The sequence below is a fragment of the Nonomuraea sp. NPDC004702 genome (assembly GCF_053601695.1).
Map to the genome: position 1 here is coordinate 1 of NZ_JBSGCE010000001.1, position 55315 is coordinate 55315.

Annotated in this window: 56 protein-coding genes (1 of these 56 cut by a window edge); 31 read left to right on the forward strand and 25 right to left on the reverse strand. The window is 71.6% G+C overall.

Annotation, left to right across the window (positions count from 1 at the left end):
• The first annotated feature begins 561 nt into the window (after nucleotides 1-561).
• On the forward strand, nucleotides 562-1593 hold the full coding sequence (locus ACWEJ6_RS00005) for a hypothetical protein (protein ID WP_452420179.1): 1032 nt from the start codon (nucleotides 562-564) through the stop codon (nucleotides 1591-1593).
• Between the two features lie 364 nt (nucleotides 1594-1957).
• On the opposite strand, the gene ACWEJ6_RS00010 is transcribed toward ACWEJ6_RS00005, so the two are convergent.
• From ACWEJ6_RS00010 to ACWEJ6_RS00045, 8 genes are all read right to left on the reverse strand, one after another.
• Nucleotides 1958-2851 carry a sigma-70 family RNA polymerase sigma factor gene (locus ACWEJ6_RS00010; RefSeq protein WP_452420181.1) on the reverse strand — a complete coding sequence of 298 codons (894 nt, stop codon included), beginning with the start codon at nucleotides 2849-2851 and terminating at the stop codon, nucleotides 1958-1960.
• A gap of 10 nt (nucleotides 2852-2861) precedes the next feature.
• Nucleotides 2862-3248: an STAS domain-containing protein gene (locus ACWEJ6_RS00015; RefSeq protein WP_352327166.1), complete on the reverse strand. Its 387-nt coding sequence runs from the start codon at nucleotides 3246-3248 to the stop codon at nucleotides 2862-2864.
• A 52-nt stretch (nucleotides 3249-3300) separates the two neighbouring features.
• Complete coding sequence (locus ACWEJ6_RS00020) at nucleotides 3301-4278, reverse strand: phosphotriesterase family protein (RefSeq protein ID WP_452420184.1); 978 nt, start codon at nucleotides 4276-4278, stop codon at nucleotides 3301-3303.
• 110 nt (nucleotides 4279-4388) lie between these two features.
• Entirely contained in the window at nucleotides 4389-5786 is a 1398-nt protein-coding gene (metG, locus tag ACWEJ6_RS00025; protein WP_452420186.1) for a methionine--tRNA ligase, read from the reverse strand.
• 135 nt (nucleotides 5787-5921) lie between these two features.
• Nucleotides 5922-6425 (reverse strand): TrmH family RNA methyltransferase, encoded by a 504-nt coding sequence (locus ACWEJ6_RS00030; protein ID WP_357998948.1) that lies wholly within the window; start codon nucleotides 6423-6425, stop codon nucleotides 5922-5924.
• A 92-nt stretch (nucleotides 6426-6517) separates the two neighbouring features.
• Entirely contained in the window at nucleotides 6518-7765 is a 1248-nt protein-coding gene (locus ACWEJ6_RS00035; protein WP_452420188.1) for an APC family permease, read from the reverse strand.
• A gap of 96 nt (nucleotides 7766-7861) precedes the next feature.
• A complete protein-coding gene (locus ACWEJ6_RS00040; RefSeq protein WP_452420190.1) occupies nucleotides 7862-8320 on the reverse strand; it encodes a universal stress protein in 459 nt (152 codons plus the stop codon).
• A 110-nt stretch (nucleotides 8321-8430) separates the two neighbouring features.
• Nucleotides 8431-9048 (reverse strand): DUF998 domain-containing protein, encoded by a 618-nt coding sequence (locus ACWEJ6_RS00045; protein WP_352327172.1) that lies wholly within the window; start codon nucleotides 9046-9048, stop codon nucleotides 8431-8433.
• 216 nt (nucleotides 9049-9264) lie between these two features.
• Here ACWEJ6_RS00045 and ACWEJ6_RS00050 point away from each other — a divergent pair, with 216 nt between their 5' ends.
• Together ACWEJ6_RS00050 and ACWEJ6_RS00055 are read left to right on the forward strand one after the other, a co-directional pair.
• Nucleotides 9265-9615, forward strand: coding sequence for a MerR family transcriptional regulator (locus ACWEJ6_RS00050; protein ID WP_452420192.1), 351 nt, complete (start codon nucleotides 9265-9267; stop codon nucleotides 9613-9615).
• Nucleotides 9612-10586, forward strand: a complete 975-nt coding sequence (locus ACWEJ6_RS00055; protein ID WP_452420194.1) for an aldo/keto reductase — start codon at nucleotides 9612-9614, stop codon at nucleotides 10584-10586. The genes ACWEJ6_RS00050 and ACWEJ6_RS00055 overlap by 4 nt, the downstream gene beginning before the upstream one ends.
• Here ACWEJ6_RS00055 and ACWEJ6_RS00060 read toward each other — a convergent pair.
• Nucleotides 10583-11722: a low temperature requirement protein A gene (locus ACWEJ6_RS00060; protein WP_387670654.1), complete on the reverse strand. Its 1140-nt coding sequence runs from the start codon at nucleotides 11720-11722 to the stop codon at nucleotides 10583-10585. The two genes, ACWEJ6_RS00055 and ACWEJ6_RS00060, sit on opposite strands and share 4 nt — an antisense overlap.
• A 10-nt stretch (nucleotides 11723-11732) precedes the next feature.
• Nucleotides 11733-12665: an anti-sigma factor RsbA family regulatory protein gene (locus ACWEJ6_RS00065; protein WP_452420196.1), complete on the reverse strand. Its 933-nt coding sequence runs from the start codon at nucleotides 12663-12665 to the stop codon at nucleotides 11733-11735.
• Between the two features lie 179 nt (nucleotides 12666-12844).
• Between ACWEJ6_RS00065 and ACWEJ6_RS00070 the strand changes: the two genes are divergently transcribed.
• Nucleotides 12845-13399 (forward strand): DUF1707 SHOCT-like domain-containing protein, encoded by a 555-nt coding sequence (locus tag ACWEJ6_RS00070; RefSeq protein ID WP_397165954.1) that lies wholly within the window; start codon nucleotides 12845-12847, stop codon nucleotides 13397-13399.
• Here ACWEJ6_RS00070 and ACWEJ6_RS00075 read toward each other — a convergent pair.
• Both ACWEJ6_RS00075 and ACWEJ6_RS00080 read right to left on the reverse strand, forming a co-directional pair.
• The gene (locus tag ACWEJ6_RS00075; RefSeq protein WP_452420198.1) at nucleotides 13369-14481 is read right to left on the reverse strand and encodes an aromatic ring-hydroxylating oxygenase subunit alpha; all 1113 of its coding nucleotides are present in this window, start codon (nucleotides 14479-14481) and stop codon (nucleotides 13369-13371) included. The genes ACWEJ6_RS00070 and ACWEJ6_RS00075 overlap by 31 nt on opposite strands.
• 63 nt (nucleotides 14482-14544) lie before the next feature.
• Entirely contained in the window at nucleotides 14545-15639 is a 1095-nt protein-coding gene (locus ACWEJ6_RS00080) for an FAD-dependent oxidoreductase (protein WP_452420200.1), read from the reverse strand.
• 50 nt (nucleotides 15640-15689) lie between these two features.
• Between ACWEJ6_RS00080 and ACWEJ6_RS00085 the strand changes: the two genes are divergently transcribed.
• The 4 genes from ACWEJ6_RS00085 (at nucleotide 15690) to ACWEJ6_RS00100 (ending at nucleotide 19113) form a co-directional block, all read left to right on the forward strand.
• Complete coding sequence (locus ACWEJ6_RS00085) at nucleotides 15690-16253, forward strand: TetR/AcrR family transcriptional regulator (RefSeq protein ID WP_452420202.1); 564 nt, start codon at nucleotides 15690-15692, stop codon at nucleotides 16251-16253.
• An 89-nt stretch (nucleotides 16254-16342) separates the two neighbouring features.
• Nucleotides 16343-16711 (forward strand): hypothetical protein, encoded by a 369-nt coding sequence (locus tag ACWEJ6_RS00090; protein WP_352351928.1) that lies wholly within the window; start codon nucleotides 16343-16345, stop codon nucleotides 16709-16711.
• A gap of 115 nt (nucleotides 16712-16826) precedes the next feature.
• On the forward strand, nucleotides 16827-18290 hold the full coding sequence (locus tag ACWEJ6_RS00095) for a DUF2079 domain-containing protein (protein ID WP_452420204.1): 1464 nt from the start codon (nucleotides 16827-16829) through the stop codon (nucleotides 18288-18290).
• Nucleotides 18291-18321: 31 nt separating this feature from the next.
• Nucleotides 18322-19113 (forward strand): NAD-dependent epimerase/dehydratase family protein, encoded by a 792-nt coding sequence (locus tag ACWEJ6_RS00100; RefSeq protein ID WP_387670668.1) that lies wholly within the window; start codon nucleotides 18322-18324, stop codon nucleotides 19111-19113.
• On the opposite strand, the gene ACWEJ6_RS00105 is transcribed toward ACWEJ6_RS00100, so the two are convergent.
• Nucleotides 19110-20192, reverse strand: coding sequence for a glycosyltransferase (locus ACWEJ6_RS00105; RefSeq protein WP_397165963.1), 1083 nt, complete (start codon nucleotides 20190-20192; stop codon nucleotides 19110-19112). The two genes, ACWEJ6_RS00100 and ACWEJ6_RS00105, sit on opposite strands and share 4 nt — an antisense overlap.
• A 38-nt stretch (nucleotides 20193-20230) precedes the next feature.
• On the opposite strand from ACWEJ6_RS00105, the gene ACWEJ6_RS00110 reads away from it, so the two are divergent.
• Genes ACWEJ6_RS00110 through ACWEJ6_RS00120 form a run of 3 tightly spaced genes read left to right on the forward strand, consistent with a single transcriptional unit; the run spans nucleotide 20231 to nucleotide 25625 of the window.
• Nucleotides 20231-21049 (forward strand): PIG-L deacetylase family protein, encoded by an 819-nt coding sequence (locus ACWEJ6_RS00110; protein ID WP_357998908.1) that lies wholly within the window; start codon nucleotides 20231-20233, stop codon nucleotides 21047-21049.
• Nucleotides 21050-21098: 49 nt separating this feature from the next.
• Nucleotides 21099-22157 carry a lysylphosphatidylglycerol synthase domain-containing protein gene (locus ACWEJ6_RS00115; RefSeq protein ID WP_452420207.1) on the forward strand — a complete coding sequence of 353 codons (1059 nt, stop codon included), beginning with the start codon at nucleotides 21099-21101 and terminating at the stop codon, nucleotides 22155-22157.
• Between the two features lie 51 nt (nucleotides 22158-22208).
• Nucleotides 22209-25625 carry a BTAD domain-containing putative transcriptional regulator gene (locus tag ACWEJ6_RS00120; RefSeq protein ID WP_452420209.1) on the forward strand — a complete coding sequence of 1139 codons (3417 nt, stop codon included), beginning with the start codon at nucleotides 22209-22211 and terminating at the stop codon, nucleotides 25623-25625.
• Here ACWEJ6_RS00120 and ACWEJ6_RS00125 read toward each other — a convergent pair.
• Nucleotides 25594-26109 (reverse strand): hypothetical protein, encoded by a 516-nt coding sequence (locus tag ACWEJ6_RS00125; protein WP_452420211.1) that lies wholly within the window; start codon nucleotides 26107-26109, stop codon nucleotides 25594-25596. The two genes, ACWEJ6_RS00120 and ACWEJ6_RS00125, sit on opposite strands and share 32 nt — an antisense overlap.
• A 155-nt stretch (nucleotides 26110-26264) precedes the next feature.
• Here ACWEJ6_RS00125 and ACWEJ6_RS00130 point away from each other — a divergent pair, with 155 nt between their 5' ends.
• Nucleotides 26265-26786, forward strand: coding sequence for a DedA family protein (locus ACWEJ6_RS00130; RefSeq protein ID WP_387655775.1), 522 nt, complete (start codon nucleotides 26265-26267; stop codon nucleotides 26784-26786).
• Here the strand turns inward: ACWEJ6_RS00130 and ACWEJ6_RS00135 are convergent.
• A complete protein-coding gene (locus ACWEJ6_RS00135; RefSeq protein WP_387670679.1) occupies nucleotides 26783-26974 on the reverse strand; it encodes a YegP family protein in 192 nt (63 codons plus the stop codon). The genes ACWEJ6_RS00130 and ACWEJ6_RS00135 overlap by 4 nt on opposite strands.
• Nucleotides 26975-27130: 156 nt before the next feature.
• Here ACWEJ6_RS00135 and ACWEJ6_RS00140 point away from each other — a divergent pair, with 156 nt between their 5' ends.
• Nucleotides 27131-27931, forward strand: coding sequence for a D-alanyl-D-alanine carboxypeptidase family protein (locus ACWEJ6_RS00140; RefSeq protein ID WP_452420213.1), 801 nt, complete (start codon nucleotides 27131-27133; stop codon nucleotides 27929-27931).
• Between the two features lie 21 nt (nucleotides 27932-27952).
• On the opposite strand, the gene ACWEJ6_RS00145 is transcribed toward ACWEJ6_RS00140, so the two are convergent.
• Nucleotides 27953-28564 carry a hypothetical protein gene (locus ACWEJ6_RS00145; RefSeq protein WP_452420215.1) on the reverse strand — a complete coding sequence of 204 codons (612 nt, stop codon included), beginning with the start codon at nucleotides 28562-28564 and terminating at the stop codon, nucleotides 27953-27955.
• A gap of 196 nt (nucleotides 28565-28760) precedes the next feature.
• Between ACWEJ6_RS00145 and ACWEJ6_RS00150 the strand changes: the two genes are divergently transcribed.
• Nucleotides 28761-29054, forward strand: a complete 294-nt coding sequence (locus ACWEJ6_RS00150) for a hypothetical protein (protein ID WP_387670684.1) — start codon at nucleotides 28761-28763, stop codon at nucleotides 29052-29054.
• Nucleotides 29055-29058: 4 nt separating this feature from the next.
• Here ACWEJ6_RS00150 and ACWEJ6_RS00155 read toward each other — a convergent pair whose 3' ends face one another.
• From ACWEJ6_RS00155 to ACWEJ6_RS00165, 3 genes are read right to left on the reverse strand one after another with little or no spacing between them, the layout of a single operon-like run.
• Nucleotides 29059-29508 (reverse strand): group II truncated hemoglobin, encoded by a 450-nt coding sequence (locus ACWEJ6_RS00155; RefSeq protein ID WP_358287986.1) that lies wholly within the window; start codon nucleotides 29506-29508, stop codon nucleotides 29059-29061.
• Between the two features lie 59 nt (nucleotides 29509-29567).
• Nucleotides 29568-30386 carry a TrmH family RNA methyltransferase gene (locus tag ACWEJ6_RS00160; RefSeq protein WP_452420217.1) on the reverse strand — a complete coding sequence of 273 codons (819 nt, stop codon included), beginning with the start codon at nucleotides 30384-30386 and terminating at the stop codon, nucleotides 29568-29570.
• On the reverse strand, nucleotides 30379-31152 hold the full coding sequence (locus ACWEJ6_RS00165) for a DUF4184 family protein (protein ID WP_387670689.1): 774 nt from the start codon (nucleotides 31150-31152) through the stop codon (nucleotides 30379-30381). Before ACWEJ6_RS00165 ends, ACWEJ6_RS00160 begins: the two co-directional genes overlap by 8 nt.
• 141 nt (nucleotides 31153-31293) lie before the next feature.
• On the opposite strand from ACWEJ6_RS00165, the gene ACWEJ6_RS00170 reads away from it, so the two are divergent.
• The 9 genes from ACWEJ6_RS00170 (at nucleotide 31294) to ACWEJ6_RS00210 (ending at nucleotide 41375) form a co-directional block, all read left to right on the forward strand.
• Entirely contained in the window at nucleotides 31294-31932 is a 639-nt protein-coding gene (locus tag ACWEJ6_RS00170; RefSeq protein WP_358287994.1) for a cation diffusion facilitator family transporter, read from the forward strand.
• 134 nt (nucleotides 31933-32066) lie between these two features.
• Nucleotides 32067-33839 carry a substrate-binding domain-containing protein gene (locus ACWEJ6_RS00175; protein ID WP_387670692.1) on the forward strand — a complete coding sequence of 591 codons (1773 nt, stop codon included), beginning with the start codon at nucleotides 32067-32069 and terminating at the stop codon, nucleotides 33837-33839.
• Nucleotides 33840-33978: 139 nt separating this feature from the next.
• On the forward strand, nucleotides 33979-35559 hold the full coding sequence (locus ACWEJ6_RS00180; RefSeq protein WP_452420220.1) for an RNA polymerase sigma factor: 1581 nt from the start codon (nucleotides 33979-33981) through the stop codon (nucleotides 35557-35559).
• A gap of 274 nt (nucleotides 35560-35833) precedes the next feature.
• Nucleotides 35834-36202: a hypothetical protein gene (locus ACWEJ6_RS00185; RefSeq protein ID WP_352327059.1), complete on the forward strand. Its 369-nt coding sequence runs from the start codon at nucleotides 35834-35836 to the stop codon at nucleotides 36200-36202.
• Nucleotides 36203-36213: 11 nt separating this feature from the next.
• Nucleotides 36214-37329, forward strand: coding sequence for a GNAT family N-acetyltransferase (locus tag ACWEJ6_RS00190; protein WP_358288003.1), 1116 nt, complete (start codon nucleotides 36214-36216; stop codon nucleotides 37327-37329).
• 150 nt (nucleotides 37330-37479) lie between these two features.
• The gene (locus ACWEJ6_RS00195; RefSeq protein WP_357978338.1) at nucleotides 37480-38313 is read left to right on the forward strand and encodes a glycosyltransferase family 2 protein; all 834 of its coding nucleotides are present in this window, start codon (nucleotides 37480-37482) and stop codon (nucleotides 38311-38313) included.
• A gap of 11 nt (nucleotides 38314-38324) precedes the next feature.
• On the forward strand, nucleotides 38325-39266 hold the full coding sequence (locus ACWEJ6_RS00200) for a glycosyltransferase family 2 protein (protein WP_358288006.1): 942 nt from the start codon (nucleotides 38325-38327) through the stop codon (nucleotides 39264-39266).
• Complete coding sequence (locus tag ACWEJ6_RS00205) at nucleotides 39263-40066, forward strand: polysaccharide deacetylase family protein (RefSeq protein ID WP_358288009.1); 804 nt, start codon at nucleotides 39263-39265, stop codon at nucleotides 40064-40066. The genes ACWEJ6_RS00200 and ACWEJ6_RS00205 overlap by 4 nt, the downstream gene beginning before the upstream one ends.
• A complete protein-coding gene (locus ACWEJ6_RS00210; protein ID WP_452420223.1) occupies nucleotides 40059-41375 on the forward strand; it encodes a lipopolysaccharide biosynthesis protein in 1317 nt (438 codons plus the stop codon). Before ACWEJ6_RS00205 ends, ACWEJ6_RS00210 begins: the two co-directional genes overlap by 8 nt.
• A 148-nt stretch (nucleotides 41376-41523) precedes the next feature.
• Here ACWEJ6_RS00210 and ACWEJ6_RS00215 read toward each other — a convergent pair whose 3' ends face one another.
• Complete coding sequence (locus ACWEJ6_RS00215; RefSeq protein WP_452420225.1) at nucleotides 41524-41892, reverse strand: hypothetical protein; 369 nt, start codon at nucleotides 41890-41892, stop codon at nucleotides 41524-41526.
• Between the two features lie 649 nt (nucleotides 41893-42541).
• On the opposite strand from ACWEJ6_RS00215, the gene ACWEJ6_RS00220 reads away from it, so the two are divergent.
• From ACWEJ6_RS00220 to ACWEJ6_RS00240, 5 genes are all read left to right on the forward strand, one after another.
• Entirely contained in the window at nucleotides 42542-44761 is a 2220-nt protein-coding gene (locus ACWEJ6_RS00220) for a hypothetical protein (protein ID WP_452420227.1), read from the forward strand.
• A gap of 70 nt (nucleotides 44762-44831) precedes the next feature.
• Entirely contained in the window at nucleotides 44832-46037 is a 1206-nt protein-coding gene (locus tag ACWEJ6_RS00225; RefSeq protein WP_452420229.1) for a DUF418 domain-containing protein, read from the forward strand.
• A gap of 75 nt (nucleotides 46038-46112) precedes the next feature.
• The gene (locus tag ACWEJ6_RS00230) at nucleotides 46113-46451 is read left to right on the forward strand and encodes an ArsR/SmtB family transcription factor (protein ID WP_352351957.1); all 339 of its coding nucleotides are present in this window, start codon (nucleotides 46113-46115) and stop codon (nucleotides 46449-46451) included.
• Nucleotides 46451-46717, forward strand: coding sequence for a hypothetical protein (locus ACWEJ6_RS00235; protein ID WP_352326042.1), 267 nt, complete (start codon nucleotides 46451-46453; stop codon nucleotides 46715-46717). Before ACWEJ6_RS00230 ends, ACWEJ6_RS00235 begins: the two co-directional genes overlap by 1 nt.
• 9 nt (nucleotides 46718-46726) lie before the next feature.
• Nucleotides 46727-47701, forward strand: a complete 975-nt coding sequence (locus ACWEJ6_RS00240; RefSeq protein WP_452420231.1) for an NAD(P)-dependent alcohol dehydrogenase — start codon at nucleotides 46727-46729, stop codon at nucleotides 47699-47701.
• Here the strand turns inward: ACWEJ6_RS00240 and ACWEJ6_RS00245 are convergent.
• A complete protein-coding gene (locus tag ACWEJ6_RS00245; protein ID WP_452420233.1) occupies nucleotides 47691-48155 on the reverse strand; it encodes a DUF2867 domain-containing protein in 465 nt (154 codons plus the stop codon). The two genes, ACWEJ6_RS00240 and ACWEJ6_RS00245, sit on opposite strands and share 11 nt — an antisense overlap.
• 52 nt (nucleotides 48156-48207) lie before the next feature.
• On the opposite strand from ACWEJ6_RS00245, the gene ACWEJ6_RS00250 reads away from it, so the two are divergent.
• Nucleotides 48208-48783, forward strand: a complete 576-nt coding sequence (locus ACWEJ6_RS00250) for a TetR/AcrR family transcriptional regulator (RefSeq protein WP_452420235.1) — start codon at nucleotides 48208-48210, stop codon at nucleotides 48781-48783.
• Nucleotides 48784-48901: 118 nt separating this feature from the next.
• Here the strand turns inward: ACWEJ6_RS00250 and ACWEJ6_RS00255 are convergent, their stop codons facing one another.
• From ACWEJ6_RS00255 to ACWEJ6_RS00270, 4 genes are all read right to left on the reverse strand, one after another.
• A complete protein-coding gene (locus ACWEJ6_RS00255; protein ID WP_449920985.1) occupies nucleotides 48902-49681 on the reverse strand; it encodes a class I SAM-dependent methyltransferase in 780 nt (259 codons plus the stop codon).
• 752 nt (nucleotides 49682-50433) lie between these two features.
• Nucleotides 50434-51825 carry a GH39 family glycosyl hydrolase gene (locus ACWEJ6_RS00260; protein ID WP_452420237.1) on the reverse strand — a complete coding sequence of 464 codons (1392 nt, stop codon included), beginning with the start codon at nucleotides 51823-51825 and terminating at the stop codon, nucleotides 50434-50436.
• Between the two features lie 90 nt (nucleotides 51826-51915).
• Entirely contained in the window at nucleotides 51916-52668 is a 753-nt protein-coding gene (locus tag ACWEJ6_RS00265) for an SDR family NAD(P)-dependent oxidoreductase (RefSeq protein WP_452420239.1), read from the reverse strand.
• Nucleotides 52669-52684: 16 nt separating this feature from the next.
• Nucleotides 52685-53722: a phosphotransferase family protein gene (locus ACWEJ6_RS00270; protein ID WP_452420241.1), complete on the reverse strand. Its 1038-nt coding sequence runs from the start codon at nucleotides 53720-53722 to the stop codon at nucleotides 52685-52687.
• 157 nt (nucleotides 53723-53879) lie between these two features.
• Here ACWEJ6_RS00270 and ACWEJ6_RS00275 point away from each other — a divergent pair, with 157 nt between their 5' ends.
• Complete coding sequence (locus tag ACWEJ6_RS00275; RefSeq protein WP_452420243.1) at nucleotides 53880-54962, forward strand: GNAT family N-acetyltransferase; 1083 nt, start codon at nucleotides 53880-53882, stop codon at nucleotides 54960-54962.
• On the forward strand, nucleotides 54959-55315 hold the 5' portion of the coding sequence (locus tag ACWEJ6_RS00280) for a DegT/DnrJ/EryC1/StrS family aminotransferase (protein ID WP_452420245.1). The gene runs 774 nt beyond the window's last position; 357 of the gene's 1131 nt are visible here — the first part of the coding sequence; it begins with the start codon at nucleotides 54959-54961; its stop codon lies off the right edge, out of view. The genes ACWEJ6_RS00275 and ACWEJ6_RS00280 overlap by 4 nt, the downstream gene beginning before the upstream one ends.

Genomic DNA, 55315 nt, shown 5'->3' on the forward strand with positions numbered 1-55315 from the left:
GATTCGCCAGACCCCCTCGACCCCGGCCCGTGACGATTGCTCAGCTCGTGGACGCATACCGGAAAGTTTCTTGGGAAAAGTGTGTGAGTTTGGCCACACCCGGCCCGCCGTCAGGGCTGCCCGGCCCCACACCGGTCCCGCCGTCAGGGCTGCCCGGCCCCACACCGGTCCCGCCGTCAGGGCTGCCCGGCCCCACACCGGTCCCACACCGGCCCCGCCGTCAGGGCTGCCCGGCCCCACGCCCGGCCCGCTGTCAGGGCTGCCCGGCCCCCACACCGACCCGCCGTCAGGGCTGCCCGGCCACCAGCCCACCGTTCAAAGCCGGCCCAGCCACCGCCCCCACCAGGCCGCCTCGGGCACCAGTCCACCACCGAGCCCGCGAGCCACCGTTCAGGCCAGCTCGGCCACCGATTCACCGTCCAAGCTTGCCCAATCACCGGCCCGCCCCTCAGACCCGCCCCAGCGCTCAGCCCACCGTGCAAGCCGGCCCAGCCACCCACTGGGCGGGGCGTTTCCGGTGGGGGGCGATACGGTCGGAGGGTGAGGACAACTGTGTTTTCCATGGCTGTCGGCCAAGCCCGCGACCTGCTTCGCTGGCGTTCGCCGCTGCGGACCGAGCTCTGGGCGGCCCGGCTCACCGCCGCTCTGGAGCCCGATGAGGTGAGGCCGTTCCTGCGCGAGCTGGCCGAGGACGGCAGCGCTGAGTCGCGTCTCACCCTCGCCGCCCTCGCCGCGGTCGACAGGCCCGGATGGCCCGGCGCGGAATCCTCTTCAGAGTCCGAGACGGAAACGGAGGCGGCAGCGGGGGCGGATCCCGGGGCAGCAGGAGGGTTGCGGGTTCTGGGGGTGGAGGTGGCCGGGACGGCGGAGGCCGATCTCGGGCTGCCCGGATGGGTGCGTCGCATGGGGCAGGTGACCTGCGAAGGAGCCTGGTACGGCAAGGCCGACCCGTACGGCGAGCAGACCCTGGCCGTCCTGTCCTTCAGGTACGCGAACGGCAAGGAGCCGCACATCCTCGTCGTCGGCATCGACCAGCCCAACGGCGGCCTCGCGGTGGACGCCGTCGTCGAGGAGGTCAAGTTCCTCGACGACCTGGGCCTGAGCCCGGCCGAGCCCGGGGTGGTGGCCGGACGGGTGCTGGACGCGTTCGAGCTGGGCGACCGGATCATGGGGGCTCAGGTGGCCGACACGCTGCCCGCCGTCCGTGCGCTGGCCATCGCGCGGGCCCTGGCCGTGCCCGGGCTCGTACGGCAGGCGCCCGACGGCACGATGGCCGACTTCCGCGATCTGCCCGACGTGCCGGGGGCGCGGGAGGCGTTCGAGAAGTTGGCGGAATTCGTGGGTGAGCGTCCGCTTTGGTGGAGTCCGGCGCGGGTGAGCCAGTTCCTGACGTCGTGGCTGCCGAGGGAGGCCATCCTGTCGGACACGGCGGTGGCGGCGATGCCGGAGGTGGTCCGGGCGTGGAGCCGTTTCAACGGCGCCCATCCCGCCGTACTGCACCAGATCGACGTGGACGCCCCGCGCCTGCCCGCGCTGATGGCCGACGAGTCCCTGGCGGGGCTCGGCAAACGCATCGCCCGCCAGCAGCTGTGAGCGCCTCTTAGGGGCGTGCGGGCGGCGGCCGGGATGTGGGTGGATCGAGTCGGGGGTGGGGGCGGCTATGCTGCGCAGTGACGTTTAGCGGTGCCCCACTTGGGCGTTTCGAGGGAGACTTGCGCGATGTACAAGGAGTTCGCTGTCGAGGCCGTCATGTGGCTCGTCCCGGTTGCGGTGCTGATCGGGGTCGCGCTCCTCGTCACCGCCTGACCCAAGACCCGAGGAGAACGGGGGCCGAGCACGCGCTCGGCCCCCGTCCGCTGTCCGGAGCCGACCGGATGACCGCGCTACGACGCCCCCTGTCCAGGGACGGCGGATGAAAAGGCGAGGTAAGAGGGGTGGCAGGGCGCGCGGTGAGAGGTCATGAGGCCCAGGCCAGGAGGGGGCTGTACTGGCGAAGGCATTTCAGCGCCTGCTTCTCCAACTGCCTGATGCGTTCCCTGGTGAGCCCGAGGCGGTCCGCGATCTCGCCGTAGCTCTCCGCTTTCTGCCCGGTGAGGCCGTACCGGAGCCTGATGACGACCGCCTCGCGCGGCGGCAGCGACGTGACCACGTCCCGGACGTCGGCGCTCATGGCGTGGCGTTCGGCGATCTCCTGCCCCCCGGCCCCGTCCTCGTCGGCGATCAGGTCGGCGATGCGGCTCTCGCCGGACTCGCCGACCGGCAGGTCCAGGCTGACCACCTCCTGCCCGAGCCTGCGTAACGCGGCGACCTGGCCGGCGGTGAGCGCCGCCGATGCGGCGAGCTCGCCGTCCGTCGGCTCGCGGCCCAGGTCGGCGGCGAGCCGCCGCTCGGCCCTGAGCAGCCGCGACAGGTCCTCGGCCACGTGGATGGGCAGCCGTACGGTGCGGCTCTTGTCGTGGATGCCGCGTTCGATGGCCTGACGGATCCACCACATCCCGTACGTCGAGAACTTGTACCCGCGGGTGTAGTCGAACTTCTCCACGGCCCTGATCAGCCCGAGGTTGCCCTCCTGGATGACGTCGAGCAGCGGCAGCCCGCGGAAGGCGTACCGCCTGGCGGCGGCGACGACCAGGCGGAGGTTGGACCTGATCAGCTTGTCCTTGGCCCGCCGCCCGTCGCGGACGACGGCTTCGAGCTCCGGGGTCGCGGCGCCGCGCTCGATCAGGTGGCCCGCGTACAGTCCTGCCTCGATCCGCCGGGCGAGGTCGACTTCGTCCGCGGCGGAGAGCAGGGGGTTCTTTCCGATCTGCTCCAGGTACATGCCGAGCAGGTCGGGCTCTGCGGCCGACATGCACCGGCAACTACCCGGTAAAAGGCGGCGAATTCCCGGCTTCGTTGAGTTCGGCGATGGCCAGCTCGGCCGTGCTGCGGATGTCGAAGAACTTGTCCAGCGCGGTGATCGCGAACAGGTGCTTGCACCGGCCGTTCAGACCGGACAGCAGCAGCTTGCCGCCGGAGGCGGTGACGGCCTTGTGCAGGTAGACCAGCACGGACAGGCCGGAGGAGTCGCAGACGCTGACGGCCTGCATGTCGATGACCAGGAGCGGCGGCTGGGTGAGGTCGAGCGCCTTGGTGACCCGGTCGCGCACCTCGGCCGCGGACCCGAAGTCGAAATCCCCGGTCAGGCGTGCGATGACGCAGGGGCCCTGGAGTCCGAGGCTGATCGACAAAGCCTGCTCCGAAGTCACCCAGCTCCACCTACCCGCGTTGTTTCCCACTTGTCGTCACTTCTCGACCACTTTACGAGAAGTAGCGTCTCGGGTTGAACACCAGCATCTGTTCGATCTGGTCATCGGTGACACCAGAGCCGAGCAGTGCGGCCAGAACGTCATCGTGAATGTGATCGTAGCGCCAGTTCGGCGCGAGCGTGTTTCTGGCCTCGTCCCACGCGCCGCCGAAGTAGTCCATGAAACAGGCGGTGTCGTGGCTGAGGACCATGCGGTCGGCGTATCCGCGCCGGCACAGGGCCGCGATCGTGGCCACGCGCTGCTCGGTCGGGTTGTAGACGTCGAGCCCGAACCGGTCCATGCCCAGCGTCGCGCCGGTGTCGGCCAGGCGCATCAGGTAGTCGAGGTCGTTGCTGTCGCCCGCGTGCCCGACGACCACTTTCTCCAGGTTCACCCCTTCCTTGGCGAACAGGTCCAGCGCGAGCAGCCCGCTCTGGGTGAAGGCGTTCGTGTGCACGGTGATCGGCGCCCCGGTCAGCACGTGGGCCCGCGCGACGGCCCGGCAGATGCGCTCGACGCCGGGTGTCAGCCCCTTGTGCTCCACCACGCATTTCAGCAGCGCGGCCTTCACCCCGGTGTCGGCGATGCCCTCGGTGAGGTCGCGGACGAAGTCGTCGATCATGGGGTCGGGCATGTCGAGGAACAGGCCGGGGCCGCGGTGCTCGTACTGGTGGGGCAGCTCCTCGAAGGCGTACAGGCCGGTGGCGACGACGATGTTGAGCTCGGGCACCTCGGCGGCCACCCGCTGGATGCGCGGGATGTGACGGCCGAGGCCCCAGACCGTCGGGTCGACGATCGTCCGCACGCCCTTGGCCGCCACCGCCCCGAGCTTGGCGATGGCGTCGGCGACCCGGAACTCCTCGTCCCACCAGGCGCCCTGGCCGTAGTTGTCCACGTGCTCGGCGGCCACGACGAACACGTGCTCGTGCATCAGCGTCTGGCCGAGCCGTTCGACGTCGATCGGGCCTCGGACGGTCTCGACGGTGGGCATGGGACCTCCATACCAACTGGTCAGTAAGTGCGCCCAACGTAGGCCGCCCCTGCCGCACCGTCAACCGTCCACGGCGAAGCCCCGATCGGCGCGTCGGCACATGTCGGGATTCACCGGGTCAGGCGCGGGAACAGGGGCTCCGGCCGCGGCAGCCGTTCCCCCGACACCGCCGCCGCCACCCGCGCCGCCGCCGTAGGCAGGAACGGCTCCAGCTGGACGGCCAGCGTCCGGCACGCCCCCACCAGCACGCCCAGCGACGCCTCCCGCTCGCCGGCGGCCTGCTGCCACGGACGGACGCGTTCGACGTACCTGTTCGCCTCCTCCACCAGCCGCCACACCGCTCCGGCGGCCCGGCGGAAGTCGAAGTCCCGCAGCGCGCCGGGCACGTCGCCCGGCCCGAACTCCTCGCGCACCTCCGGCACGTTTCCGTCCAGGAACCGGTGGACCATCGTGGCCACCCGGTTGACCAGGTTGCCCACGCCGTTGGCCAGGTCCTCGTCGGCCCTGGCGATCAGGCGTCCCTCGGTGAAGTCGGCGTCGCCCACGCGCGGCACCTCGCGCAGCAGCCACCACCGCACGGCGTCCACGCCGTACGCGTCCACCAGGGCCACCGGGTCGACGGCCGTCCCGGACGACTTGCTGATCTTGCGGCCGTTCACGGTGAGGTAGTCGTGCACGAAGATCTGCGACGGCAGCGGCTCGCCGGCGGCCAGCAGCATCGCCGGCCAGTAGACGGCGTGGAAGCGGATCACCCCCTTCCCGACCAGGTGCACCTTGTCCGGCTCGCGCACCCACCAGCGCTCGTGGTCCGCGCCCTCCAGGGCGGTGACGTAGTTGGCGAGGGCGTCCCACCACACGTACACGACCTGGGTGGGATCCCCCGGCACGGGGATGCCCCAGCCGCGGGCGCGCGCCGCCGACCGCGAGACGCTGATGTCGGCCAGCCCCGCCTCGACGAACGCCAGCACCTCGTTGCGCCGGGCGGCCGGCTCGATGCGCAGGCCGCCGCCGCGGATGAGGTCGAGCAGGGCGTCCTGGTAGCGGGAGAGCCGGAAGAACCAGTTCCGCTCCGAGACCGCCTGCAGGGGCGCCTCGTGACCTTCCGCGCAGGGCCCCTCGGGGTAGAACTGCTCGCAGCCGACGCAGTAGAGCCCTTCGTAGTGCCGCTGGTAGAGGTCGCCTTCGACGGCCTTCCAGATGCGTTCGACCCCGGCGCGGTGGGCGGGGTGGCTGCTCGTCCTGACGAACGCGTCGAAGGACAGGTCGAGCGGTTCGCGCAGCCCTTCGAACGCGGCCGCGTTGCGGTCCACGAACTCCCGTACCGGCAGTCCTTCGGCCTCGGCGGCCAGCACGTTCTTCAGCGAGTTGTCGTCGGTCCCGGTCTGGAACCGCACGGGTTCGCCGCGCCGCCGGTGGTGCCTGGCCAGCACGTCCGCCTGGACGAGCTCCAGCGCGTGCCCGAGGTGCGGGCGGGCGTTGACGTAGGGGATGGTCGTCGTGATGTACATCGGTCGCCTCCCGAAAGGGGCCCCGACACGACGAGAGGCCCCGGGTCGCAGGGCCTCAACAGGACGTCGTCGGTGAAACCCCCTACGGGGTCATCATCACCGCGCTGATCGTCATGTCCGCCATCGTATCCGGCGTCAGGCCAGCCCGGCCAGCTTGTAGAGCACCAGCGACCCGGCCACCGCCACGTTGAGGCTGGCCCCGGTGCCGATCATCGGGATCTCGACCACGGCGTCGAGCAGGTCGAGCGCCTCGCCGGGGATGCCGGTGGCCTCGTGGCCGAGCACGACGACGGTCGGCTCGCGGGCCATGGGCAGGTCGGCCAGCCTGATGGCGTTCTCGGCCAGCTCGACGCCCAGCACGCGGTCGCGCCGGGAGGCCAGCCAGGGCAGCGGATCGACCCAGTGGACGCATGCTCCGGCCCGCAGGGTGTTCCCCCTGGCCAGCGCCTCGGGCACCCAGGGCAGGCGGGGCACGGCCAGGCACGCGCCGGCCGCGTCGCAGGTGCGCAGCAGGGTGCCGAGGTTGACGCCGTGCATGGGCCACAGGGGGGCGACGGTGAGATGGCCGAGGCATCGGGGCCGCCTGCGCCGCCGCTGGGCCCGGAGCTCTCTGGGGGTGCGCACCCGGATGCCGCTCATGCGGCCGGGCGGAGGTTCCTTACGCGGACGTTCACGGGAAGGGCGCTTTCGTCGGCACGCCCGGGCCATCGTCGAGAGGAATCACGCCCAGTCTACGCCCGTGAGCCGCTCGCGCGGTGGCGTACGGCCCAGACGGCCAGCCCCACGGCGAAGACGGCCACCCCCGCGAGCACGGAGGCGACCGGCAGCGTGAAGGCCAGCACCAGGCACAACACCAGCCCGAGCACCGGCACGGCCTTGACCGGCGCGCCCTCGGCCCGCGAGAGGGTCAGCGCGCAGGCGTTGGCGATCGCGTAGTAGACCAGCACCCCGAACGAGGAGAACCCGATCGCGCCGCGCAGGTCGGCCACCAGCAGCAGCACGACCACCGCGGCCCCGACCGCCGCCTCGGCCCGGCGCGGGACCCGGCGCTCCGGATCGACGGCGGCCAGCACGCCCGGCAGGTCACGCTCCCTGGCCATCGCGAGCACGGTGCGGGAGACGCCGAGCAGCAGCGCGAGCAGCGCCCCGAGCGAGGCCACCGCCGCCCCCGCCCCCACGACCGGCACCAGCCACTCCGCCCCCGCCCGGCGCACGACGTCGGCCAGCGGCGCCGGGGACCCGGCCAGCCCGGACGCCCCGAGCGTGCGCAGGGCGGCCACCGCCACCAGCGTGTAGACGACGAGCGTGACGCCGAGGGCGATGCCGATCGCCCGCGGGATGGCACGGGCCGGATCACGCACCTCCTCCCCCAGCGTGGCGATCCTGGCGTATCCGGCGAACGCGAAGAACAGCAGCCCGGCTCCCTGGAGCACGCCCCACGGGCCCGCGCCGGGCAGCCCCGCGCCCGGCATTCCGGACGGCCGCTCCCCCGCCAGCCCGGCGACGATCACCGCGGCCAGCACGGCGAGCACGAGCACGACGATCACCCGGGCGACCGCGGCCGAACGCTGGACGCCGAACAGGTTGAGCAGCGTGAGCGCGACGACCGCCGCGACGGCCAGCGGCCGGGCCGCGCCCGGGGCGACGTACGAGCCGAAGGTGAGGGCCATCGCGGCGCACGAGGCCGTCTTGCCGACGGTGAAGCCCCAGCCTGCCAGGTAGCCCCACAGCGGGCCGAGCCGCCGCCGGCCGTAGACGTAGGTGCCGCCGGACTCGGGATGGAGGGCGGCCAGGCGGGCCGAGGAGGTCGCGTTGCAGTAGGCCACGACGGCGGCGATCGCGAGGGCGGCGAGCAGTGAGCCGCCCGCCGCGGCGGCGGCCGGGGCGAAGGCGGCGAACACGCCCGCGCCGATCATCGCGCTCAGCCCGACGACGACCGCGTCGCCGGTGCCCAGCCGCCGCGCCAGGCCCTCGGCCATGCCGCCCCCTCCACCGCCCTCGATCGGGTCACCGGTCAGGAGATCCCGAGGGCCCCACTCTGCCGCACGCCACCGACATCCTCGCCGCCGGGTCCGTCAGGAGGTCGCCTCGGGGCCCGGGACCACCAGCACGGGACGCCGGGCGTGGTGCAGGACGCGGTCCGAGGTGCTGCCGAGCAGCAGCGATCGCACGCCGCCCAGTCCCCGCGTCCCGGTGACGATGAGGGTGGCGTCGATCTCGTCGGCGACGTCCACGATGGTCGACCACACCGCCCCCGAGTCCAGGTCGCACCGCGGCGTCGCGTCGAGGCCGGCCTCGCGGGCCAGTTCGGCGCCGTGCCCGGCCAGCTCGGTCATCGCCTGGCCGATCGCCTCGTCCTCGGCCGCGGTGTTGTCGAGGGTCATCATGAGCCCGGCGGAGGCGCGGGCGGAGGTCATCGCCAGCCGCTCCCAGACGGTCAGCACGACGGCGGACCTGTCCTGCACGGCCCGTCCGGCGAACTCGATGGCGGCCTTGGAGTCGTCCGAACCGTCGTAGGCGATCAAAATGGTCATCTTCACAGCTCCTTGGGCGAGGTCAGAGCCCTTCTTCTTTCCAGGAGCGGACCGTTCTCACGCGAAAAGGGGCGGGAAGATCATCCCGCCCCTCGCGAACCGGCCAGGCGTCACGCCAGCACGGCCGACACCCGCCGCGCCGCCGGCCTGAGCATCGACAGGCCCGCCAGCGCCAGCACGCCGATCTCGGTCACGACCACCACGCGCTGGGTCAGGCCCGCCGGGATGTCGTCGTTGCTCAGCGGGATGCCGAACATGCGCACCACGTACGGGACCACGACCAGCAACAGCGCCCCGAGGGCCACGCCGCTCAGCACGCGCATCGCTCTGGCGTACCGGATCCTGGCCTTGGCCAGCAGGAACCCCGCGGCGGGCATCACCAGGAAGGCGGCAAAGGCGGCGTAGCGGTGGATGCCTCCGGACAACGAGAGCGGCACCCCGGGACGGTCGGTCGGGAAGGCCCCGATCAGGAACATGCTCGCCCCCCACGCCACCAGCAGCGCGACGACCCAGCGGTTGGCGCCCGAGCGGCGCAGCGCCTCGGCGATCAGCCCGGACCCCACGGCGAACAGCGTCAGCGAGGCCGGCAGCAGCCATCCGGACGCCTGGAAGGCGTACTCGCTGATCACGCTGTGCAACGGGTCGAGGCCCGCCTCGGCGTGCAAGGTGAGCATCGCGCCGGCTCCGGTGCCGATGGCCGTGAATCCGCTGACAAGCAATCCCCTCATGCCTTAAAGCTCGCGTAAGGCGGCCTTGACCGGCATCGGAGATGAGCCCCCAGCGGGCCCTGATCCGTCCCCTAATACCTTGGTCGGCAGAGTCCGGGGACGGGCCCGTGACCTGCGGAAAGACGACCCTGGGTAGGGTCTGCCTCCTCAGGGTGGGTGCAGTCGGCGGCACCCCCGATTTGACTTGGAGTGCACTCGAAGGGTGACTCTGGATACATGACGATCCAAGAGGCCGCCCAGCGTTCGGGTCTCAGCGCCCACACCTTGCGCTACTACGAGCGCATCGGGCTCATCCACTCGGTCGGTCGCAACGTCAGCGGGCATCGCGACTACGCGGAGGCGGATCTCCGCTGGCTGGACTTCCTCACCAAGCTGCGGACCACCGGCATGCCCATCGCCGACATGTGCCGCTACGCGGAGCTGCGCCGGATGGGCGAGCACACCTCCGCCGAGCGGCTGGCCATGCTGGAGCTGCACCGGGAGCGCGTCCGGGCCAGGATCGCCGAGCTGAGCGCGGACATGGACGTCCTCGACCACAAGATCGAAAACTATCGGGAGCGGATGTGAAGACGCGCGTTCTGGGGACCGGCGGCCCGCGGGTGTCGGCCCTCGGCCTGGGTTGCATGGGCATGTCGGAGTTCTACGGCCAAGGCGACGAGAAGGAGTCGATGGCCGTCATCCACCGCGCCCTCGACCTTGGCATGAATTTTCTGGACACAGCCGACATGTACGGACGCGGCCACAACGAGGAGCTGGTCGGCCGGGCCGTCAAGGGCCGCCGCGACGAGGTCGTGCTGGCGACCAAGTTCGGCATCAACCGCCAGGACGGCACGCGCACGGTCGAGAACCGCCCCGAGTACATCAGGGCGGCCTGCGACGCCTCGCTCCGGCGGCTCGGCGTCGACCACATCGACGTCTACTACATGCACCGCCGCAACCCCGACGTGCCGATCGAGGAGTCGGTCGGCGCCATGGCCGAGCTCGTCCAGCAGGGCAAGGTGGGCCATCTCGGGCTGTCGGAGGTGAGCGCGGACACGCTGCGCAGGGCCGCCGCCGTGCACCCGATCGCCGCGCTGCAGAGCGAGTACTCGCTGTTCACCCGGGGGCTGGAGGCCGAGATCCGGCCCGCGGCCAGGGAACTGGGCACCGCGCTGGTGGCGTACTCGCCGATCAGCCGCGGTCTGCTCGGCGGCGCGCTGCCGAGCGCCGACCAGCTCCCCGACGACGACTTCCGCAAGCACCTGCCCCGCATGTCCGGCGAGCACGCCGAGCACAACGCCCGCCTGGTCGAGCGGGTGCGCGAGATCGCGGAGGCGGCCGGGATCACTCCCGCCCAGCTCGCGCTGGCCTGGCTGCTGGCCCAGGGCGACGACGTGGTGCCGATCCCCGGCACGAAACGCCTGGCCTACCTGGAGGAGAACGCCGCCGCGGCCGACGTCACGCTGACCGCCGAGCAGCTCGACGCCCTGGCCAGGGCGGTGCCCGCGGACGCCGTCCGGGGCGCCCGCTACCCGAACATGTCGGAGGTCGAGCGCTAGGCCGCGCGCCTGGTCGCGCCGGTCACGACCACCAGCGCGACCAGGACGAGCGCCGTCAGCGGGATCGGCGCCGGCGTCAGCGCCGACAGCAGCACGAGCACGGCCGCGCCCAGGAAGGCCGCGCTGTCGGCGGCCCCGTAGCGGTGGGGCCGCACGTGCAGCAGCCAGAGCATCGACAGGAACACCGCGACGGGCACCGACACGGCCAGCGCCGCGCCCGTGGCGGACAGATGGGACGCGCCCGACGCGTGGTCGATGCTCACCTCCACCCCGGCGCTGAACGCCCCGACCGCCGCGAAGATCGCGTAGTGGCCGTACCCCCAGAGGAGGGCGCGCCTGGTGGAGTCGAGGATCTCGGCGGTCGGCGGGTCGAAGTAGAGCCACCACATGGCGAAGGCGATCACCAGCGCGCCCAGGGCCAGCACGATCAGCTCGGGCCGCAGGCCGGCGGTGCGCGCCTCGGCCTGGAAGGCGACCGTGGCGGCCAGCACGTTCTCGCCCATCATGATGATCGTGAACAGGCCGTACCGCTCGGCGATGTGGTGCGGGTGCCAGGCGGTCGGGCTGCCCCGCTCGGCCCACACCGGCACCGCGAGCTCCAGCAGCACGCCGAGCGCGAACGCCGCCAGGTACCACTCCCCCGGCACGACCAGCAGCGGGATCCAGCCGACCTGCGCGACGCAGATGCCGGCGGCGTACCGCACGGCCGTCCGCCGGCCCGGACGGTCGCCGCAGGCCGCCCGCAGCCAGTGGGCGGCCATGGCCAGGCGCATGATGACGTATCCGGCGTAGACCACGCGGAAGTCGTGCTCCTGGAACGCCCTGGGCACCCCGGCGGCCAGCACCAGCACGCCCGCCATCTGGGCCAGCGTGGTCAGCCGGAACAGCCAGTCGTCGTTGTCGTAGGCGGAGGCGAACCAGGTGTAGTTCATCCACGCCCACCAGATGGCGAAGAACGTCGTCAGGTAGCCGAGGACGCCCTCGGCCAGGTGGCCTTCGCTGAGCGCGTGGTGGAGCTGGGAGCCGGCGAACGAGACCGCGACGACGAAACACAGGTCGAAGAAGAGTTCCAGGTTGGTGGCGACGCGGTGGGACTCGCCCGCGTCACGCGCCCGCATGGGCCGCAGCCGGATCATCCTCCGATGTCTACACCAGGGAGGCCGGCAGGTCGAAATAGGCGCGGATCGCGGTCGCGCCGGGGCGGCTGTGGACGCGTACGAGGTCGGCGAGCAGGTTGACGATGAGCAGGCCGCGCGAGCCGGAGCGGCGTGCCTCGACGGGCAGGCGCCCGGCCAGCGGATCGGTGATGTGACCGCCGTCGGCGACCTCGCAGACCAGCCGCGCGTCCTCGATCCAGACCCTGATCAGGCCGGCGCCGCCGCCGTAGTCGAGGCTGTTGGCGCCGAGTTCGGCCACCACGAGCCGGATGTCGTCGAGCCGGTCGTCCCCGAAGCCCGCCGCCTCGGCCTGGCCGGCCGCCAGGATGCGGGCCGAGGCCAGGTTGGTGTGGTCGAAGCGCAGCGAGACGCACGCGGCCGGCTCGGGGAGCGGCTGGTTGTGCCGGGCGACGACCTCGTCGGGCGCGTAGCCGGGGCTGGTCCGCTCGCCGGAGGCGTCGCGCAGCACCGGGTGGGTGCGCTCGGCCTCGCGCAGCACCTCGGGCGTCAGCCCCGCCAGGTCGTACGGGCACAGGATCGTGACGCGCCGCCCCGCGAACGACAGGTTGATCAACGCCTCGTGCTGGGCGCAGGCCGGGTATTCGGTCGCCGAGCGGCCGGGCCAGATCGGCTCGCCGATGATCCGTACGTGCTCGTCAGGATGCCGGTCGGCGACGGCCCGCAGCACGGCCGGGATGATCCGCCCCGGGTTGCGGCCCGCCACGCCCATGTCGAGCATGGTCACCCGGGCCGCGTCGGCGCCCAGCCCGGCCTCGATCTTGGCGAGGTTCGCGGCGGGCACGGCCACCGCCACGGGCTCCCCGGCGGCCAGCCCCTCGCGCACGAAAGCCGTGGTGGCAGCCACATATTCCGGGTCACCTCGGTAGAAGAGGGCCGGATGCACGAAAGGGTCCGCCGACATCAGGCACACGGTACCTCCGCATGAGGACTCTTAGACAATCAAATGGGTATTTACAGGGCGTGAAGCGACTTCAGCTCGTGCGCAGGCCCCTGCGGGGGCGCCGGTACTCCCACCTCGATCTGCGGACCCCTTCCGGGCGACGCCTCCCGTTCTGACCGCCGCGAACCTATGCTCGGGACATGTCGGAAATGCAGATGCGGGTCTCCGACGAGGACCGGGAGCGCGCGGCGGAGCGGCTCCAGCACGCCTTCGCCGAGGGCCGCCTGACGCGTCCCGAGCTGGAGGACCGGCTCGGGCTGGCGCTCACCGCCAGGACCTACGGCGACCTGCTCGGCCTGACCACCGATCTGCCCGCCCCGGCGGCCCCGGCCGACGACGTGGTCGAGCTGGAGTCCAAGAGCGGGCACGTGCGCCGTTCGGGTGACTGGGCCGTCCCGCGGCGGCTGCGGATCTCCTCCAAGTACGGCGGCGTCGACCTCGACCTGTCCCGGGCCGTCATCCCCCACCCGGTCGTCGACCTCGAACTCGACCTGGACTACGGCTCCGCCAGGATCACCGTGCCCGAGGGCGCCGTGGTGAACGTGGACGCCTTCCGCACCGACTGGGGCCAGACCGTCGTCGGCGACGTGCCGGGCAGGCGGCGGCCCGGCGTCCTCTACCTGGTGGTCGGCGGCCGGGCCAAGTACGGCGGCCTGCGGGTGCGCTATCCGCGCAGGCGCTGGTTCACCCACTGATGGAAGGCCGAGATGTGGTGCTCGCTCGGCACCAGCACGCCGCCCGCCCGGTAGGCGCGTGACCCCATGCCGAGCTGGGTCCGCTCGCAGGCGTCGAAGTCCTGCTCGTTGACCCGGTGGAACAGCTCGACCGACGGCGTCAGGTCGGCCCCCGAGGCCACCACGTCGGGGTGGTAGAGCCAGTCGCACTCGACGACCGTGCGGTCGGCGGCCATGGGGAACATCCGGTGCAGGATCACGTGGTCGGGCACCAGGTTGACGAACACCTGCGGCTTGACGGTGATCGCGTAGTAGCGGCGGTCCTGCTCCGGGGCCACGTCGGGGAGCCGGCCGAAGCCCGCGCCGCCGTCCACGGTGAAGCCCTCGACGCGCTCGGCGAACTCCGCGCCGTGGCCCACGTAGTACTGGGCGGCGTACCCGCCGGCGAACTCGGGCAGCACGGCCACCAGCTCGGGGTGGATCGTGGCGCAGTGGTAGCACTCCATGAAGTTCTCGACGACCAGCTTCCAGTTGGCCTTGACGTCGTAGACCACGCGGCGGCCCAGGGCCAGCCGGTCGACGTGGTAGTTCTCGATGGCGGCCGGGTCGCCCAGGCGTTCGGTGGCCGCGGCGGTGACGGTGTCCTCGAAGGACGGCGGCTCGTCGGCCAGGCACACCCAGACGTACCCCAGCCATTCCCGCAGGCTCACCGGGACCAGGCCGTACTCGACGCGGTCGATGTCGGGCATCTTCGCCAGGTTGGGGGCGGCGGCCAGCCTGCCGTCCAGGTCGTAGGACCAGGCGTGGTAGGCGCACCTGATCGTCCTTCTGACCTCGCCCCGCTCCTGCACGCACAGCCGCGCGCCGCGGTGGCGGCAGACGTTGAGGAAGGCGCGCAGCAGCCCGTCGCGCCCGCGCACCACGAGCACGCTCTCCGTGCCCACCTGGACGGTCCGGAACGCGCCCGGTTTCGGCAGGTCGCCGGCGCGCACGGCGCAGAACCACATGCTCTCGAAGATCTTGGCCTGTTCCTCGGCGAACAGGTCGGGGTCGGTGTAGGAGCGGCCGGGAAGCGTGGAGATCAAGCTCGACGTGGTGGTCAACCGACACCCCTTGTTGCGTATTACGCACCGAGTTGCTCTATATGCGACATCGTCCGGCGGCCTTCACGAGGCTGTCAAGAGGTAGGTGCTGAACCTGCGCAGCGACGCCGTGTGCATGCTGGTCGCCATCCAGTCGGGGACCAGGCCCGCGAACGAGCGCTGCCGGTTGGTCACCTCCGTACCGGCGATCATGGCGGGACGCCGCGCGATCCGCGCCCTGGCCCGCTCGTACGCGCGCAGGTCGCCGCCGGCCGAGCGGGTCAGCAGCCAGGCGTCCTCCAGGGCCTGGTTGGCGCCCTGGGCCATGGTGGGCGGCATGGTGTGGGCGGCGTCCCCGGCCAGCGTGGTCGGGCCCCTGCCCCAGACCCGGGGGATCGCCTGCCGGTGGTGCGGGAAGAAGCCGACGTCCTCCATCGTCTCCAGCACCGCGGGCACCGGGTCGGCCCAGCCGCCGAACCGCTCGCGCAGCCGCGGCACGATGTCCGGGTCGTCCTGCCAGAACGGCCCCCCGGGCGACGCCTGGACGTCGAACCACCACAACAACCGGCCCGCCCCGGCCGGGATCAGTCCGCACAGCTCCCGCCGTCCGGCGATCATCACGGCCCGGCGGGAGTGCGTCAACGAGGTCGGCGCGGTGGTGAAGCCCTGCCAGGTGACCCAGCCGCTCAACGCGGCCGGGTCCTCCCCCCACAGGGCGCGGCGCACCGCCGACCTGCGGCCGTCGGCCCCCACCAGCAGGTCGCCGCGCACGGTACGGCCGCCGGTCAGCCGCGCCTGCGCCCGTTCCGGCTCGGCGTGCTCGACGCCCGCGCCGTAGACGACGGGCAGGCCCGCCGACAGCGCCTCGACCAGTTCACGCCGGGCCACATGGACGCACGGATGCCCGTAGCGCCGCTCGGCCGCGGTGAGATCGACGGTGACCAGCCGGCGGCCGTCGTCGGCCCACGACTCCATGGTCTCCAGCCGCCGTCCCAGGCCCGCGTACCCGACGCCGAGCTGGTCGAGGATGGCCGTGCTGCCGGGCCAGAGGGTCACCGATCCGCCCGCCGTGCGCAGCTCGGGCGCCTGCTCGTACACCTCGACGTCGTGACCCGCGTTCAGCAGCCCGCGCGCCGCCGCGAGCCCCGCCACCCCGGCGCCCGCCACGATTACCCTCATAGAAGCCCCACTTTAAGAGACTGCAAGTATCAGATACTGGGAGTATCACAATGTCCGCGCGCGGCCGCAAGCCCGATCCCACGGTCGACCACCGCATCAGGCAGGCCGCCACCGAGCTGCTGCTCTCCCACGGCCTCGACTTCACCATGGACGACGTCGCCAAAGCGGCAGGCGTGGGCAGGGCGAGCGTGTTCCGGCGCTACGCCACCAAACGCGACATGCTGCTCGAATCAATCGGCGGGCTCATGGACACGCACGTCGCCGTCCCCGACACCGGCTCGCTCGAAGGCGACCTGCGCGTGGTGGTCTCCGACACCCTCGCCCTGTGGGGCCACCCGGGCGTCGCCCGCCTGACCAGGCAGATGTACGGCGAGGCCGGCCGCGACCCCGCCGTGGCCGAGATCGTCCGCACCGGCATGCGCACCCGGATGCGGCGCTCGCGGGTCGTCTACGAGCGCGCGATCGACCGCGGCGAGCTGTCCCCGGACGCCGACCTGGATCTCCTCACGGACCTGTTCGCCGGCCTGGTGACCTACCGCGGGCTGCTCGACCTGCCCATGCCCGACGCCGAGGAGGTCGTCCACGTGCTGCTGCGCGGTTTTACACCCACCTGACGGCCGGAATGTTAGTGGCGTGCAAGCGGGGATCAACCAGAGATCGCTAATGTCCTCCTCGTACGGAAAACCAACGAAGGGCACCAAAAATGACTCCCCCTCGCCGACTCGCCCTCGCAGTCGCGACGATCTCCCTTGCCGCTCTGTCCACCGCCTGCGGTGTCGGCCAGGCCGTTGACTGCAACACCGCCGTCAACGAGCTCTCGAAGATCACCACCGAGTGGAGCGGCGCCATCACGAAGAACGCCACGGACGCCGCCGCGGTCGGGGACGCCTCCAAGGCCGCCGCCGCCAAGACCAAGGAGCTCGCCGGCAAGTACGACGGCGACGTCGCGGCCGCCCTGAACGACTTCGCCGCCGGTTTCGAGAGCCTGCAGAGCGGCGACATCAGCAAGACGACCGAGTTCAGCGGCAAGATGAGCGGCTTCACCTCGAAGATCACCGCCGCCTGCTCCTGACCGGTCCGCGGTCGCCGCACCGCCTGCGGGGGGCAGGCCGGCGCGGTGACCGCCTCATCCGGTCCGCCGGTACGGGGTACGGACAGGACCGGATGATCCCCTTACGCTTGCTGCCGTGACCGACGAAACGGTGATCGCACGGCCTCCGGCAGGCGCCGCACTCCCCGCCAGAGTGCTCTTCCGCCACCGCGTGCGGGTCGGCGCGATCGCGCTGCTCGCCGCGGTGGCGTACGCCGTTCTCGGGCTGGTCAAGCTGGCCACCTTCCGGGCGACCACGTTCGACCTGGTGATCGTGGACCAGGCGGTGCGCAACTACGCCCGCTTCCGGCCGCCGTACGTGCCGGTGCTGGGCGTCTTCCACGAGCGCGGCACGGACTACCTCCAGCTCGCCGACCACTTCTCCCCGATCTACGCGCTGCTCGCGCCCTTCTACTGGGTGCACGACGGGCCCGAGACGCTCATCGTGGCCCAGGCGCTGCTGTTCGCGGGGGCGATCCCGTTCCTGTGGCTGTTCACCCGCCGCGTGCTGGGCGCCGGGCCCGCCTACCTGGTCGCCGTGGCGTACGCGCTGTCGTGGCCGATCGCCCAGGCCGTCGCCTTCGACGCGCACGAGGTGATGTTCGTCCCGCTGCTCACCGCGATCATGATCGAGCGTTACCACGCCGGACGCGTGCTGCCGGCGTTCCTGGCGATGCTCGGGCTCCTGCTCGTCAAGGAGGACATGGGGCTCCTGGTGATCGGGGCGGGGCTGTACCTGTTCGTCGTCGGCGACCGCCTGCGCGGCCTCGTGTGCGCGCTGGTCGGCGCGGGCGCCGTGGTGCTCGTCCGGGGCCTGCTGATCACCTCCTTCGGCGGCGACAGCAAGGACTTCTGGGCCTACGGTCACCTCGGCCCCGACGCGCCCGCCGCGCTGCTGGCGATGCTGCGCGACCCGCTCGCCCCCCTGCTGCTGCCCTTCAGCGACGAGGCCAAGGTCGACACCCTGTTCCTGCTGGCCTGGCCCACGTTGCTGCTGTGCCTGCTGTCGCCGCTGTCGCTGGCGGCCCTGCCGCACGTGCTCGAACGCCTGCTGTCCGACCGTCCCCAGTGGTGGCAGGCCGACTTCCAGTACAGCGCGTTCACCGTGATGATCCTGTTCTGCGCCGGCGTGGACGGCCTGGCCAGGCTGCTGCGCTGGACCGGCCGCGCCGACCGGCAGGGGCTCAAGCTGGCCTGGGCGGCCGCGGCCTGCGCCGTCGCCCTCACCCTGGTGCCCAGGTTCGCGCTCGACCAGCTCTACCATCCCGCCTTCTACAAGGAGGACAAGGCCGCCGCCGCGGCCGAGGCGGTGAGCAGGGTGCCCTCGGGGGTGACGGTCGAGGCGGTCAACTCCGTGGGCCCGGCGCTGTCCTCGCGGACCACCGTCCTGCTGTGGAGCGCGGCCCCGCGCGGCGCGCCGTGGATCGTGGCCGACACCGCCCGCTGGGAGTTCCCCTTCGGCTCCGCCGACGACCAGCGCAACCGGGTCGAGCAGCTCCAGACCGAGGGGTACACGAAGGTGTTCGAACGCGACGGGTACGTCGTTCTCCGGCGCGACTGACCGCATCGGCCCGATGCCGCACAATGTCGGCATGAAGATGATCGTGCTCACCGGCGCAGCCGGCATGGTGGGCGGTGCCGTACGCGAGCGGCTCCGCCGGTCCGCCACCAGGCTCGTCCTGGCCGACCGGGCGCCCATGGAGGCCGGGCCGGGCGAGGAGGCCGTCCGCACCGACCTGTCGGACCTGGCCGAGACCGTGGCGCTGGTCAAGGGCGCCGACGCGATCGTGCACCTGGCCGGGGTGCCGGACGAGGCGCCCCTGCCCGACCTGCTCGACGGCAACGTGCTGACCACCCACCGCGTGCTGGAGGCGGCCCGGCTGGCCGGCGTGCCGCGCGTGGTGCTGGCCGGCAGCAACCGCCTGACCGGCATGTACCCGGCCACCGCCACGATCTCCCCCGACCTGCCGCCGCGCCCCGACGGCCTGTACGGCGTCAGCAAGGCCGCCGTCGAGGCCCTCGGCCGCCTGTACGCCGACAAGTTCGGCCTCGAAGTGGTCTGCCTGCGCATCGGCAGCCTGGAGCCCGAACCCGAGGACGTCCGCCACCTGGCGACCTGGCTGAGCCCGCGCGACTGCGCCGGGTTCGTGCACGCCGCCGTCACCACGCCCGGCCTGCGCTTCCTGGCCGCCTACGCCGTCTCGGCCAACACCCGCCGCTTCTGGCTGCTCTCCCCCGAGCTCGGCTACGAGCCCGAGGACGACGCCGAGTCGTACGCCGCCCGCGTGACCGGCACGCCGGCCGCCTTCTTCACCGACGACACCCCGCAGGGCGGCGACTTCGCCGCGCCGGAGTACACGCTGCGCAGGGGCGGCCTGGCCTAACGCGCGATCGCCTGCTCGTAGGCCCGGTCGAACCCCTCCAGCACCCCGGCCCACGAGCCCGCGACGGGCGGCGTCGAGCGGTTGTGGGCGGCGATCTCCCGGCGCAGCCCGGCGTCGGAGCACAGCCGCGCCACCGCCCCGGCCAGGTCGTCCAGGGTGCGGCCGAGCAGCCCCTCGGTGCCGTCCTTGACGAAGTCGGCGACGCCGCTCTGGGCCCTGGCCACCACCGGCACGCCGGCCGCCCGCGCCTCCAGCGCCGCGATGCCGAACGACTCCCGGGGCGCCGGGGCCACGAAGACGTCGGCCGACTCCAGCAGCTTGGCGATCTGCTCCCGCGAATAGCGGCCCGGCAGCGACACCCAGCCGGTCATGCCGTGCTCGGCCAGGAAACGTTCCATGCGGGCGCGCGCGGGGCCGTCGCCGACGATCGTGGCGCGCATCGGGATCGCGGCGGGCACCCGCGCCCGCGCGGCCCGCAGCAGCCTGAGCAGCCGTACGGGCTGCTTGCGCGGCGCCAGCCGGCCGACGGCCACCACGTGCACCTCCGCCCGCCCGGCCGGCACGCCGGGGGCGGGCGCCCAGCCCGACAGGTCGAGGCCGTTGGAGACCACCCGCACCGGCACGCCGGGCCCGGCCACCGCCCTGATGGGCACCGCCGCGGCGGTGCTCACCGTGGTGGCCACCAGCCCCCAGCGCTGCCAGCCGAACGCCAGCCGCAGCAGCCGGTAGAGCCCCCGCGTGACCGGGTCCCACATGCTGTGCACGGTGACCACGCACGGCACCCCCGCCCGCCGCGCCGCCCGCACCCCCATCCAGGCGAACGGCGAGACCGCGCCGGTGTGCACGTGCACCACGTCGGGCCGGACGACGGAGATGCCCCGAGTGAGATGCCCCACTCCGAACGGATGCACCGGCAGGTCGAACGGCATCCTGGCGACGACCCTGCGCACGCCCGGCAGCGCCTCGCCCCTGGTCGCCGTGGCCACGACCACGTCGTGCCCGGCCTCGCGCTGCGCCCGCACCAGGTCGGCCACCTGGACCTCGATCCCCCCGAGTCGCGGCAGGTAACAGTCACTCACGTGAAAGATCCGCACCCCTCCCAGACTAATCTGGGCGTGTGCCTCCACGTACCGCGGTCTTCTTCCACGCCCATCCCGACGACGAGGCCCTGCTCACGGCGGGCACCATGGCGATGCTCGCGGCCGAGGGCCACCGCGTGGTGCTCGTGGTCGCGACCGCCGGCGAGCGCGGCCTGGCCGAGATCGGCCCCGGCGAGGAACTGCGCGAGACCAGGCTCAAGGAGCTCTACGAGTCGGCCGCGCTGCTCGGCTGCGCCCGCGTCGAGTGCCTGGGCTACGGCGACTCCGGGCTCAGCCCCAAGGGCGGCGTCGCCGAGGAGCGGCCCGACAACGCCTTCATCGACGCCGACACCGAGGCGGCGGCCAGGGCCCTCGCGGCGATCCTGGAGGAGGAGAAGGCCGACCTGCTGTCGATCTACGACCCGGCCGGCGGCTACGGGCACCCCGACCACGTGCAGGTCCACCGGGTGGGCAAGCGGGCGGCGCAGATCGCGGGCACGGAGATCGTCCTGGAGGCGACGGTCAACCGCGACCCGCTGGTGCGGCTGCTGCGCATGGCGGGCCGGGTGTACAAGTTCCCGCCGGAGTTCGACGTGCGCACGTTCGAGAGCGCGTACTCGGCGAGCGACACGATCACCCACCGGGTCAACGTCCGCCGCTACGCCCGGCAGAAGCGCGCCTCGATGGCCGCGCACGCGTCCCAGGCCAGCGGCGGCGACAGCGACCGCACCCTCGCCGTCATGCTGAAGGTCCCCGGCCCGCTCTACCGCCTGGTCTTCGGCACCGAGTGGTTCGTACGCCGCGACCTGCCGCCCGGCACTCGTCTCACTCACCCTTTCGACCCATGGCCGAAGTAGCACCTGAGGGTGACGTGCCGGCTCCGGCGACCCGTCAGACTGGTGGGCGATGAAGAACAAGCCGCTCCAGATCGCCCTGTCCGTCCTGTCGCTCGGGCTGGCCGTGCTGCTCGTGGTCTACCTGCCGCAGATCGTGCACGCGCTCACCGGCAAGCCGGTCTCCTGGCGCGAGATCGGGGCGGTCTTCGGGGCGCTCAGCTTCGGCCAGATCGCGCTGATGACGGCCCTGTGGCTGCTGAGCCTGCTGGCGTACACGTTCGTGCTGACCAACTCGCTGCCGGGGCTGAACAACCTCCAGGGCCTGGCGCTCAACGCGGCGGGCAGCGCGGTCAGCAACCTGCTGCCGTTCGGCGGCGCGGTCGGGGTGGCGCTGTCGTTCGCCATGACCAGGGGCTGGGGTTTCGCCAACCGGCCCATCGTGGTGATGACGCTGGTCAGCGGCATCTGGAACACGTTGTTCAGGTTCATCCTGCCGGCCGTGGGCATCATCGCGCTGCTCATGGCGGGCGAGGTGCTCGACCCGGCGTTCGTCAGGGCGGGCTGGACGGGCGCGATCTCCATCCTGGTGCTCTGCCTGGTCGTGGCCGTCGCCCTCTACTGGGACCGCGCCGCCGTCGTGCTCGGCCGGGCGCTCGACGGGCTCACCCGGCTGCTGCGCCTGAAGGTGCACGCCTCCGAGGCCTTCCACCGGCTGCGCGCCGACACCATCGAGATCGTCCGCACGCGCGCGCTCGGCCTGTCGCTCGGCATGGTGTTCTTCCTGGGCTTCCAGTGGGCGATCATGGCGGCCTGCATGACGGCCACCGGCGCCTGGCCGGGCCTGGCCCAGTCGATCGCGGTCTTCGCGCTGTCCCGGGTGCTCACCAGCGCCGTGATCACGCCCAGCGGGGCCGGGATCATGGAGAGCGGGGTCGCCGCGATGCTGATCACGTTCGGCGTGCCGGGCACTCCGGCCGTCGCGACAGCACTACTTTTCGGCTTCTGGACTTACACTATCGAGATCCCGTTCGGCGGTCTCGCGCTCGGCGCGTGGGCGCTCCTGCGCAGGCGCAACGGCCGGAACGCCGCCGCGGAACCCCCGTCCGCGATCTCGAAGGCCCCGCAGTGACAATCCCAAAGCCATCAAAGACCTTGTGCGCCCTTCGGAAGCACGCATAGCGTGGCGGCTGACATGGTGGCGTTCCGGGTTCTGGGGCCAGTCGAGGCGTACGAACACGACGACGAACTCGACCTCGGCGGGTTGCGGCAGCGGGCCGTCCTCGCCCGACTTCTCGTGGCCAGAGGTCAGGTCGTGCCGGTTGACACGCTTCTTTACGACCTGTGGGACGACGACGCCGCCAAGGGCGCCCAGTCGGGCCTGCAGGTCTACATCTCCCGCCTGCGCAGGGTGCTCGAACCGGGCCGGCCGCGCGGCGGCCCCAACCGCCTGCTGGTGACCGTCGCCTCCGGCTACGCGCTGCGCGTGGCCGCCGAGCAGGTCGACGCGCTGCGCTTCGAGCAGCTGGTCAGGGCGGCGGGCGAGCACCTCGAAGAGGGCGACCCGCAGTCCGCCCGCGGCCGCCTGGAGAAGGCGCTCGGGCTGTGGCGCGGCACCCCTTACTCCGACTTCGCCGACCAGCCCTGGGCCGAGGCCGAGGTCAACCGGCTGGCCGAGCTGCGTCTGGTGGCCCGCGAGCGGCACGCCGACACCGGCCTGCGGCTGGCCCTGCACGCCGAGACCGTCCCCGACCTGGAGGCTCTGACCACCGAGCACCCGCTGCGCGAGGAGGGCTGGCGGCTGCTGGCGCTGGGCCTCTACCGCTGCGGCAGGCAGGGCGACGCGCTGGCCGCGCTGCGCAGGGCCAGGAACATGCTGGCCGACGAGCTGGGCATCGACCCCGGGCCCGCGCTGCGCAAGCTGGAGTCCGACATCCTGGCCCAGGCCCCCGAGCTGGAGCTGGCCGCGCCGCCGCGTCCTGCCCGGCCCGCCCCGGTCACCGACACCTGGCCGCCCCGGCCGGCCGCCGCGCACGTCGAGCCGCCGCCGCTGGAGCCCGAGCCGTTCGTCGGCCGCGACGCCGAGCTGGCCAGGCTGACCACGGCCGCCTCGCGCACCGGCCGCTTCCAGGTCGCGATCGTGACCGGCGTCGCGGGCGCGGGCAAGACCACGCTGCTGCGCCAGCTCGACGGCAGGCTCGGCGCCGACGGCTGGATCACCGCCTCCGGCGCCTGCCCCGACTCCAGCGCCACCCCGCCGGGCTGGGCCTGGGTCGAGATCCTGCGCTCGCTGATCGGCACGACCGGCGCCGGCGAGTACGCCCAGCTCCTGGCCCCCCTGCTCGACGACACCGCCCCCGACCCCGACGAGGACGAGGTCTCGGGCGGCTTCCGCCTGCACCGCGCGGTCGGCGGCTACCTCGCCGGCGTGGCCCGCCGGGCGCCGGTGCTGCTCACGCTGGAGGACCTCCACTGGGCCGACGACCAGACGCTGGCCCTGCTGCGCGCGCTGCCGAGCCTGCTGGCCACCAGCCGCGTGCTGCTGGTCGTGACGTGCCGGGAGAGCGAGCTCGACGACCGCCAGTCCGACGTGCTGGCCGCCCTGGCCCGGCTTGAGCCGCTGCGCGTGGGCCTGTCCGGCCTCGACCCGAAGGCCGTGGCCGAGCTGGTCAAGGCCACCTGCGTCCGCGAGATCGACGAGGACGCGGTCGAGTCCATCGTCGAGCGCACCGGCGGCAACCCGTTCTTCGTGCGCGAGACCGTCCGGCTGCTCGACGCCGAGGGCGCGGCCGACCGGGCCAGCGCCACGCAGGTGCTCTCACGCGTGCCTTCGGGCGTGCGCGACGTGCTGCGGCGGCGCATCTCGCGGCTGCCCGCCGGCGCCCAGCAGATCCTGCTCCAGGCCGCGGTGATCGGCCGCGACGTCGACCTCGACGTGCTGGTCACGGTCGCCGGCGACGAAGACGCGGTGATCGAGGCGGTCGAGGCCGCGCTGCTGGCCGGGCTGGTGACCGAGCCGGGCCCGGGGCTGCTGCGCTTCGACCACGACCTGGTGCGCGACACGATCTACTCCGACGCCTCCCGCCTGCGCCGCACCCGCCTCCACGCCGCGGTCGCCGCGGTGATCGAGCAGCGCACGTCCTCCGACGTGGCGGCGCTGGCCCACCACTACTTCCTGGCCGACGCGGCCGAGAAGGCCGTCCACTACGCGGGTCTGGCGGCCGAGCAGGCCGAGCGGCGCTTCGCCCACCGCGAGGCGGCCACCCTGTGGGAGCAGGCCATCGCGGCCTTCGACCGCGGCGGCCCGCGCAAGGACGACAAGGGCCGCGAGTCCGAGCCGCAGCGTGCCAAGGAGCGGCTGCGGCTGATGCTCCGGCAGATCAAGGCGCTGGCGTTGTGCGGCGACATGACGGCGGCCAGGCTGCTGCGCCGCCAGGCCATGGACGCCGCGCTGCCGCTCGGCGACCTGGAGATCACCGCGAAGGTGGCCGCGTCGCTGGCGGTGCCGCACAAGGGCATGGCGCGCGACTTCACCCGCACCGCGTGGGAGATCGTCGACGTCACCGAGAAGGCGCTCATGGAGCTGCCCGCGGGCGAGCAGCGCCTGCGGGCGAGCCTGCTCACCACGCTGGCACTGGAGCTGGAGGGCTCCTCCGCGCCCGAGCGCGGGCGGCAGGCGTCGCTGGAGGCGCTGGAGCTGGCCCGGCAGAGCGGCGACCCGACGCTGATCGCGGCGGCGCTGAGCGGCCGGCTGCGCCAGTCCTACGACATCCCGGCGGTCGACACCCGCGAGGGCATCGGCAGGGAGCTGCTGGAGGTCGCCCAGCGCTCGGGCCAGATGGCCACGCAGGCCCTGGCCCACCTGGTGCTGCTGGAGTGCGCGGCGGCCAGGGGCGAGTTCGCCGTCGCCGACGAGCACGCCGCCGCCGCCGACCGTCTGGCCAAGCAGTACGACCTGTCGGCCCCCGCGGCCGTCGTCGTCTGGTACGCCGGTCAGCGCCTGATGATCGCCGGCGACTACGCGGGCGCCGAACGCGCCTACCGCGAGGCCGCCCGGATGACCGCGCGGGCCGGCATGCTCGAAGGCCGCCAGGACCTCCCGCTGATCACCGCGTTCTGCCTGCACCTGGTCGACGGCCGGGCGGCCGAGACCGTCGACCTGCTGGCGGCGGCCCACCAGCGCGGCGCCAAGTGGACGCTCGACGCCTACGCCCTCGCCCTGGCCTCGGCCGGGCACCTCAACGACGCCAGGGCCGTGGCCGCCACCCGCCCGCCCGTCCGGCCCGACTTCCTCTACGAGCTGGTGATGACCTGGCGGGCGCTGGCGGGCATGCTGCTCGACGACCGCGAGCGCATGGTCGACTGCTACGACAAACTCAAGCCGTTCGCCGACCGGGTGGCCGGCGCGGGCACGGGCGTCGTGGCGTTGTGGCCGGTGGCGCTGACCCTGGGCGACCTGGCCATCCGGCTGGGCCAGCCCGACGCGGCCCGCGAGCACTACGAGAAGGCTCTTGAGGTGGCCCAGCGGGTGGGCGTGCCGCGCTGGGTGGAGGCGGCGCGCCGCTCGGTCAGCAGCTCACCTGGAAACGCTCGCTCGTGACGGTCCCGCCGGGCCGGGCGATCAGCTCGACCCGGTACCACCCGGCGTTGCCGGAGATCTGCGGCTGCCACTCCACGCTCCGGCTGTCGCCGGCGAACCCGGAGTGGTCCGCCAGGTAGGTGCGCCACGTCCCGGTCGCCGGACTCCAGCGCGACAGCCGCCAGCGGTACAGGACCGTCGTGCCGGGCCGCGGGTTGACCAGCAGGCCGCGGGCCAGGAACGACTTGCCGCAGCCGGGGGCGCCGTCGGTCAGGGCGCTGAGGGTGATCTCGCCCGCGCGGGCTGGGGCGCTCTGCCGGGCCGGGGCGGTGATGGGCAGCTCACGGGCCGAGAGGGTGACGGTCCGCACCGGCTCGGCGGCAGATCCGGCGCTGCTGTAGGCGGAGAAGCCGACGTAGGCGCTGGTGAAGGCGAGCGCGGCCACGAAGAGCTTGACCGCGTTGGCGGTACCGCCGGCCAGGACCACCGCACTTCTCGACGACATGATCAACACCCCTTTTGCTCAGTTCAGGTATAGGGCGGGATGGTTGAGGGGTGGTTGTCGGCTACTTGCAGCCGGTGACCGGGCCTTGCAAGCTGATGTGGCGGAACGCCTCTTCCTTGACTAAGGTAAGGCTGACCTAAGGCGTTGGAGTGGGGGTGAGCGGGCTCATGTGGCATGCGGCTGCCGCCCTCCCCGATCCCGCCCGGCCGTTCTGGTTCGGGCTGCCGTACTGGCTGGTGGGGGCCGTCCTCATCCTTGCGCTGTTCGGCGCGTTCCAGGTCTACTACTGGGTCGGCCGCAAGCTCGGCGAGAAGCTCTACGAGTCCAAGGTCGGCGTGCGGCTCGGCCGCGAGCGCATCGCGCGGATCGAGGGCGTCGTCGAGAAGTGGGGCGCGCTGGCCGTCTACGGCTGCTTCTGGGTGCCCATGCTGCGGCACACGCTGCCGTGGGTGGCGGGCGCGCTGCGGGTGTCCTATCCCTGGTACGTGGTGGCGAGCGCGCTCGGCTGCCTGACCTGGGCGCCCATCTGGTGGTTCGGGCTCACGGCGCTGGTGTGGGGCTGGCTGCAACTGGCCGCCCGCTCGCCCGTCAGCGCGCTGGTCCTGCTGCTCGTGGTCGCGGCCGGCGTGGCCTGGTTCTTCGTCCGCCGCCGACGCAAGGCCCTGGCCTCGTCCTAGATCGTGGGCGGAGTCTGGTCGTCGATGGCGGCCTCGGGAGCGTTCCTGCGCACGGTCTCGATGCCGTTGACGCAGGCGGCCTTGCTCGGATAGCCCTCGCCCACGGCCAGCGTCTGCCCGTTGTTCGCGACGAGCGCGAAACGGAACGTGCCCCGCTCGTCCTGACTGATGATGAACCTGCCTGCCACAGCCTCGTCTCCCCGCAGATGTCGGATCTATCAAGCATTTACCCCCAACTGAGGGCCACTTACGGCCGAGTTTCGCAAACCAACCCTTGATCTCCTGCGAACATGTCTGGCATGCGTATTGGGGGTTTCATCGGCTCTGCCGTACTCGCGTTGGTTGTGGGGATCTCTTACCCGGCGTCCGCCGCACGGGCCGCCGACGTCCCGACGGTGAAGGCGGGGGCGGCCTATGTAGTGGACTCGGACGGAACGATCCACTTCGCGAAGCGGGAGACCCGGCGGGTGCCGGTGGCCAGCCTGGTCAAGGTGATGACGGCCTACGTCGTCCTGCGCGAGGGACGCCTGAACGAGCCGATCACCGTCACCGCCGCCGACACGAAGCACGCGACCAGCAACGGCGCGACCACGGCCGGCCTGCGGAAGGGCGAGCGCCTCACGGCCAGGGACCTGCTGTACGGCCTCATGCTCCCCTCGGGCGCCGACGCCGCCAACGCCCTGGCCAGGAAGTACGGGCCGGGCAAGACCGCGTTCGTGGCCAAGATGAACCGGGCCGCGCGCTCGCTCGGCCTCGGCGACACCCGCTACACCAACCCCGACGGACTGCCCACGCCGGCCAACGGCGGCTACTCGACCGCCGTGGACCAGGTCACGCTGGCGCAGCGGGCGATGGCCGACCCGGTCTTCCGCACGGTGGTGGGCAGCAAGGTGTACAAGGTGGCCAAGTCAGCCCTGCACGGGGCGCACACCTGGCGCAACTCCAACAAGCTGCTCGGCCGGTCCGCGGACGTCGTGGGCGTGAAGACCGGCTACACGAACGCGGCGCAGTACTGCCTGCTGTTCGCGGGCGACCGCGGCGGCAGGCGGGTGTTCGGCGTCCTGCTCCACGACGGGGACGAGCGCCGCTTCAGCACCGCTGAGCAACTGCTGGACTTCGCGGGAGAGCAGATCGCCGGCGGCTGACCGCCGGGAGCCGGGCGGAGGTCAGCCGAAGGTGAGCCGGCCCGCTGCGGACAGCGTGCCCAGGCCGCCGGTCGCGCAGGCCAGGAGGCCCATGGCGGGCGTGATCGTGCCGCGGACGCGCTCGCGGTCCAGCGGCCCCGACACGACCGTGCCGGTCAGGAAGCTGTCGGCCGGGCTCTGGGTGGCCAGCCGGTCGGCCCGCGTACGCACCTCCGAGGTGCCGACCGGCCGCCCGTCGAGGCCGAACCAGGTGATGCGGGCGGTGCCGTGGACCTGCCGGGCGCTCGCGCACGACGCCCGGCCGACGCTCTTCAGGGTGACCCAGCCCGAGCGCAGGTAGGGGGCCGAGCCGTCGGCCGACAGGCAGCCGGTGAGCTGGAGGTTGCCGCGGGCCGACACCGGTTTCGCGGTCAGCCCGATGCGCGGGCTGAAGGTCAGCGGCCGACCGGCCGGTGAGCTGACGGCACAGCTCAGAGCGCTGCGATCGGCGGAGGCGGCCCGCGGATGCGTGGCCGCCTCCGGGCGCACGGCCGCCCCCGCGCGGGTGACGCGCACAGTCGTGAACGCGGGCGGGCTCGTGAACACGGGCGGGGTGGCCGCGACCGCGGCCGCGATGATCCAGATCGGCTTCACGGGACCTCCGTCGGTCGCTCTCGGTGATCGGCGGATCACATCTTGCCGTATCCCGTCGTGATTGAGGCCGCCGATCTCGGGTACCGGCTCGTCGCAACCGACGCCACCCAGGCCGACTTCGGCCGCCCGAAGCCGACCCCACGGTCGATTCGCGCAGATAGGGTGGCGAATGTACCCCTCCGCAATAAGGAAGATCATGGCGGAATTCATCGAAGTCCGCACGACGATCGAAGGCCATGAGCAGGCCGCCGCGCTCGCGCACACGATCCTGCTCGCGGGGCTGGCCACCTCGATCGACATCGCGGAAGTCCCGGCCGCGGAGGCCGGGGTCTCCTGGCAGCTCACCCTCATCACACCACGCGAACACGCCGCCGAACTGGCGGCGCACATCGGCGCGAACGGCGGTGCCGGCACCGTCGAAGCTCAGCCGGTGCTGCACGACGTCGACGCCTACCCCGACTGGCTCACCGAGGACACCGACCGCCCCTGACCGGCTACTCCGGCGGCCGCTCCCAGTCCCAGCGCGGCACCTCGCGCAGCGGGTGGAGCTGGTCGTCGGTCTCGGCGTGGGAGTTCTGCAACGCCACCTGCGTGCCGAACTCCACGTGCGAGCGGAGCGAGGCCCGGAACGGCTCGTCGTCGGGCAGCCCCGCCGCGTCGGCGGCCTCCATGTACAGCTCGACGAACCGCCGCCGCTGGGCCTCCTCGATGCCCAGCCCGCGGTGCGCCTCGATGAGCAGCGGGAAGCCGCCCATCTCCGCCGAGAACGTGTCGGGGCCGCCGAACGTCTCGACGGTGAAGGCGGTCAGGTTGTCCACGTGGCTCGCCTTGCCCTCGCCGAAGAGCGGCTGGAGCAGCGGGTCGGCCAGCAGGCTGCGGTAGAAGATCTCGATGAAGCGGCGTAAGCCCTCTTCGCCGCCGGCGTGCTCGAACAGGGTCTGCATGATTACAGGGTTACACGCCTGGTCGAAGCGCCACCAGACCCATTCGCAGGCCCGGACGGTCAGTGCGCGGCGGCCGAGCGCATCAGCCCGTGGCAGGCGATCGCCGCCGCGGCCACCACGTTGAGCGAGTCGACGCCCGCGTCCATCGCGGCCGGGCTCATGGGGATGCACACCGCGTGGTCGGCCTCGTGCAGCCAGTGGGAGGACAGGCCGTCGCCCTCGGCGCCGAGCAGCAGCGCCACCCGTTCGCCCATCGGGACCCGGTCGAGGGGGACCGCGCTCTGGTCGGGGGTCAGCGCCAGGGTCTGGAACCCGGCCGCCCGCAGCTCGCCGAGGCCGGTGTACCAGTCGTCGAGCCGCGCGTACGGGATCGAGAAGACCGCGCCCATGGAGACCTTCACCGCCCGGCGGTAGAGCGGGTCGGCGCAGCGCGGCGAGAGCAGGACGCCGTCCACGCCGAGCGCGGCGGCGCAGCGGAAGATCGCGCCGACGTTGGAGTGGTCGACCAGGTCCTCCAGGACCAGCAGCCGGCGGGCGCCGCCCTTGATCAGGGTCTCGGCCGAGGGCAGCGGCAGGCGTCGCATGGAGGCCAGCGCGCCGCGGTGGATCTGGAAGCCCGCGATGCCGGCCATCAGCTCGTCGCTCACCTCGTAGACGGTGGCGTCGCCGATGACGTCGGACAGCGACTCGTACCAGCGCCGGGTGGTCAGGACCGAGCGGATGGGGTAGCCGGCGGCGATGGCCCGCCTGATCACCTTCTCCCCCTCGGCGAGGAACAGGCCGCGCTCCGCCTCCAGGCTCTTGCGCAGCTCGACGTCCCGCAGCCGGGTGTAGTCGGCGATTCGGGGGTCGTCGGCGTCGAACACGTAGTCAGGCACCTTCCGATACTGCCATGCGCCGCCTGACCTGCCAGCCGATCGCGTAGCAGGCCAGGACGGCCGAGAGCCCGATCACGGTGCCCGCGCCCGTCTTGGTGAGCACGCTCCGGAAGCCGAAGGCGGGGTTGGGCTCGTCCACCAGCGGCCACACGAGGGCGCCGGCGACCGTGCCGAGCGCGCAGGCGGCCAGCACGGCCCACCGCACGGCGGGCGTGAGCCGCAGGCGGCCCGGCACGCCGGCCGCCTCGGTGCGGGACAACGCGCGCCAGGCCCACCACACGACCACCGCCAGCCCGACGGCCGACGAGGTGTACTGCAGCACGCTGAAGAGCCTGGTCGTGCCGAAGACGGGGGTGTCCGGCCAGGCGCCCCAGCGGGCGGAGGCGTAGGAGTGGGTGAAGGAGTCCCAGAACAGGTGGGTGGCCGAGCCGATCACGCCGCCGGCCACCACCGGCAGGACCCTGAGCCGGCCCGGCCGCAGGAGCGCCGCGGCCGGCCCGGCCAGGGACGGCGGCAGCAGCGAGATCAGCGGATCGCGCAGCACGAGGTGGAACAGCGGCAGGAGCAGCAGCACCGCGGCCAGGTCGAGGGTGAGCACGCCCTGCCAGGAGTGCCAGTCGCCGTAGACCGGCAGGAACGGCAGGAAGATCGGCAGGTCGGGGACCATCGCCCCGAGCGCGAGCGCCCACGGATCGGCGAACCGCCGCGCCCGTCCGGAGGCCACCAGAGGCAGCACGGCGGCGATGTGACTGGGCGTGAACGGCACGATCCCTCCCCCGGACGCGATCACCGCCATTATCCGGTGAATCTTGAACATCCTTTGCCGCACAGGCCTTAAAGTCACTCTGAGTCATGGGTACGTTACGTAACGCTGTCGACGGCCGGATAGCCGGGAGTTCGGGGGTTCATGGTGTCTGACCAGCGGATTCATGAGCATCCGGCCGCGACGGCCGACTGGCTGCGGGCCGCCCGCGCCGCGCGTGCGCTGTCGGTGGCCACGCTCGCCTGGCTGGCCGTGGAGAGCACGCTGGGCCTGGCCGCCGGGCTGTCGGCGCATTCCGTCGCGCTGATCGGGTGGGGGCTGTCGGCCTTCGCCGAGGCGGGGGCGAGCCTGATCGTGGTGTGGCGCTTCACCGGCGCGCGCACGCTGTCGCCGCACGCCGAGACGACCGCCAGGCGGGCGGTGGCGGTGAGCTTCTGGCTGCTCGCGCCCTATCTCGTCGGGCATGTCGCGCATGATCTCGACGCCGGCCACCGGGCCACGCCGACCGTGCTCGGCATCGTGGTCACGACGGTCAGCCTGGTCAGCATGCCCGCGCTGGGGCTGGTCAAGCGGCGGCTGGGGGCCCGGCTGGCGTCGGCGGCGACGTCCGGCGAGGGCACCCAGAACCTGATCTGCGCCGCCATGGCGGCCGGCGTGCTGGCCGGTCTGTGGCTGAACACGCTGGGCTGGTGGTGGGTGGATCCGGCCATGGCGGTGGCCCTCGCGGCGGTCGCGGTGCGTGAGGGAGCGCGCGCCTGGCGCGGTCACGCCTGCTGCCATTGACCGCCACTCTCCGTAATAGACGCACCAAAAGAGCGGTTTTGCCACACAGAGCCCACCGAGTAGTGTTCCCGGAGTATTGCGGAGCAACTCCGGCTAGGGTCTCCGGAAGGTCTCAACACACCTAAGAGGACATCGTGGGGCGACACCGGACAGACGAGCTCGACGGCGGCTACCGAGCCCAGGAACCACCCTCCCGCAGACGGTCGGTCAGCGGGCGCGGCAGGGTGCTCGTACCGCTGGCCGGGGCCGTCGCGCTGGCCGTGCTCCTCGGTGTCGCGGCGTTCGTGATCTTCAATCGGGAGCACGACTGCTCGGCCGGCAAGCTGCCGCTGCGCGTCGTGGCCACCCCCGACATCCACCCCGCGCTCAACAAGATCGCCGCCAACTACACCAAGGCCCTGCACTCGATCGACAGCAAGTGCGTCGAGGTCACCGTGACCAGGGAGGCGGCGGCCAAGACCGCGAACGGGCTGGCCGCCGGCAAGTCCGGCGCCGACGTGTGGGTGGCCGACTCCAGCCTGCTGGTGGGCAATCTCCGCAACTCCCCCGCGGGCTCGGCGCTGCCGGAGCCGGCCGGCTCGGTCGCCCTGTCGCCCGTCGTGCTGGCCGCGGCCAAGTCCGCCGCGGCGAAGCTGTCCGGCAGCCTGACGCCGAGCTGGGCGGGCATGATCGCGGCGGCCAACGTGGCCAACCCCGACGGTCCCGGCAGGAAGGTCCGGGTACTGGCGCTCGACCCGCAGAAGAACTCCGCCGGGCTGGCCGCGCTGCTGGCCGCCGCCACCTCGGCCAAGGAGGCCGGGCAGAACAAGGCGCTGGTCGGCGCGCTGAAGGAGATCTCCGGCCAGCTCGCCTCCGACCCGGCGGCGCTGCTGGCCAGCCTGACGGTGAAGTCGGGCAGCAAGGTGCCGGTCGGCGTCGCCTCCGAGCAGGCCGTCTACGCCCACAACGCCAAGAAGCCCGAGGCCCCGGTGGTCGCCCTCTATCCCAAGGAGGGCACGCTCAGCCTCGACTACCCGCTCACGATCGTCACCAAGGACCCGGCGGTCCAGAAGGCGGCCGCGGACTTCAGGCAGGACCTCGGCACGGACGCGGCCAAGAAGATCCTGCGCGACGCGGGCTTCCGCAGCCCCGACGGCAAGGCCGGCGAGACGCTGACGAAGGAGAAGGGGTTCGTCCCCGACAAGCCGGAGGCGCTGCCGCGGCCCGACGCCAAGAGCGTGGCCTCGATGGTGCAGACCTGGTCGCGGCTGAACCTCGGCACCCGGCTGCTCACCCTGCTCGACGTCTCAGGCACGATGGCGCTGCCCGTCCCCGGCACGAACATGACCCGCATGCAGGCCATCAACAAGATCGCCATGGAGGGCCTGGGGCTGTTCCCGGCCGACTCCGAGCTGGGCCTGTGGACGTTCTCCACCCACATGGACGGACAGGGCAAGGACTGGCAGGAACTCGTCTCCGTCGGCCCGCTCGCCGAGTCCACCAACGGCGTGCTCCGCAAGCAGGCGCTGGTCCGGCAGTTCGGGCAGATCCAGGCCAAGGCCACCGGCGACACCGGCCTGAACGACACCATCAAGGCCGCCTACGGCGAGCTGACGAAGACGTACCAGGAAGACAAGATCAACACCCTGCTGATCCTGACGGACGGCGCGGGCAACGACGACCCCGACGGCGGCGTCTCGAACGCCCAGATCCTGCAGTACCTCAAGAAGACCTACAACCCGAAGCGGCCGATCAGCATCCTGCTCATCGCCTTCGGCCCGGAGGCCGAGGCGGGCAGGAAGCAGATGGACACGCTGGCCAAGACGACCGGCGGCGAGGCCTACATCGCCAAGGACGTGCTCCAGGTCCGCGACTTCTTCCTCCAGGGCATGGAACGCCGTCTCTGCGCCCCCGACTGCGACGGCTGAGCCACTCCCGTCACACGGATCACGACGTCATGCCGGTTGGGCATGACCGCGGCCGCGCCGGTCAACCTGGCCGATCGAGGCGGCGTCCTCTCCCGCGTGGGGGCCTGAGCGCCCGTTCCACCCGCGGGGAGGGGAATCCGTGCCTGGATGGCCGACGGTCGGCCGCGCCGACGATCAGGAACTGGCCGCCGCTCTGCGGCGGGCCGACACCGACGCTCCCGCCGCCCTGTACGACTCCTACGGCGAACGGCTCTACGACTACGCCCTCTCGCTGATCGGCGACCGGGACTCGGCCGCCGACGCCGTGCACGACGCCCTGGTGACCGCGCAGGGCTGCGTGGACCGGCTGAAGGAGGCCGGCCGCCTGCGCGCCTGGGTGTACGCGCTGACCAGGTTCCAGGTCCGGGCCAGGATGGCCCACCGCGGCACGCCCGCCGGGGGCCTGCCGCAGGCGCATCCGTCCGGGCCGCCGTCCGGGCCGTCGTCCACGCCGCCGTCCGGGGAGCCCGACTCCGAGCTGGCCGGGCTGGTCCGCGAGACGCTGGGCGAGCTGAGCGGGAACGAGCGCGAGATCGTCCTGCTGTCGCTGCGGCACGGCCTGACGCCGGTCGAGGTCGCCTCGGTGCTGGGGTTGACCTCCCGTCAGGCCGCCACCCGGCTGGGCCGGGCCCGCGACCAGTTGGAGAACGCGGCCGCGGCGGTCGTCCTGGCCAAGACGGGCCGGGCGCACTGCCCGGACCTGTCGGCGATGGTGGACTCCTGGGAGGGGCCGCTCACGCCGTTGCTGCGGCGGCGGCTGTCGGGGCACATCGCCGGGTGCGAGGTGTGCACCGAGGGCAAGCACCGGCAGGTCGCGGCGTCGCGCCTGCTCGACCTGGTGCCGGTCGAGTTCCCGCCGCTCTCGCTGCGCCGCCGGGTGGTGGACACCTGCGTCGATCCCGGGCGCGACCAGACCAGGACGCTGATCACCGACCGCGGCGACAACTTCGACCGCACCGGCTTCCCGGTGGCCGCCGAACGGCGCTCGCGCCGCCGCCGTCCGCGTCGTCTCGGGCCGGTGGTGCTGGCCGGGGTGTGCGTGCTGGCCGCGACCGGGGCGGTGGTCGTGCTGAACGGCGGCGACGCCGCGCAGACCGCGCTCACCCTGACGCCCACGCCTACGCTCTCCCCCTCCTCCGAGCGCACGCCGGCGCCGGAGGAGGAGGAGGAGGAGGTGACGCCCGAGCCCACGCCGAGCGCCGACGCGCCGGAGGCGTCCCCGTCCGCCACGCCGACGGTCCGGCGGCCCGCCCGGCGGCCCAGCGGCGGGCCGGCCGCGCCCACGGTGAGCCGCCGCAGGCCCGCGCCGGTCGCCCGGCTCGGCACGACGTGCCCCGCCTCGATCGCGGGCGCGGCCAAGATCGGGCTGCGCGCCCGCAACGCCGCGGTCTCCTGGGTGGCGACCGCGTCACAGGGCCTCGATGTCTTCCCCGCCAGCGGTTCGGTCAAGGCGGGCGGCTCGGTGTCGATCTGGGTGACCGTCGTGGACCCGAGCGCCGGCGGCCGCGGCCGCGTCTCGTTCACCTCGAACGGCGGCGCCGCCAGTTGCTCGCTGGCCTGGAACGCCGACCGCGCCCCGGAGTCCGATCCCCCCTCCGACCCGCCCACGCCCACCGCCGAGCCGTCCGAGGCGCCGAGCGACGGACAGACCTCGAATGTGGACGCCGCGCCACAAGGGTGACGAACAACTCCCCTGCAAGAGCGGACATAACGGGATAAACAGGACCCTGGCTCGAACATCATAGGCCACATAGGGCATTCTGGTTAGCTTGGGGAACACGCCCGGAAACCCGGAGTCACCACGTCCTGTGGCGGAAGTCACAGGAGAAACTTCGCCATGCCGGTGAACCTCAACGGCTCACCAAGCGTCGGCATTGACGTGCCCGGACCAGGATTGGTCCCATGAAAATCGATCAACCATGTCTTGACCAGAAAGAGCAGGAGAGAAACAGGAGATGCTCAAGCACCGCAGAGCGCTGGCATGGCTGCTGGCGCTCGCCTGCATAGCGGGGGCCGTGGTCGCGCTGTTCGACCTCGACACCCCGCTGCGCCCGTTCTTGATCTCCCTGTTCCTCATGGTGGTGCCGGGGGCGGCGGTGGTGGGACTGTTGCGCGATCGTGACCCCCTTGCCGCACTATCAGTAGGAGCCGCGGCCAGCCTCGTCCTGAACGTGCTCCTCGCCGAAGCCATGCTGCTGTTCAACGCATGGTCGCCCAGAGCCGGCGTGGCGACGGTCGCCGTGCTCGGCGGGTTCATGTACGTGCTTCGCGTGTTGTACCGGGGGAAGAACATGCAGACCGAACAGGGGGCCAGGGCAAGGTGAACATCCAGGTAGTGCGCCCGAGAGACCTCGGCGACTCCGAACGCGCCCGATGGCGCGAGCTCCAGAAGGCCGATCCGAGTCTGGACAACCCGTTCCTGTCCGTCGAGTTCGCCGTGGCGATGGACCGCTTGCGTGACTACGTGAGGGTGGCGGTCATCTCCGACGGCAACCGCATCGCCGGGTTCTTCCCGTACGAGCGGCACAGCTTCGGCATCGGCAAGCCGCTGGGCGGCTTCCTCACCACCTGCCACGGCCTGATCGCCGTCCCCGACCTGCACCTCGACGCCAAGCAGCTGCTGCGCGCCTGCAAGCTCAGCGTGTTCGACTTCGACCACCTGGTCGCCGGCCAGCCGACGTTCGCCCCGTACGAGGCCGACGTGCGCCCGGCCCCCGTGATGGATTTCACCTCCGGCTTCGACTCCTGGCTGGAGCAGGTCAAGGCCAACTCCCCCAAGAACCTCAAGACCGTCCGCTACAAGGAGCGCAAGTTCGGCCGCGAGCAGGGCGGGCTGCGCTTCGAGTGGAACGCCACCGACCCCGAGGTCCTGCGCACGCTGCTGGCCTGGAAGTCCGACCAGTACCGGCGCACCGGCCGGGTCGACCGGTTCGCCCAGCCCTGGATCGTCGAACTCATCGACATGATGCATGCCGAGAAGTCATCGGACTTCTCCGGCATCCTCACCATGCTTTATGCCGGGGACGTGCCTGTCGCCGGGCATTTCGGTCTCCGTACGGCCACGACGCTTGTAGGGTGGTTCCCCGCCTACGACACCGAGTACGCCCGTTACTCGCCCGGCATCGTTCACCATCTGCAGATGGCCGAGGCCGCCGCGAACGACGGGATGCACATGGTCGACATGGGCAAGGGCGGCAAAGAGTACAAAGACTGGCTCAAGAGCGGGGTCCTGTACGTTGCCGAGGGCCGCATCTCACGACCGTCCGCGACAGCGGCCGTCCACTGGATGGGCCGAACTCCTTTCAACAAAGCTCGAACAATCGTCTTGGATCGACCGTCTCTTTATAAGGCGGCCGACCGCGTCCTCAAGGGCTTTGGTCGGGTGCGCACCTCGATGCAGCAGCAGCAGGAGTCACCCAATGTAGTCAAGGAACCAACGGGAGCCGGCTGAACGCTCCCGGCACCACCCCCCGGCACCAGCACACACCCTCACTCCACAGGACCCAACAATGCACCGCTCGTCGGCTCCGCCATTCCCGCAGCACCCGGGGATGACTCCGTGCGGTGAGCAGGGCCGGGTCCCGGAAGGATATCCCTCGCCATGAGTCCCGAGATCACCAAGCACAACGGCAAGGTCCAGAAGTCGCCCTTGCGTTCCATGCCGCCCCCTTCGAGCTTCACGCCCGTCACCCCTCACCTGGCCATTTCCCCTACGGTGAGCGTGGTCGTCCCGGCGATGAACGAGGCCGAGAACCTGCCGCACGTCTTCGCGACGATCCCCCAGTGGGTCGACGAGATCGTGCTCGTCGACGGCAACTCCGTCGACGACACCGTCGAGGTCGCCAAGCGCCTGCGGCCCAACGTGAAGATCGTCACGCAGACCGGCAAGGGCAAGGGCGACGCCCTGTCCGCCGGCTTCGCCGCGTGCACCAGCGACATCATCGTCATGATCGACGCCGACGGCTCGACGGACGGCCGCGAGATCATCTCGTTCGTGGGCGCCCTCGTGACCGGGGCCGACTTCGTCAAGGGCTCGCGCTACGCCGCCGGCGGCGGCAGCGACGACCTGACGCTCAACCGGCGCCTGGGCAACAAGGTCCTCACCGGCATCGTCAACGTGATGTACAAGACCAGCTACACCGACCTGTGCTACGGCTACAACGCGTTCTGGGCGCGTCACCTCGACGTGCTCGACCTCGACTGCGACGGCTTCGAGGTCGAGACCCTGATGAACGTGCGGGCGGCCAAGGCCGGGCTGAAGGTGCACGAGGTGCCCAGCCACGAGCGCAACCGCATTCACGGCGAGAGCAACCTGCGTGCCGTACGAGATGGCTTCCGTGTGCTCAAGACGATCCTGAAGGAGTGGCGCCGCCAGCCCTCCGCCCCTCAGCCTGAGCCCACCGCCACTCCCGCCGCTGACCGAGGCGTCGCGTAAGAGGAACCGTTGTGAACACGTCTGTTGTCATCTGCGTCTACACAGAAGAGCGCTGGGAGGACATCAGGCAGGCAGTCGAGTCGGTCGAGAACCAGAGCCGCCCGGCACACGAGCTGATCCTGGTGGTCGACCACAATCCGGACCTGCACCTGAAGCTCAAGCGCGCCTATCCACAGGCCATCGTGGTGGAGAACACGCACGAGCAGGGGCTGTCCGGCGGCAAGAACACCGGCGTGGCCACGGCCACCGGTGAGATCGTCGCGTTTCTCGACGACGACGCGGTCGCCGACGCGGGGTGGCTGGAGGCTTTGGAGGAGGGCTTCCAGGAATCCGGTGTGGTGGGCGTGGGCGGGCGTACCGACCCCTTGTGGGCGTCGAAGCGCCGGCCCCGCTGGTTCCCGTACGAGTTCGACTGGACGGTCGGGTGCACGTACCGCGGCATGCCCGCGGTACGCGCGCCGATCCGCAACGTCATGGGCGGCAACGCCGCCTTCCTGCGCGAGGTCGTCGCCGAGGTCGGCGGCTTCCACAGCGGCATCGGCCGCAGCGTGCAGGGCCGCAAGTCGCGCCCGCTGGGCTGCGAGGAGACCGAGTTCTGCATCAGGCTGAGCCAGCGCAAGCCGGGCTCGGTCATGCTGTTCGAGCCCCGCGCGGTCATCGGGCACAAGGTGTCCAGGCAGCGCGAGGGCTTCGCCTACTTCAGGTCCAGGTGCTACGCGGAGGGCCTGTCGAAGGCCCTGGTCACGCGGGAGGTCGGCACCCAGGACGGCCTGGCGAGCGAGCGCGCCCACGCGATGAAGACGCTGCCGCTCGGCGCGCTGCGCGGCGTGGGCGACGCCCTGCGCGGCGATCCGTCCGGGCTCGGCAGGGCCGCCGCGATCGTCGTCGGCCTGGCCTGGACGACCTGGGGTTACGTGGTCGGCACGGCACGGCTGAAGGTGGCACGCTCATGATCCGCATTCCGATCCTGATGTACCACTCGGTCAGCGACAGCCCCAACGACGAGACGCGGCCGCACGCCGTGCGGCCGTCCGACCTGGCCGAGCAGCTCGCCTACCTGTCGGAGAGCGGGTTCACCCCGCTCACGCTGGGCGACCTGGTGGCCGCGCTGAACAAGATCGACGGCCGTACGGTGCCGGCCAAGCCGATCGTCCTGACCTTCGACGACGGCTACGCCGACTTCCACAGCCAGGCGCTGCCCCTGCTCGACCGCTACAACTTCCCGGCCACGGTCTTCCTGACCAGCGGCTGGGTGTCCGACGCCGGCAAGGACGCCGCGGGCCGTCCGCTCGACGACATGCTGTCGTGGGGCCAGGCCCGCGAGGCCGCCCAGAACGGCATCGAGATCGGCGGCCACAGCCACAGCCACCCGCAGCTCGACCAGCTCCGCACCGACGACCTGCGGCAGGAGCTGCGCAGGAACAAGGGCCTGCTGGAGGAGAAGATCGGCGCGCCGGTCGCCACCATGGCCTACCCCTATGGCTACTCCAGCGCCCGGGTCCGCCACGAGGTGCGCAAGGCCGGCTACTTCGCCGCCTGCGCCGTGAGCAACACCATCGCGGCCGACCGCCACGACATGCTCGCCATCCCCCGGCTGACGGTCGGCAAGCCGACGACCATCAGCATGTTCAAGCGCGCCGTCGAAGGCAACGCCGTACCTCTCATCTACCTGCGCGAACGCATCCTCACCAAGGGGTACGCGGTCGTCCGGCGGACGAGGTACGGGCTGCAGCGGGTGCGCGGAAATGTCTAGCCTGCGGGAAAAGATCCTCCGCGACCTCAGCAATCCGCTCTTCCGCCAGGGTTACGCCCTGATGGCCAACACGGTCGTCACGGGCACCCTCGGCATGGGCTACTGGCTGCTCGCGGCGCACTTCTACACCCCCGAGGAGTTCGGGCGCGGCCAGGCGGTGATCACCGCGATGCGGCTGTTCGCGTCGCTGACCGCGCTCGGCTTCGTGGGGGCGCTGGCCCGCTTCCTGCCGGTGGCCGGGCGGCGCACGCCCGACCTCATCCTGCGCGGCTACGGCCTGGCCGCCGCCACGGGCGGGGTCGCGGCGCTCGGCTTCCTGCTGACGCTGCCGCTGTGGGGGAAGACGTACTCGGTGCTGGCCGGGTTCGGGCCGGGGCTGTTCTTCCTGGCCTCGGTGCTGGTGTGGGCCGTCTTCACGCTCCAGGACGTCGTGCTCACCGGGTTGCGCAAGGCCACCTGGGTGCCGGTCAACAACCTGGTGTTCGGCCTGGTCAAGATGGGCCTGCTGGTCGCGCTGGCCGGCGCGCTGCCCGACGGCGGGATCTTCGTCTCGTGGATGATCCCCACCGCCCTCGCGCTGATCCCGGTCAACTGGCTGATCTTCGGCGTCGTCGTGCCCCGGCACGTCAAGAGCCTCGGCACCGCCCACGAGCCGCCCGGCCTGCGGCAGATCGGCCGGTTCCTGGCCGGTGACTTCCCCGGCACCCTGTCGATCCTGGCGATCGTCTACCTGGTGCCCGTGGTGGTGGCGACCAAGGTGGGCGAGGCCACGTTCGGGCGCTTCTCGATGGCCCACACGCTGGCCAGCATGATCGAGCTGCTGGCCATGAACATGGCGGTGTCGCTGACGGTCGAGGGGTCGTTCGACCGTTCCAAACTGGCCCTGAACTGCCGGCGGGCGCTGCGGCGCGGCTTCATGATCGTGACTCCGATCATCGCGGTGGCGATCATCGGGGCGCCGCTGATCCTGACCGTCTTCGGCGCCCAGTTCGCCGACGAGGGGTCCACGCTGCTGCGGCTGATGGCGCTGGCCGTGCTGCCGCGGGTGCTGATCGAGGTGTACCTGAGCGCGTTGCGGGCGCAGAGTCACGCGCGCACGCTGGCGATCGTGCAGATCGGGCTGGCGGTGCTGGTGCTGGTGTCCACGGTGGCCCTTTTCCCGCACTTCGGGGTGAACGCCGTGGGTTACGGACTGCTCTTCAGCGAGCTCCTGGTGGCACTTCTGATCTTCGGAAATCTACGCAAAATACTCAATTTTGGTGAAACTGGGCAGCCGACTGTCACTCAGGGGTCGTCCGGGGCCGCATGATGGTCAACGTGAGGCAACGGGACGGCGATGGCATGACTAAGGGGAAGACCGGCTCCTCCGACGTTCGCAAGGACGCCGGGGAGGAGACAGAGACGCCCTTCGATCCGGAGGCCACGGGGGTGATCCCGCGGCTGACGTTCGACGACGGTCAAGGGGGCGCTCCGGCGTCCCCGCCGGCATCGGACGAGGAGGCGCCGGAGGTGTCCGGCTCCCCGGCGGAGGTGAACGCCGAGACGACGACGGCCTTCCGCGTCCCCGGAACCGTGCACATCGGCCACCCTCCCACGACTGACGAGCCCGCCTCCGGGCCTTCGCAGGCGTTCGCGGAGCGTGACGGCGCGGCCCAGCCCAAGACGGTGGGGCCCAACGCGTTCACCGCCAGGGCACCCCACGCCCCGGCCGAGCCGTCCGGCACCGAGAAGCCCGCGACTTCGGACGCGAAGAGCTCGCCGACCGCCGGGACCATGCCGATGCCTGCGGCGGAGTCGTCCCAGGCTCCCGCCGCCGGGGCTGCCAAGGGCGGCTCCCCCACGACTGCTGACAGCGGCGACAGCTCCTCGAAGAGCTCCGCGACACCTCAAGGCGCGGGAGGTGGCCCGAAGGGCTCCGACTCGGCTGGATCGGGAGCTGCGGGATCGGCTGGTTCGGGTGCTGCGGGATCGGCCGGGTCGGGAGCTGCGGGATCGGCCGGATCGGGTGCTGCGGGATCGGCTGGGTCGCCTGCGACAGGGCCTGCTCGTTCCGGGGGCTCCTCCGAGGCGGGGGGCGCCTCGCCGAACGGAGAGGCGGGCGCCGGGCGTACCGGGGTCGCCGACGCGGGGAGCGCAGGCGCGTCCGGCGCGGATGCCGCGTCCGGCGCGGATGCCGCGTCCGGCGCGGATGCCGCGTCCGGCGCGGGTGCCGCCCGTGCTGCCGGCTCCGGCGCCATGGGCGCCGGTGCGTCTGGTGTGTCCGGTTCCCAGGGCAGCCGGCCCGAGGGCCCTGCCGCCGGGGGTTCCCAGGCGGGCCGTCCTGATGGGGCTGCCGTCGATGGTGAGAGTGACGGCAGGACCGTGGCCTTCCGGGCGCCTGTTTCCCGGACGGCCGATGCCGGTGCCGTCGCGGCGTCCGGGGTCGGGGCTCCGGTGGTCGAGCGGGCTCCGGCGGCTTCCGGTGACGGGCAGGTCGTGGGCGGCCCACTGGGCGGCCCCCTGGGCGGCGAAGGCGCGCCCGTGGCCGCGGGGCAGAAGGGCCGGACCGCCGGCGGGCGGGTCGGGGCACTGGTCGCCAGCGCGCCCAAGTGGCTGCCCGTCGTCCTCGTGCTTGAGGGCCTGCTCATGTACATCCTCGCCCTGCGCGTGCCCCCGGGCCCGCTGTGGGGTGTGGACCCGGAGAACATCAACGGCCTGGGCCTGATCTCGGCGCTGCCGGCGACCGCGTTCGTCGCCCTCCTGATCATGATCGTGTCGTTCTTCGTCACGGTCGCCCAGAGCACCGACCGCAAGTTCCTGCTGCTGTTCCAGATCGCCGCCATCACGTTCGCCCTGCACGGCGCGGGCGCCCTGGTGGCCACCGAGCCGCGCTTCCCCACGGCGTACATCCACGCCGGTTTCGTGGAGTTCATCTCCAGGACGGGCGAGACGGCGATCAGCATCGACGCCCGCATGGGCTGGCCGGGTTTCTTCGCGTTGTTCGCGTTCGTCACCAAGGCCGCCGGCATCACCGACATGACGACGATCCTGCAGTGGACGCCGCTCCTGTCGAACCTGCTCTACCTGCTCCCGTTCGTCCTGATCCTGCGCCAGGTGGTCGCGACGACGCGGGCCCGCTGGTTCGCGGCGCTGCTGTTCATCCTCGTGCAGTGGATCGGACAGGACTACTTCTCGCCGCAGGGGTTCACCTTCGCCCTGTATCTGGCGTTCGTGGCGATCCTGTTGCGCTGGTTCGGACGGGTGGAGCCGCGTACCAAGCCGATCCCGTCCAAGGGGCTGCGCAAGCTGCTGGGCAAGCTCGACGCGATGACGCCCGGCGAGATCGTGAACACCGGCACCTACCGGGCCGACAAGCTGCTGATGCTGCTGATGCTGCTGGCGTTGTTCTTCGCGTCGGTGGCCTCGCACCAGATCACGCCGTTCATGATGCTCGGCGTGGTGACCGCGTTCCTGATCTTCAAGCGGACCTCGCTGACCTGGGCGCTGCCGTTCTTCCTCGGTCTCGTGACGCTGGCGTGGATCAGCTACATGACGGTCGGGTTCTGGGCGGGCCAGATCGACGCGATCTTCGGCGGCCTGGGCAAGATCCTGCAGAACATCGGCAGCGCCACCTCCGACCGCGTCGAGGGCAGCGACCCGGCGCACGCGCTGGTGTTGCAGGCGCGGCTCGGCATCCTCGGGGTCATCCTCTCGCTGGCGGCGGCCGGGCTGTTCCGGCGGCTGCGCCGCGGGGTGTTCGACCGGTCCGCGCTGATCCTGCTGTGCGTGCCGGTGCTGGCGCTGGGGCTGCAGAGCTACGGCGGCGAGATCGGGCTGCGCATCTACATGTTCGCGCTGCCCGGCTCCTGCCTGCTGGCCGCCTACGCGTTCTTCCCGAACCTGCCGGCCGACAGCGCGGACGTGCGCGAGGAGACCGTGCCGCTGCGCAGGCGGAACGTGCGCTTCAACCCCGAGCTGACCAGGAAGATCTCGGTCGTGCTCGCGGCCTGCTTCGCCGTGCTGTTCGCCTTCGCGTTCCTGCTGGCCCGGTACGGCAACGAGAAGTTCGAACGGGTCACCACCGGCGAGGTCGCCGCCCTGCACTACGTCTACGACCACGACAAGCCGAGCGCCAAGGTGCTCTACCTGGTGCCCAAGGAGGGCCCGGAGGTCACGCCGACCCTGCCGTGGGGCGAGCGGGACGTCGAGCTGGTCAACTTCGGCGTCCAGGCGCGGGTGCACAAGGACCCGACGCAGATCGCCGACGCGGTGGCCAAGCTGAAGGAGCAGCCGCGCAACTCGTACCTGATGGTGAGCCGCGGGCAGGTCAGCTACCTGCAGCTCAACGAGGGCTTCCCGGAGGACTGGGGACAGCGGTTCCGGGCCGCGCTGGACGCCTCGCCCGACCTGAAGAAGGTCTTCTCCAACGACGACGCCGCGCTCTACACCTGGAAGAAGTTCGTGAAGGGCACGGAGATCCCCGATCCCAACCCCTACAAGGGACGTGGCGACCCCACCTCGCCGTGGACGCCCGTCGGCATCGGGGCGTTGGTCGTGACGTGGGTGGCGCTGTTCGGCTACGAGGTCATCCGGCTGAACGGGCCGAACCGGGCACGGCGGGCGCGCAGGGGGCTGATGTTCCTGGCCATCCCGTCGTTCTTGATCTCAATAGCAGTGATCGTGGAGAGATTTATCCACATCGCACTAAATAACTGAATTCACAGGAAACGCTAAGGTTTTGCGGGATGATGTAGGCCTGATGAGGACACAGGAGACACTTCCCGCCATGCCCGATGCACGACTCGCGGCCGCGAGGATCACTTCTGTGGACGCCCTGCGCGGCTTCTCGCTGCTGGGGATCCTCGTCGTCAACATCGCCTTCCTGGCCTCCGGTTACCGGATGGCCGGGATGGCCGAGCCCGGCTTCGACTCCTCGCTCGACTGGGTCGTGCGCTGGCTCGTGACGCTGTTCATGGAGAACAAGTTCTACCTGCTGTTCTCCTTCCTGTTCGGCTACAGCTTCACGCTCCAGCTCGACTCGGCCGTCCGGCAGGGGCGGGCGTTCGTGCCGATGTTCCTGCGCCGCCTGGGCGGGCTGCTGCTGATCGGCCTGGCCCACGCGGTGCTGCTGTTCCCCGGCGACATCCTGACCACGTACGCGTTCGTCGGGATCGCGCTGCTGGTGCTGCGCCGGATCGGCCCCAAGACCGCGATCGTGCTGGCCGGGCTGCTGACCCTGGTGCTCGCGTTCGGGTTCCTCATGCTGGCCCTGCTGGCGATGGTCGGCCTGGACGCCTCCGGCACGGTCGCCGAGGGCACCGCCGAGGCCGCCAGGTCCGACACCGCCCTCGGCGGGGTGTTCTGGCAGATCATCTCCGAGCACATGCGCAAGCTGTCGCTGATCGTCCTGCTGCGGGTGTTGTTCCAGGGGCCGGCGGTGCTGGCCGCGTGCCTGATCGGGCTGGCGGTCGGCAAGCTGGGCGTGCTGCGGGACCTGTCGGCGCACAAGGTGGCGCTGCGCAGGCTGCAGTGGACCGGGTTCACGGTCGGGCTGGCCGGGGCCTTCGTCTACACGCAGTCGGCCTGGAACGGCACGGTGAACAAGTTCCTGGGCGAGGCGATCGACCTGGTGACCGCGCCGCTGCTGGCCGCCGCGTACGCGGCCACGTTCCTGCGGGTGCTGCCGTACCTGCCGCGGGTGGGCCGGGCCCTGGCCGCCCCCGGGCGGATGGCCCTGTCGAACTACCTGGGCCAGTCGCTGATCTGTTCGCTGATCTTCACCGGTTACGGCCTGGCCCTGGTGGACCGGGTCAGCCCCGGCGTCGAGGTGCTGATCGCGCTGGCCATCTTCACCGTCCAGGTGCTCTACAGCCACTGGTGGCTCAAGGGACACCGGTACGGGCCGGTGGAGTGGGTGCTGCGCTTCCTGACGTACTGGCGCAGGCCCACGGGCGAGCGGCGCAAGGCGCCCGACTCCGCGCAGACCGTCTGAAATCTTCTGCCCAAAAACCCCTTGGGCGAGGTACGCTCTCATGTGTAAGGAAAATCTTTCACGTGACGGGAAATCATGACCGATGCCGGGCCGACCGGTGACGAGCTGGTCGAGATGCTGGCGGCGCTGGGCAACCCCCTGCGGGTGCGCATCGTCGCGACCCTGGCCGCCGGCCGCGACTATGTGAGCCACCTGGCCCGCGAGATCGGCGTCAGCCGTCCGCTCCTCCACATGCACCTGCGGCGGCTGGAAGCGGCCGGCCTGATCGTCGGCACGCTGGAGCTCTCCGAGGACGGCAAGGCCATGAAGTACTACGAAGTCACCGACTTCGACGTCCACCTCACCGCAGCGGCGCTGGCCGAGGCGGCCAAGACCCTCACCGCGCCCGACCCGGAGCCCAAGGAGCGCCCCTGATGCCCACCGCCTGGCCCGAGGTGATCTTCATCCTCGGTGTGCTGCTCGTGACCGGCTTCCTGATCTGCCTGGTCATCGTCGGCCTCTTCGACTTCCGCAAGGCGAAGCTGGAGGCCCTGCAGAAGGACGACCTGCGCCGGCTCGTGCACCGGTTCGAGCAGCTCGCCGAGAACACCCTTGACGCCCAGCAGCGCTCGGCCGCCGACCTGGCGGAGCTGCGCGCCCGCACGGCGTCGATCGAGCAGATCCTCAGAACCGTCGAGTAGGAGCGTGCCATGAAGGCCATCCGTTACGCCGCCTACGGGCCGCCCGAGGCTGTCATCGAACTGCGCGAGGTCGATCCGCCGCCGGTCGGCGACGACGACGTGCTGGTCCGGGTGCGGGCCGCGGCCGTCAACCCGGGCGACTGGCACTTCGTGCGCGGTCTGCCGTACGTGATGCGGACCGTCTCCGGGCTACGCCGCCCCACGTTCGACGGGCTCGGCATGGACCTGGCCGGTCAGGTCGAGGCGACGGGCCGCAACGTCACCCGGCTGAAGCCCGGCGACGAGGTGTTCGGCCACTTCCGGGGCGCCTTCGCCGAGTACGTCGCCGTCCCCCAGGACAAGGTGCTGCTGGAGAAGCCGGCCGGTTCGACGTACGAGCAGGCGGCGGCCGTGCCGCTGGCGGCGCTGACCGCCTACGAGGCCCTGGCCACCAGAGGCGAGGTCAAACCGGGGCAGAAGGTCCTGGTCGTCGGCGCGGCGGGCGGGGTGGGGACGTTCGCGGTGCAGATCGCCAAGGCGCTGGGCGCCGAGGTGACCGGCGTGTGCAGCGGCGGCAAGGCGGAGCTCGTCGCGTCCTTGGGGGCTGATGAGGTCATCGACTACACCCGGCAGGACTTCGCCCAGCATCCCGGCCGGTACGACGTCATCCTCGACAACGTCGGCGACCGGCCCCTCGCGGACTACCGGCGGGCCCTCGCCCCCACCGGCACCTACGTCCCCAACGGGGGCTCCGGCGGCGGGTCGCTGCTCGGGCCGGCCGGGCGCATCCTGCGCGTCCTCGCGACCAAGCCGTTCGTCCGGCAGCGCCTGGTCAACTTCGTCACGTCCGCGGACCGGGACGCGCTGGCCGCCGTGCGCGGGCTCGTCGAGGCGGGCCAGGTCGTCCCGGTCGTCAGCCGGACGTACCGGCTGGACCAGGTGCCCGAGGCCATCGCCCACGTCGAGCAGGGCCACGCCACGGGCAAGGTCGTCGTCACCCTCTAGACGCACCCAGGCGGCGCTGGGCGGAGCGGAGCATGGCCCGGACGACGATCGGGTGCACGAGGCGTACCGGCCAGAAGTAGAGCCGGCCGCGCCGGCCCTTCAGCCGGACGGTGGTCGTGACCCGCACGAGCCGGGCCTCGCGATCGACCCCCACCCCGCAGCGGAAGTCCAGGTGCCGGTCGTCGGCCACGATCAGCGCCTCCTCCCCCTCGACCCGGGCGACCCCGAAGACGTCGCGCGGCGCGCGCGGGATGCCGACCAGCGGCACGACCGCCTGGCGCAACCACAGGGCCGCGGCGATCCAGCGGGGCATCGACCTGATCGAGAAGACGGCCTTCGCCCAGGCCCGCGGGTCGTCGGTCGCGCGCGGTGGCAGCACGCCGACGACCACGTCGGCGTAGTCGGGCGCGGGCATGTCGTCCAGGGCGGACGACCAGTAGACGGGTGTTCTCATGACGCCTCCATACGGTGCCGTATGGTGAGGACTATACGGTACCGTATGGCGAATGGCGCAAGGGGGCCGGATCACGGCGGAACAGTGGGTGGACGCGGCGTACGCGCGGTTCACCAAGATCGGGCTGGACTCGGTGCGGGTCGAGGCCGTCGCCCGCGACCTCGGCACCACCAAGGGCTCCTTCTACTGGCACCACGCCGACCGCGGCGCGCTCGTCCGGGCGGTCATGGAACGCTGGGAGGCCGAGGAGACCGAGCACATCATCGCGGCCGCCTCCGCCGAGGCCGAGCCGCGCGCCCGGCTGCGCGCCCTGTTCGGCACGGTCGCGGCCCGCGCGGGGCGGCGCGGCGGCGAGAGCCGCCTCTACCTCGACGCCGAACGCGAGGGCGTCGCCGACATCGTCACCCGGGTCACCCGCCGCCGCGTCGACTTCGTCGCCGGGCTCCTGGTGGGGCTGGGCTTCGACGAGGAGGAGGCGGAACGGCGGGCGCTGCTCGCGCTGGCGGTGGTGCTCGGCCTCCAGCAGCTCGAACGCGGCACGCGGCCGCACATCGAGCTCGACCGGGCGCTCCTCACCGAGACCGCCTTCACGATGGCCGTCACGCCGCCACCCGCCCAGGGCGAGTGAGGGCCGATCGCGAAGGTCCCGTCAGGGCCGACCGCGAAGGTCCCGTCAGGGCCGATCGTGGAGGCCCGTCAGGGCCGCGTCAGGCCGCTGCTGGGCGGTCCGGGTGGGCTGCCTGCGGTCAGGCGTCTGGGCCGTTGCGCTGGAGTTCCAGGAAGTCCTGGTCGCAGCTCAGGCGGTAGCCGTCCGGGGTGCGGAAGTGTTCCTGGAGGTAGGCGGCGACCTCGTCCATGGCGGGCGGCTGCGACAGCGGGACGACGTTCAGCATGAACTGCGCGACGGCCAGGGCGGTTTCCAGGTCGGGCATGGTGACGGAGGCCGGGTCGGTGCTGATGCCGATCTCCCATTCGGTGCCTGCGGTGGCGGCGAAGGCGCGTCCGAGGGCGTCCAGGTCGTAGCGGTGGCCGGTGAAGCGGCGCAGCAGGCGCATGCAGTCGCTGTCGGGGTTCTGCATGACGACCACCGCGAAGCCGCCCTCGGCCGTCCAGGAGGCCAGCCTCTGGAGCTGCCGCAGCCAGGACTGCTGCGGGAGGTAGTACAGGACGTGCGCGCACAACACCAGGTCGGCGGTCTCCTCCGGGTCGGCGGTGGCGATGTCCTGACCGAGGATCGTGGCCTCGGGACACCGGCGGGCCAGTTCGGCCCGCAGGTGCTCGTTCGGCTCGATGGCGATCGTCCGGTCGAACCTGGGGGCCAGCCACGCGGTGGTCTCGCCCGTCCCCGCGCCGGCGTCGATGAGCGTACGGCGGTGGGGCAGCCGTCCCACGACCCGGGCCAGTTCTTCGCGGGCCCGGATCTTCTGGTCGGTGTGGGCCAGGAAGGTGGCGAAGGCGGCGTCGTAGGCCGCGCTCATCGGGTCGAGGATGTGCACGATGGGCGGCTCGGCGTTGCTGTCGGTCATCACGGTCCCCGGCATCACAAGTCAGTCACTTTCGGCTTATGGAGCACCACTCTACGTTCACAGGTCTCCGGATCGGTGAAGCGGTGGACCGTACCGGGCGGCTGCCCCGGGACGGGCCCCGGTGTCATGAAGCCGGGGTCGTGAAGCCGGGGTCGTGAAGCCGGGGTCGTGAAGCCGGGGTCGTGAAGCCGGGGTCGGGTGGGAGGGGCCTGGGTGCGGGCTCGGGTGTCGGGAGTCGCCGGGGGTGAGGGCGAGGCAGGCTTGGGCAGGCCGGCGGGTGAGGGCGATGCCTGGGGTGAGGGGCTTTCGTGGGTGTTCGGCGCGGGGTGACGGTGTCGTGGTGTCGGTGCAGGAGGCCGGCGGCGAACCCCGGGAGGCGAGGCGCGGGGTGAACGCCGTACCACGCCGGTAACCGAACAACGACGCGCCAACCAGGGGGTGCCGAAGGCGCCTTTCCAGGGTGCCTAAGGCGCCCTTTCAGGGGTGCCAAGGCGCCTTCCAGGAATGGGAACCATCAGTGCCGCAGGCGCCTCTCCAGGGTGGGCTGCAACAGGCCCACAGGGTATCCGGGCAACGGGCTGGGTGGACCATGGGCGCCAAAGGCGCCGGAGGTGGGAACCATCAGCGCCGCAGGCGCCTCTCCAGGGTGGGCTCCAGCAGGCCCACCCGGTAACCAGGCAACGGGCTGGGTGGGCCAGGGGCGCCGAAGGCGCCGGGTTTGGGACCATGGGCGCCGAAGGCGTCGGGTGCCGTCAGGCGCCGCCTCTTCCCGCCCACTTGATCTCGTACGCCCCCAGCGTCACCGCCTTGCCGTCCACCGTGGCCGTCACCTCCCGGTCGGAGGTGTTCACCATGACGACCTGCTGCTCCTGTGCCAGCACCTTCACCTTCGGGTCGGACGACGTCACCGCGCTGTCGAGCCGCGCCCCCGCCGGGAACCACCGGGTGAACCCGCTCAGCAGCCCCGCCATCGGCATCTCGTCCCCCCGCCCGGGCGCCCAGAGGCAGCCGTCGCACTGGCCCGTCCCCTTCACCTGCGGGTTCCAGTACAGGGCGGTGGTGACGCCGCTCCTGGCGAACTCCATCATCGCCGCCGCCTGCACGGCCGTGCGCCGCTCCTCGCTCCACCCGGAGTTCTCCGGCTCGACGTACCACTCGGCCCACCAGACGGGCAGGTCGTCGCTCTTCTCCCGCAGCCACTTCGTGATCGCGCCGAACTTGCCGAGCGCGCCGAAGTCGTCGGGAACGTTCCCCTTGTCGGTCGTCATCGAGGCGCCGTCCACGACGATGAAGTCGGCGCCCTTCTTGTGCTCGATCCAGTACTCGATGGCGTCGAGCGCCCGCTGGTCGACGGTCCCCCACGGCCCCTTCAGCTCGGACGGCCCGCCGCCCGAGCCGGTCTCGATCGGCATGTACGGCCCGCCCACCTTGATCTGCGGGTCAACCTTCTTCAACGCCGTGTAGACCTTGTTGTAGAGCTGGGTGTACCCCTCGGCGTCCCAGCGGTTGGTGGAGGGGTCCCAGAAGCCCTTGAACTCGTTCCACACCATGTAGTACTTGACGGTCGGGTACTGCCGGGCCACCCGCGCGGCCAGCTTGGCGTAGTCGTCGAAGTGCTCCGGTTTGGGGGCGACGGTGTGGTTCTTGCTCCAGTCGGTACGTCCGGGCTGCCCGCCCTTCATCCAGTCGGGCGCGCAGCACAGGGTGATCACCGGCACCGCCCGCGACGACGCCATGAACGTCAGCCGCCGGTCGAGGTCGCGGAAGCTGAACTGCCCGGGGCTCGGCTCGGGGTTGCCCACGCCCCAGCCCATGATGTGCTGGTTCTGCAGCATCGGCACCCGTCCGAGCAGGCCCCTGGCCTGTTCGACGACCTGGCGCGGCTCGGTCTCGGTGCTGTACTGCGTGTGCGTGATGCCCCACCGGGGCCAGTCGTGGAGCACGGGCGGCTGTTCGAGCCGCGGCGGCGCCTGGGTGGGCCCGACCTCGGCCACCTCGCCACCCTTGAAGCCCTCGCGGGAGCTCGACCGCATGCCCGCGTAGACCATGATGCCGACGACGAGCACGACCGCGAGGACGCCGGCCCCCAGGGCGATCGGCCATGGCGACCGTTTGCGCGCGTGTCTGCCCTCGGTGGGAATCACGGAACGCTCCTTACCATCACGCAACGTACAAGGGCCAGGCAGTGCCCGGCCCTTATGACGGTAATCGTTCCGCTTGCAGCAGACTTGCTGTCAATCGGAAGCGGGTGGGCGCTGACCGCCCGCGGGCCCGGGAACCCCCGAGTAACGGTACGGCACCGGCTGCCTACCCGGCTGCACGACGAGCAGGGTGCCCGGCGTCTCGGCGTAGAAGGCGGACTCGACGGCCGCGGCGACGTCCTCGGCCGTGAGCAGCGGGAATCCGGCGTCGACGAACATCTCCCGCGCGGCGGCCACCAGCGGGGTGTCGGTGAATCCGGGGCAGACCGCGTTGATCCGGATGTTCTGCTGGGACAGCGGCTCGGCCAGCGCCCGGACCAGGCCGACGACGGCGTGCTTGGTCATGGTGTAGATCGGGTCGCCGGAAAAGGCCACCAGCCCGGCCAGCGAGGACGTGGCCACGATCGCGCCGCCGCCCGACCTGGCCAGCAGCGGCACGCTGGCGCGCACGCCGAAGACGACGCCGTCCACGTTCACGCCGACGACCGCGCGGTAGCGCTCCAGGTCGAAGTTCGCCAGGTCGACGCCCCCGGAGATGCCGGCGTTGAGGTGCACCAGGTCGAGGCGGCCGTACCGCTGCTCGGCGAGCGCGACGGCCTCCAGGGAGGCTTCCTCGGTGCTGACGTCGGCGGCCAGCCACGCGCCCTCGACCTCCTTGGCCACCCGCTCGACGCCCTCGCCGTCGCGGTCGACGAGGACGCACTTCGCGCCGCCCGACGACAGCCGCCGGGCCACCGCGGCGCCGATGCCGCTGGCCGCTCCGGTGATGAGTGCAACTGTGCTCATGGGGCTCCTTGCGGGATCAGGGCTGGTCGAGCATGCGATGGGCGCGGGAGATCAGCGTCGGCACGGCCGCGCCGATGCGGTCGAACCCCTCCCCCACGGTCTTACCCTGCTTGAAGCGGGCGTGGATGCCCTCCACGATCACCGCCAGCTTGAAGTTGCCGAAGGCCACGTAGAACCCGAGGTCCGAGATGTCGCGGCCGGAGACCTTCCCGTAGTGGGCGGCGAACTCGGCGGCGTTCATGAACCCCGGCGCCACCGTCACGTCGCCCGACACGGGGATGCGGGCCCGTTCGTCGTCCCCGCGGTCGTGCCAGTACGTCAGCGTGAGCCCCAGGTCGGCCAGCGGGTCGCCGAGCGTGGACATCTCCCAGTCGACCACGGCCATGATCTCGATCTCGGCCGGCGGCGGCGCCAGGCGCACCAGCGTGTTGTCCAGCCGGTAGTCGCCGTGCACCAGGGTGCTGTCGGACGCGGCGAGCAGCCGCTCGCGCAGCCGCCGCACGAGGCTGTCGTAGTCGGGCAGGTCGGCGGTCTTCGACCGTTCCCACTGCTGGCACCACCGGTCGAGCTGCCGGGCCAGGTACCCCTCGGGACGGCCGAAGTCGCCGAGCCCCACCTCGCGGTAGTCCACGGCGTGGATGGCGGCCAGCACCTCGGCCAGCCGCTCCGACAGCCGCCGCGTCTGGGCCGGCGTCGGCTGCCCCAGCTCGTCCTTGGTCTGCACGGCGGCGCCGGGCACGTACCCCATGACATAGAACGGCGCCCCGACCACCTCCTCGTCGGCGCAGAAGGCGACGGGCTCGGGCACCGGGACGGGCGTCGGCGCCAGCGCGGAGATGACCCGCCACTCCCGCCGCATGTCGTGGGCGGTGGGCAGCACGTGACCCAGCGGCGGCCTGCGCAGCACCAGCCGGCGCTCGCGCGCCTCCACCAGGTAGGTCAGGTTCGACCTGCCTCCGGAGATCAGCGAGACGGACAGCGGCTCCCCGGCGTCCGGCACGTTCCTGCCCAGCCACGAGACCAGCCGCGGCCAGTCGATCCCTGGTACCGTCATGGACACACATTAGAACGCCACTCGGTCCTGAAAGCCAGCTGAGAGTTGCATAACAGTAGGCCCGGCACATCCCAGGCATGGGCGCCCATCCTTTAACCTGGCCCTACACCTCTGACCTCATGCTGGTCAGGTTGTGGTAAGCCGACAGTAGGAGCCCATGCGCGTCACCGTTGCCCACCCTCGCGATCTGGGACAGCCCGAGCTCAGCCGATGGCGCGCCCTGCAGGAGTCCGACGCCGCCTTCGACAACCCCTTCCTGTCCCCGGAGTTCACGGTCACGGTGGGCGAGCTCCGCGACCTGGTCCGGGTGGCCGTCCTGTACGACGGGCCGGACATCGTCGGCTTCTTCCCCTTCGAACGCCATCCGCTGGGCATCGGCAAGCCGGTCGCCGCGGGGCTGACCGACGCGCAGGGCCTGGTCCACGCCAAGGGCCTCGACCTCGACCCGCGCCGGTTGATCAAGGACTGCGGGCTGTCGGTCTACGAGTTCGACCACCTGGTCTCCGGCCAGCCGCTGCTCGACGGGCGGCACACCACGCACCCCTCGCCGATCATCGACCTGCGCGACGGCTGGGGCCCCTACACCGAGACGTTGCGCGCCCGGTCCGGCAAGACATACAAGTCGACCCTGGCCAAGTCACGCAAGCTGCAGCGCGAGTCGGGGCCGCTGCGCCACGACTACGCGATCGCCGAGACCGGGCCGCTGCACACGCTGCTCGGCTGGAAGACCGACCAGTACCGGCGTACCGGGCGCACCGACCGGTTCTCCCAGCGATGGATCGTCGAGCTGGTCGAGCGGCTGCTGGCCACCCGGTCCGACAGCTTCGCCGGCGTCCTCGACATGGTCTACGTCGACGACGTGCCGGTGGCCGGGCACTTCGGGGTGCGCACCCGCACGACGCTGGCCGGCTGGTTCCCGGCCTACGACACCGCCTACGCCAAGTACTCCCCCGGGCTCATCCATCACCTGGCGATGGCCGAGGCGGCCGCCGCGTCGGGCGTCCAGGTGATCGACATGGGCCGGGGCGAGAAGGAGTACAAGGAGAAGCTCAAGAACGGCGAGCTGGAGGTGGCCGAGGGCCGCGTGGCCAGGGCCGGCGTGGCGGCCGGGGTCCACTGGATGATGCGGGTGCCGGTGCGCAAGACGCGCGCCACGGTGATGGCCAATCCGCTGCTGCTCAAGACCGCCGACAAAGCGTTGAAAACTTTTGGGCGACTGCGTACCGTCCTACAAGGGTGAGACTCATCGCGGAGCGCACCGGGCGGCACTGCCTGTGGCTCCCATCCAACCGCCTCGGCCTCTACCTCGCGCTGCGCCACTGGTGCCTGCCGGGTCAGCGGCTGCTCATGTCTCCGGTCTCGGCCGACGAGATCCTCTTCCTCGTGCTGGCGGCCGGTCTGCGCCCGGTGATCGCGCCGCTGTCCCCGCGTGACGGCAACATCGACGTCTCCCGGGTCGACCTGTCCACGGTGGACGCCGTCCTGACGACGAACCTGTACGGCCTGCCCGACCAGGTGTCCGCCTTCACGGGAAAGATCCTGATCGAGGACGTGGCGCACGCCCTGGAGACCGCTCCCGGCGGGCGCCCGCTG

Bases quoted from the DNA above. Each gene is read 5' to 3' on its own strand.
- ACWEJ6_RS00005 (WP_452420179.1), top strand. From the start codon at position 562: ATGGCTGTCGGCCAAGCCCGCGACCTGCTTCGCTGGCGTTCGCCGCTG.
- ACWEJ6_RS00010 (WP_452420181.1), bottom strand. From the start codon at position 2,851: ATGTCGGCCGCAGAGCCCGACCTGCTCGGCATGTACCTGGAGCAGATC.
- ACWEJ6_RS00020 (WP_452420184.1), bottom strand. From the start codon at position 4,278: ATGCCCACCGTCGAGACCGTCCGAGGCCCGATCGACGTCGAACGGCTC.
- metG (WP_452420186.1), bottom strand. From the start codon at position 5,786: ATGTACATCACGACGACCATCCCCTACGTCAACGCCCGCCCGCACCTC.
- ACWEJ6_RS00030 (WP_357998948.1), bottom strand. From the start codon at position 6,425: ATGAGCGGCATCCGGGTGCGCACCCCCAGAGAGCTCCGGGCCCAGCGG.
- ACWEJ6_RS00035 (WP_452420188.1), bottom strand. From the start codon at position 7,765: ATGGCCGAGGGCCTGGCGCGGCGGCTGGGCACCGGCGACGCGGTCGTC.
- ACWEJ6_RS00040 (WP_452420190.1), bottom strand. From the start codon at position 8,320: ATGACCATTTTGATCGCCTACGACGGTTCGGACGACTCCAAGGCCGCC.
- ACWEJ6_RS00045 (WP_352327172.1), bottom strand. From the start codon at position 9,048: ATGAGGGGATTGCTTGTCAGCGGATTCACGGCCATCGGCACCGGAGCC.
- ACWEJ6_RS00050 (WP_452420192.1), top strand. From the start codon at position 9,265: ATGACGATCCAAGAGGCCGCCCAGCGTTCGGGTCTCAGCGCCCACACC.
- ACWEJ6_RS00060 (WP_387670654.1), bottom strand. From the start codon at position 11,722: ATGATCCGGCTGCGGCCCATGCGGGCGCGTGACGCGGGCGAGTCCCAC.
- ACWEJ6_RS00065 (WP_452420196.1), bottom strand. From the start codon at position 12,665: ATGTCGGCGGACCCTTTCGTGCATCCGGCCCTCTTCTACCGAGGTGAC.
- ACWEJ6_RS00070 (WP_397165954.1), top strand. From the start codon at position 12,845: ATGTCGGAAATGCAGATGCGGGTCTCCGACGAGGACCGGGAGCGCGCG.
- ACWEJ6_RS00080 (WP_452420200.1), bottom strand. From the start codon at position 15,639: ATGAGGGTAATCGTGGCGGGCGCCGGGGTGGCGGGGCTCGCGGCGGCG.
- ACWEJ6_RS00085 (WP_452420202.1), top strand. From the start codon at position 15,690: ATGTCCGCGCGCGGCCGCAAGCCCGATCCCACGGTCGACCACCGCATC.
- ACWEJ6_RS00090 (WP_352351928.1), top strand. From the start codon at position 16,343: ATGACTCCCCCTCGCCGACTCGCCCTCGCAGTCGCGACGATCTCCCTT.
- ACWEJ6_RS00100 (WP_387670668.1), top strand. From the start codon at position 18,322: ATGAAGATGATCGTGCTCACCGGCGCAGCCGGCATGGTGGGCGGTGCC.
- ACWEJ6_RS00115 (WP_452420207.1), top strand. From the start codon at position 21,099: ATGAAGAACAAGCCGCTCCAGATCGCCCTGTCCGTCCTGTCGCTCGGG.
- ACWEJ6_RS00125 (WP_452420211.1), bottom strand. From the start codon at position 26,109: ATGTCGTCGAGAAGTGCGGTGGTCCTGGCCGGCGGTACCGCCAACGCG.
- ACWEJ6_RS00150 (WP_387670684.1), top strand. From the start codon at position 28,761: ATGGCGGAATTCATCGAAGTCCGCACGACGATCGAAGGCCATGAGCAG.
- ACWEJ6_RS00155 (WP_358287986.1), bottom strand. From the start codon at position 29,508: ATGCAGACCCTGTTCGAGCACGCCGGCGGCGAAGAGGGCTTACGCCGC.
- ACWEJ6_RS00170 (WP_358287994.1), top strand. From the start codon at position 31,294: ATGGTGTCTGACCAGCGGATTCATGAGCATCCGGCCGCGACGGCCGAC.
- ACWEJ6_RS00185 (WP_352327059.1), top strand. From the start codon at position 35,834: ATGCTCAAGCACCGCAGAGCGCTGGCATGGCTGCTGGCGCTCGCCTGC.
- ACWEJ6_RS00195 (WP_357978338.1), top strand. From the start codon at position 37,480: ATGAGTCCCGAGATCACCAAGCACAACGGCAAGGTCCAGAAGTCGCCC.
- ACWEJ6_RS00205 (WP_358288009.1), top strand. From the start codon at position 39,263: ATGATCCGCATTCCGATCCTGATGTACCACTCGGTCAGCGACAGCCCC.
- ACWEJ6_RS00210 (WP_452420223.1), top strand. From the start codon at position 40,059: ATGTCTAGCCTGCGGGAAAAGATCCTCCGCGACCTCAGCAATCCGCTC.
- ACWEJ6_RS00225 (WP_452420229.1), top strand. From the start codon at position 44,832: ATGCCCGATGCACGACTCGCGGCCGCGAGGATCACTTCTGTGGACGCC.
- ACWEJ6_RS00230 (WP_352351957.1), top strand. From the start codon at position 46,113: ATGACCGATGCCGGGCCGACCGGTGACGAGCTGGTCGAGATGCTGGCG.
- ACWEJ6_RS00235 (WP_352326042.1), top strand. From the start codon at position 46,451: ATGCCCACCGCCTGGCCCGAGGTGATCTTCATCCTCGGTGTGCTGCTC.
- ACWEJ6_RS00240 (WP_452420231.1), top strand. From the start codon at position 46,727: ATGAAGGCCATCCGTTACGCCGCCTACGGGCCGCCCGAGGCTGTCATC.
- ACWEJ6_RS00245 (WP_452420233.1), bottom strand. From the start codon at position 48,155: ATGAGAACACCCGTCTACTGGTCGTCCGCCCTGGACGACATGCCCGCG.
- ACWEJ6_RS00250 (WP_452420235.1), top strand. From the start codon at position 48,208: ATGGCGCAAGGGGGCCGGATCACGGCGGAACAGTGGGTGGACGCGGCG.
- ACWEJ6_RS00255 (WP_449920985.1), bottom strand. From the start codon at position 49,681: ATGACCGACAGCAACGCCGAGCCGCCCATCGTGCACATCCTCGACCCG.
- ACWEJ6_RS00265 (WP_452420239.1), bottom strand. From the start codon at position 52,668: ATGAGCACAGTTGCACTCATCACCGGAGCGGCCAGCGGCATCGGCGCC.
- ACWEJ6_RS00270 (WP_452420241.1), bottom strand. From the start codon at position 53,722: ATGACGGTACCAGGGATCGACTGGCCGCGGCTGGTCTCGTGGCTGGGC.
- ACWEJ6_RS00275 (WP_452420243.1), top strand. From the start codon at position 53,880: ATGCGCGTCACCGTTGCCCACCCTCGCGATCTGGGACAGCCCGAGCTC.